The organism is Paracidovorax konjaci (genome assembly GCF_900112675.1).
Taxonomy (GTDB): domain Bacteria; phylum Pseudomonadota; class Gammaproteobacteria; order Burkholderiales; family Burkholderiaceae_C; genus Paracidovorax; species Paracidovorax konjaci.
The window spans coordinates 1-56,805 of record NZ_FOMQ01000016.1; the positions used below are offsets into that span (position 1 = coordinate 1).

48 protein-coding genes (1 of these 48 only partly in view) are annotated in these 56,805 nt (G+C 71.9%); 28 read left to right on the top strand and 20 right to left on the bottom strand.

Going from position 1 to position 56,805, the window contains the following annotated elements; all coding sequences use genetic code 11:
* The coding region (locus tag BM144_RS19160; protein ID WP_139225779.1) for an RHS repeat-associated core domain-containing protein at positions 1-4,350 on the bottom strand (4,350 nt) is incomplete at its 3' end.
* Between the two features lie 157 nt (positions 4,351-4,507).
* Positions 4,508-5,974 (bottom strand): aminotransferase-like domain-containing protein, encoded by a 1,467-nt coding sequence (locus BM144_RS19165; RefSeq protein ID WP_092956141.1) that lies wholly within the window; start codon positions 5,972-5,974, stop codon positions 4,508-4,510.
* Between the two features lie 185 nt (positions 5,975-6,159).
* Here BM144_RS19165 and BM144_RS19170 point away from each other — a divergent pair, with 185 nt between their 5' ends.
* The 9 genes from BM144_RS19170 to BM144_RS19210 all read left to right on the top strand — a co-directional run bounded on the left by BM144_RS19170 (position 6,160) and on the right by BM144_RS19210 (position 15,382).
* A complete protein-coding gene (locus tag BM144_RS19170) occupies positions 6,160-6,759 on the top strand; it encodes a LysE family translocator (RefSeq protein ID WP_092956144.1) in 600 nt (199 codons plus the stop codon).
* A complete protein-coding gene (locus BM144_RS19175) occupies positions 6,756-7,712 on the top strand; it encodes a DMT family transporter (protein ID WP_092956147.1) in 957 nt (318 codons plus the stop codon). Before BM144_RS19170 ends, BM144_RS19175 begins: the two co-directional genes overlap by 4 nt.
* Before the next feature lie 122 nt (positions 7,713-7,834).
* On the top strand, positions 7,835-9,031 hold the full coding sequence (locus tag BM144_RS19180) for an aminotransferase-like domain-containing protein (protein ID WP_092956378.1): 1,197 nt from the start codon (positions 7,835-7,837) through the stop codon (positions 9,029-9,031).
* A gap of 4 nt (positions 9,032-9,035) precedes the next feature.
* A complete protein-coding gene (locus BM144_RS19185; RefSeq protein WP_092956150.1) occupies positions 9,036-9,656 on the top strand; it encodes a glutathione S-transferase in 621 nt (206 codons plus the stop codon).
* A gap of 142 nt (positions 9,657-9,798) precedes the next feature.
* Complete coding sequence (locus BM144_RS19190) at positions 9,799-10,686, top strand: PhzF family phenazine biosynthesis protein (protein ID WP_092956153.1); 888 nt, start codon at positions 9,799-9,801, stop codon at positions 10,684-10,686.
* Positions 10,683-11,417: a VOC family protein gene (locus BM144_RS19195; protein ID WP_281246100.1), complete on the top strand. Its 735-nt coding sequence runs from the start codon at positions 10,683-10,685 to the stop codon at positions 11,415-11,417. Before BM144_RS19190 ends, BM144_RS19195 begins: the two co-directional genes overlap by 4 nt.
* The gene (locus BM144_RS19200; protein WP_092956156.1) at positions 11,414-12,058 is read left to right on the top strand and encodes a LysE family translocator; all 645 of its coding nucleotides are present in this window, start codon (positions 11,414-11,416) and stop codon (positions 12,056-12,058) included. Before BM144_RS19195 ends, BM144_RS19200 begins: the two co-directional genes overlap by 4 nt.
* Positions 12,055-13,059: a threonine dehydratase gene (locus tag BM144_RS19205; protein ID WP_092956159.1), complete on the top strand. Its 1,005-nt coding sequence runs from the start codon at positions 12,055-12,057 to the stop codon at positions 13,057-13,059. The genes BM144_RS19200 and BM144_RS19205 overlap by 4 nt, the downstream gene beginning before the upstream one ends.
* 106 nt (positions 13,060-13,165) lie before the next feature.
* On the top strand, positions 13,166-15,382 hold the full coding sequence (locus BM144_RS19210) for a DUF6351 family protein (protein WP_092956162.1): 2,217 nt from the start codon (positions 13,166-13,168) through the stop codon (positions 15,380-15,382).
* Positions 15,383-15,396: 14 nt separating this feature from the next.
* On the opposite strand, the gene BM144_RS19215 is transcribed toward BM144_RS19210, so the two are convergent.
* Positions 15,397-16,008, bottom strand: coding sequence for a hypothetical protein (locus BM144_RS19215; protein ID WP_139225780.1), 612 nt, complete (start codon positions 16,006-16,008; stop codon positions 15,397-15,399).
* A gap of 185 nt (positions 16,009-16,193) precedes the next feature.
* On the opposite strand from BM144_RS19215, the gene BM144_RS19220 reads away from it, so the two are divergent.
* Positions 16,194-16,868 carry a histidine phosphatase family protein gene (locus BM144_RS19220; protein WP_092956168.1) on the top strand — a complete coding sequence of 225 codons (675 nt, stop codon included), beginning with the start codon at positions 16,194-16,196 and terminating at the stop codon, positions 16,866-16,868.
* Positions 16,869-16,982: 114 nt separating this feature from the next.
* Here the strand turns inward: BM144_RS19220 and BM144_RS19225 are convergent, their stop codons facing one another.
* A complete protein-coding gene (locus tag BM144_RS19225) occupies positions 16,983-17,828 on the bottom strand; it encodes a creatininase family protein (RefSeq protein ID WP_092956171.1) in 846 nt (281 codons plus the stop codon).
* A 20-nt stretch (positions 17,829-17,848) separates the two neighbouring features.
* Positions 17,849-19,183 (bottom strand): sulfatase family protein, encoded by a 1,335-nt coding sequence (locus tag BM144_RS19230; protein ID WP_092956174.1) that lies wholly within the window; start codon positions 19,181-19,183, stop codon positions 17,849-17,851.
* Positions 19,184-19,394: 211 nt separating this feature from the next.
* On the opposite strand from BM144_RS19230, the gene BM144_RS19235 reads away from it, so the two are divergent.
* Entirely contained in the window at positions 19,395-21,203 is a 1,809-nt protein-coding gene (locus BM144_RS19235; RefSeq protein ID WP_175526076.1) for a methyl-accepting chemotaxis protein, read from the top strand.
* 353 nt (positions 21,204-21,556) lie between these two features.
* On the opposite strand, the gene BM144_RS19240 is transcribed toward BM144_RS19235, so the two are convergent.
* From BM144_RS19240 to BM144_RS19255, 4 genes are all read right to left on the bottom strand, one after another.
* Positions 21,557-23,014 carry a PepSY-associated TM helix domain-containing protein gene (locus BM144_RS19240; protein WP_175526077.1) on the bottom strand — a complete coding sequence of 486 codons (1,458 nt, stop codon included), beginning with the start codon at positions 23,012-23,014 and terminating at the stop codon, positions 21,557-21,559.
* A 79-nt stretch (positions 23,015-23,093) separates the two neighbouring features.
* Positions 23,094-25,247 carry a TonB-dependent receptor gene (locus tag BM144_RS19245; protein WP_245783736.1) on the bottom strand — a complete coding sequence of 718 codons (2,154 nt, stop codon included), beginning with the start codon at positions 25,245-25,247 and terminating at the stop codon, positions 23,094-23,096.
* 289 nt (positions 25,248-25,536) lie between these two features.
* Positions 25,537-25,905 carry a DUF2946 family protein gene (locus BM144_RS19250; RefSeq protein ID WP_092956183.1) on the bottom strand — a complete coding sequence of 123 codons (369 nt, stop codon included), beginning with the start codon at positions 25,903-25,905 and terminating at the stop codon, positions 25,537-25,539.
* 188 nt (positions 25,906-26,093) lie between these two features.
* Entirely contained in the window at positions 26,094-27,320 is a 1,227-nt protein-coding gene (locus tag BM144_RS19255) for a hypothetical protein (RefSeq protein ID WP_139225781.1), read from the bottom strand.
* Positions 27,321-27,722: 402 nt separating this feature from the next.
* On the opposite strand from BM144_RS19255, the gene BM144_RS19260 reads away from it, so the two are divergent.
* Together BM144_RS19260 and BM144_RS19265 are read left to right on the top strand one after the other, a co-directional pair.
* Positions 27,723-28,490 carry an alanyl-tRNA editing protein gene (locus tag BM144_RS19260; RefSeq protein ID WP_092956189.1) on the top strand — a complete coding sequence of 256 codons (768 nt, stop codon included), beginning with the start codon at positions 27,723-27,725 and terminating at the stop codon, positions 28,488-28,490.
* A 71-nt stretch (positions 28,491-28,561) separates the two neighbouring features.
* Positions 28,562-30,799: a protein-disulfide reductase DsbD family protein gene (locus BM144_RS19265; RefSeq protein WP_092956192.1), complete on the top strand. Its 2,238-nt coding sequence runs from the start codon at positions 28,562-28,564 to the stop codon at positions 30,797-30,799.
* 25 nt (positions 30,800-30,824) lie between these two features.
* On the opposite strand, the gene BM144_RS19270 is transcribed toward BM144_RS19265, so the two are convergent.
* Positions 30,825-31,460 (bottom strand): TetR/AcrR family transcriptional regulator, encoded by a 636-nt coding sequence (locus BM144_RS19270; protein ID WP_092956195.1) that lies wholly within the window; start codon positions 31,458-31,460, stop codon positions 30,825-30,827.
* A gap of 100 nt (positions 31,461-31,560) precedes the next feature.
* Here BM144_RS19270 and BM144_RS19275 point away from each other — a divergent pair, with 100 nt between their 5' ends.
* The gene (locus BM144_RS19275; protein ID WP_092956198.1) at positions 31,561-32,769 is read left to right on the top strand and encodes an MFS transporter; all 1,209 of its coding nucleotides are present in this window, start codon (positions 31,561-31,563) and stop codon (positions 32,767-32,769) included.
* Here BM144_RS19275 and BM144_RS19280 read toward each other — a convergent pair.
* Positions 32,750-33,778 (bottom strand): formylglycine-generating enzyme family protein, encoded by a 1,029-nt coding sequence (locus tag BM144_RS19280; protein WP_092956201.1) that lies wholly within the window; start codon positions 33,776-33,778, stop codon positions 32,750-32,752. The two genes, BM144_RS19275 and BM144_RS19280, sit on opposite strands and share 20 nt — an antisense overlap.
* Positions 33,779-33,971: 193 nt before the next feature.
* On the opposite strand from BM144_RS19280, the gene BM144_RS19285 reads away from it, so the two are divergent.
* Complete coding sequence (locus BM144_RS19285; protein WP_092956204.1) at positions 33,972-34,589, top strand: thioredoxin family protein; 618 nt, start codon at positions 33,972-33,974, stop codon at positions 34,587-34,589.
* Between the two features lie 36 nt (positions 34,590-34,625).
* Here the strand turns inward: BM144_RS19285 and BM144_RS19290 are convergent, their stop codons facing one another.
* From BM144_RS19290 to BM144_RS19295, 3 genes are all read right to left on the bottom strand, one after another.
* Complete coding sequence (locus BM144_RS19290; RefSeq protein WP_245783737.1) at positions 34,626-35,204, bottom strand: DUF2062 domain-containing protein; 579 nt, start codon at positions 35,202-35,204, stop codon at positions 34,626-34,628.
* Positions 35,201-35,365, bottom strand: coding sequence for a hypothetical protein (locus tag BM144_RS23220; protein WP_175526078.1), 165 nt, complete (start codon positions 35,363-35,365; stop codon positions 35,201-35,203). The genes BM144_RS19290 and BM144_RS23220 overlap by 4 nt, the downstream gene beginning before the upstream one ends.
* Positions 35,366-35,439: 74 nt before the next feature.
* On the bottom strand, positions 35,440-36,438 hold the full coding sequence (locus BM144_RS19295; protein WP_092956207.1) for a TerC family protein: 999 nt from the start codon (positions 36,436-36,438) through the stop codon (positions 35,440-35,442).
* A 275-nt stretch (positions 36,439-36,713) separates the two neighbouring features.
* On the opposite strand from BM144_RS19295, the gene BM144_RS19300 reads away from it, so the two are divergent.
* The 5 genes from BM144_RS19300 to priA all read left to right on the top strand — a co-directional run bounded on the left by BM144_RS19300 (position 36,714) and on the right by priA (position 41,703).
* Positions 36,714-37,622, top strand: a complete 909-nt coding sequence (locus tag BM144_RS19300) for a LysR family transcriptional regulator (protein WP_092956210.1) — start codon at positions 36,714-36,716, stop codon at positions 37,620-37,622.
* A gap of 127 nt (positions 37,623-37,749) precedes the next feature.
* Positions 37,750-38,868, top strand: a complete 1,119-nt coding sequence (gene hemE / locus BM144_RS19305) for a uroporphyrinogen decarboxylase (protein ID WP_092956213.1) — start codon at positions 37,750-37,752, stop codon at positions 38,866-38,868.
* A 42-nt stretch (positions 38,869-38,910) separates the two neighbouring features.
* Entirely contained in the window at positions 38,911-39,147 is a 237-nt protein-coding gene (locus BM144_RS22950) for a hypothetical protein (protein ID WP_139225782.1), read from the top strand.
* A 10-nt stretch (positions 39,148-39,157) separates the two neighbouring features.
* Complete coding sequence (locus BM144_RS23225; protein WP_175526079.1) at positions 39,158-39,331, top strand: hypothetical protein; 174 nt, start codon at positions 39,158-39,160, stop codon at positions 39,329-39,331.
* Positions 39,332-39,567: 236 nt separating this feature from the next.
* Positions 39,568-41,703 (top strand): replication restart helicase PriA, encoded by a 2,136-nt coding sequence (gene priA / locus BM144_RS19310; protein WP_092956390.1) that lies wholly within the window; start codon positions 39,568-39,570, stop codon positions 41,701-41,703.
* A gap of 116 nt (positions 41,704-41,819) precedes the next feature.
* Here priA and xopF2 read toward each other — a convergent pair whose 3' ends face one another.
* Together xopF2 and BM144_RS19320 are read right to left on the bottom strand one after the other, a co-directional pair.
* Positions 41,820-44,213: a type III secretion system effector XopF2 gene (xopF2, locus tag BM144_RS19315; RefSeq protein WP_092956216.1), complete on the bottom strand. Its 2,394-nt coding sequence runs from the start codon at positions 44,211-44,213 to the stop codon at positions 41,820-41,822.
* Complete coding sequence (locus BM144_RS19320; RefSeq protein WP_092956392.1) at positions 44,210-44,683, bottom strand: hypothetical protein; 474 nt, start codon at positions 44,681-44,683, stop codon at positions 44,210-44,212. Before BM144_RS19320 ends, xopF2 begins: the two co-directional genes overlap by 4 nt.
* Positions 44,684-45,022: 339 nt before the next feature.
* Between BM144_RS19320 and BM144_RS23230 the strand changes: the two genes are divergently transcribed.
* Positions 45,023-46,762 (top strand): hypothetical protein, encoded by a 1,740-nt coding sequence (locus tag BM144_RS23230; RefSeq protein ID WP_175526080.1) that lies wholly within the window; start codon positions 45,023-45,025, stop codon positions 46,760-46,762.
* Between the two features lie 12 nt (positions 46,763-46,774).
* A complete protein-coding gene (locus BM144_RS19330) occupies positions 46,775-47,392 on the top strand; it encodes a hypothetical protein (RefSeq protein ID WP_092956219.1) in 618 nt (205 codons plus the stop codon).
* A 16-nt stretch (positions 47,393-47,408) separates the two neighbouring features.
* Here BM144_RS19330 and BM144_RS19335 read toward each other — a convergent pair whose 3' ends face one another.
* Positions 47,409-48,377, bottom strand: a complete 969-nt coding sequence (locus BM144_RS19335; RefSeq protein ID WP_092956222.1) for an AEC family transporter — start codon at positions 48,375-48,377, stop codon at positions 47,409-47,411.
* Positions 48,378-48,591: 214 nt separating this feature from the next.
* On the opposite strand from BM144_RS19335, the gene BM144_RS19340 reads away from it, so the two are divergent.
* The 4 genes from BM144_RS19340 (at position 48,592) to BM144_RS19355 (ending at position 53,071) form a co-directional block, all read left to right on the top strand.
* On the top strand, positions 48,592-50,658 hold the full coding sequence (locus BM144_RS19340; RefSeq protein ID WP_092956225.1) for an ATP-dependent helicase: 2,067 nt from the start codon (positions 48,592-48,594) through the stop codon (positions 50,656-50,658).
* The gene (locus BM144_RS19345) at positions 50,655-51,137 is read left to right on the top strand and encodes a hypothetical protein (RefSeq protein ID WP_245783738.1); all 483 of its coding nucleotides are present in this window, start codon (positions 50,655-50,657) and stop codon (positions 51,135-51,137) included. Before BM144_RS19340 ends, BM144_RS19345 begins: the two co-directional genes overlap by 4 nt.
* On the top strand, positions 51,134-52,312 hold the full coding sequence (locus BM144_RS19350; RefSeq protein ID WP_434802683.1) for a phospholipase A: 1,179 nt from the start codon (positions 51,134-51,136) through the stop codon (positions 52,310-52,312). Before BM144_RS19345 ends, BM144_RS19350 begins: the two co-directional genes overlap by 4 nt.
* A gap of 360 nt (positions 52,313-52,672) precedes the next feature.
* Positions 52,673-53,071, top strand: a complete 399-nt coding sequence (locus BM144_RS19355; RefSeq protein ID WP_092956232.1) for a hypothetical protein — start codon at positions 52,673-52,675, stop codon at positions 53,069-53,071.
* 96 nt (positions 53,072-53,167) lie between these two features.
* On the opposite strand, the gene BM144_RS19360 is transcribed toward BM144_RS19355, so the two are convergent.
* Positions 53,168-53,662 carry a universal stress protein gene (locus BM144_RS19360; protein WP_092956235.1) on the bottom strand — a complete coding sequence of 165 codons (495 nt, stop codon included), beginning with the start codon at positions 53,660-53,662 and terminating at the stop codon, positions 53,168-53,170.
* Positions 53,663-53,796: 134 nt separating this feature from the next.
* On the opposite strand from BM144_RS19360, the gene tgt reads away from it, so the two are divergent.
* Positions 53,797-54,969: a tRNA guanosine(34) transglycosylase Tgt gene (gene tgt / locus BM144_RS19365; RefSeq protein ID WP_092956238.1), complete on the top strand. Its 1,173-nt coding sequence runs from the start codon at positions 53,797-53,799 to the stop codon at positions 54,967-54,969.
* A 67-nt stretch (positions 54,970-55,036) separates the two neighbouring features.
* Positions 55,037-55,726, top strand: a complete 690-nt coding sequence (locus tag BM144_RS19370; protein WP_092956242.1) for a glutathione S-transferase family protein — start codon at positions 55,037-55,039, stop codon at positions 55,724-55,726.
* 21 nt (positions 55,727-55,747) lie between these two features.
* Here the strand turns inward: BM144_RS19370 and BM144_RS19375 are convergent, their stop codons facing one another.
* The gene (locus BM144_RS19375) at positions 55,748-56,626 is read right to left on the bottom strand and encodes a glucose 1-dehydrogenase (RefSeq protein WP_092956245.1); all 879 of its coding nucleotides are present in this window, start codon (positions 56,624-56,626) and stop codon (positions 55,748-55,750) included.
* 140 nt (positions 56,627-56,766) lie between these two features.
* Positions 56,767-56,805 carry the final stretch of a zinc ribbon domain-containing protein gene (locus BM144_RS19380; RefSeq protein ID WP_092956248.1) on the bottom strand. 1,032 nt of this gene lie beyond the right edge of the window, so 39 of the gene's 1,071 nt are visible here — the last part of the coding sequence; the start codon falls outside the window, past its right edge; its stop codon occupies positions 56,767-56,769.

The following is a 56,805-nucleotide window of genomic DNA, read 5'->3' on the forward strand; positions in this document are numbered from 1 at the left end:
AGGAGCCGAAACATACATCGGCGCATAGTTGGGCTGGTACTGCCGAATCTGGCTTGTGAGATTCACACCCTGCGCGTTGAGCAGACTTTGCGCATAACTGACCGGAGGCACGGCCGAACGCCTTTGCAGGCCTTCATCGTCCGAGAAGTTCAGCGGATCGGCGCCCACATACCCAAACCGATTCCACCCGCCCTCCAGCCCGATCGGATCGGCCTGGATGTACCTCCCGCTCGCCGCGTCGTAGTACCGGTGCAGGTTGTAGTTCAGCCCCGTCTCCTCGTCCCACACCTGCCCCGGATACCGCAGGTCGAACCGCACCGCTTCCCCGTAGCTGCGGATGCCGGCTTGCCCGCTCTGCGCGTAGCCCGTGGCGCCGGTGGTGGGGTTGGCCTCGCCAAAGCCGGTGATGAGCCACTGCCACACCACCTGCCCCTGCGCGTTCGTCAGCCTCCTTGGCGTGTTCAGGTGGTCCGCATCGATGGCGTACAGCCTGCCGTTGATCTGCGCGGCCACCGGCAGCGGGCCCGTGGCGGTGGGCAGCCAGATCACCTCCGTGCTGTCCATTTCGCCGGCAGGGGCGGCGCTGTCGCTGCTGCGGCGGTTGCCGTACTGGCCCAGCACGGTGCTGCCGATGGCGTCCTCCGCGTACACCGTCTGCTGCGTGATCGCGGGGGTGCTGCTGCCGGACAGGCGCGCGTCGCGCTTGAACACGCGCTGGCCCAGGGCGTTGGTGGTGTAGCTGACGGCCAGGGCACCGGCCGGGTCGCTGCTCGCACTGGCCGCGGTGATGCGGCCCTCCACGCCGTAGTGCAGGAACGTGTCGCCCTTCTTCGTCAGCGCCCCCGTGGCGTCCTGGCTGTACGCCACCTGGGTGACCTGGGCCGCGCTTCCTGCCGGTGTGAAGGTTTCGGCATAGCCCTGCAGGCGGTTGCTGCCGGTGGCGAGGGTGTAGATCCGCTCCAGTGTGTCGCTGCCCGCGCCGGTCGCGCTCGTGTGGTGCACCTGGGTGCGGTTGCCGTTCGCATCCCACGCGTAGCCGCTGGCCGTCGCGCCCAGCGTGTCGCCCAGGCCCCAGCCCAGGGGCAGGGCAAGGCCCGCGGGGGCGCTGTGGGCGCTGGCCGTGAGGCGGCCCACGGCGTCGTAGGTGAAGGCGCTGGTCAGGGTGGCCTGCTGGGCATCCGTGCCGCTGCTGCTGCCACTGGTGCCCGGCAGGGCGTGGCGCTGCTGGATGCGGGTCACGCGCCCGGCGCCGTCCCACGCCAGTGCGGGCAGCAGCCGGCTCGCGGCCAGTTGGCCCGCCGTCGTGTAGCTGCGCTGCTCGGCCTGGTTCGGGCCGAATCCGCTCCACTGCCACGCCGTCGGCTGGCCCAGCGGGTTCCAGGCGAGGTTCGCGAGCAGCGGCTGGCCGTCCCACGTGAGCCCCGTCAGCTGGCCCGTCGCGTCGTACTGGTACTGCACCTGGCGCCCGCTCGGGTAGGTGATGGCCGCGATCTGCCCGGCCCCCGCGCTGCCCGCCTCCGCGTAGCGGTAGCCCAGCGTGCGCGTGTCGCCGTTGGCGAGGATCTCCACCTTGCGCGTGACGCGGCCCAGCAGGTCGCGCTGGTAGCGCGTGGTGACCTCCGGGTCCTGGATCTCGCTCAAGTGCCCCACGCTCGCCTGCGGCGCGCCCTCGGCGTTGTAGTCGGGCCCGGGCAGGTCGTAGCGCAGCACCGTGGTGCGGCTGCTGGTACCGGCAGCGGTTGTCCCTGCGGCGCTGCTACTGCTGCTGACGATCTGCGTGGGCCGGCCCAGGCTGTCCCGCGCGATATGGCTCGCGCGGCCCAGCGCGTCGGTGATCGCCTGCGGCAGGCCCAGCGCGTCGTAGCTGGTGGTGACCGCGCCTCCGTCCGGCGTGGTCTCCTGCAGCGCGTTGCCCAGCGCATCGCGCACGTAGCCCGTCGCCACCCCGTTGAAGTCCGTGGCCTGCACCACCGCGTCCTGCGCGTCGTAGGCCAGCGTGGCGCTCGCGTTCTGCGCGTCGGTGATGCTCTGCACGCGCCGCAGCGCGTCCAGGCCCCAGCGCGTGGTCCGGTCGAGCCCGCCTTCCGTGCGGGTCCGGCTCACCGCTTCCCCGTTGGCGTCGTAGCCGTAGCGGGTGGCCTGCAATGCGCCCACGGATTCGGCGTCCGGGCGGTTGAGGGCGTTGATGGTGCGCGCGATCTGCAGGGCCCGGGCACCCTGTGCGTCCTGCACGTTCTCGCCCACGCGGTTGCCCATGGCGTCGAGCGTGTAGCTGCCGCTCGCGCCGCGGTTGTCGCTCCAGCCGACCAGGCGCTGCGCCGCGTCGTACTGGTAGCTCGCGCTGTAGCCGCCGGGCAGGGTCACGCCCGCCAGTTGGCCGCTCGGGCGCCAGGTGTAGCTGTGCGTGAGGCCCGCGCGGGTGGCGCTCAGCAGCCGGCCGCGCAGGTCGTATCGGTAGCTGGCGGTGATGCCGCTCGGCCCCGTCGCGGTGAGCACGCGGCCGGCCGCGTCGTGGGTGTAGGTGCTGCGCCGGCCCAGGGCATCGGTGGCCTCGGTGAGGTTGCCCAGGCTGTCGTATTGGTAGGTGGCCGTGGCGCCGCCGGGCTCCATGGCGCTGGCCACGCGGCCATCGGCATGGTAGGTCCACTGGCTGGTGCGGCTTCGCGCCGGGCTCACCGAGGTGTCGGTGACCGTGGTGCTGAGCGGCCTTCCCGCGCTGTCGTAGGTGGTGGTGGTTTCCCGGCCGGCTTCGGTGGTGCGCACGGGCAGGCCCCACTGGGGGTGCCATTCGGTGGTGGTGGTGCGCTGCCCGGGCGTGCCGACCGCCTCGGTCACGGTGAGCGGCAGCCGCCGCGCGCCGTCCCACGTGGTGGTGGTCCGGCGGCCCAGGAAGTCGGTTTCCGAATGGGTGAGGCCCTCCGCGGTCTGCTCGCGGTGGGCCGCGTCGGCCTGCCCGGTGCCCGAGGGCAGGCTGGCCCCCGAGACGCCCAGCTCCCCGTTGCGGCCGGTGAAGGTGTAGTTGCGCAGGGTGCCCAGCGGGTCGGTCACCGCCGCGCCGCTGATCTGCCCATCGGCCGCGATGGCGTAGTCGGCGCTGTAGCGCAGCACCCCGCCGGCATGCTCGGTGCGCACCGCCCGCCCCTGCGGGTCGTAGCCGAAGGTGGCGAAGCGCACGCCGTTCTCGTCCCGGATGCCCGTCAGCAGCCGCGGCCGCGACGGGTCTTCGTAGAGGTAGCCTTTGGTGGTGCCGTCCGGGTAGGTCACCTGCGAGAGGCGGCCGGCGCCGTCGTAGGTGTAGTCGATGCGCTGGCCCCCGGGGGTGGTCACCGAGGTCATCCGGCCGTCGTAGTTGTAGCTGAACTGCAGGCTCTGCCCGTACCGGTCCCAGGCCGCCAGGACAAAGCCTGACGTGTTGTGGCTGAAGGAGAGCACGGGGCCGGACCGGTCCCGGTATTCGATGAGCCAGCCCTCCTGCGAGAACACCCAGGCATCGCCTTCCTGCGCGCGCCGGTAGACGTAGTTCCAGCCCACGCGCTCGATGGCATCGCCCGAGCCGTTCGCGTCGGGCCAGACGTTCTGGTTCATCCGCACCTTGAAGTACTTGATGCCCCCTTCCGGGAACAGCACGAACGCGTACTGCTGGCGGATCTGCAGGCTCGCCTGGAAGCTGTGCCGCCACAGCCCGAGCGAGCTGTTGTCGGTGCGCAGGCCGAAGACCGGCTCCAGCGCGTCCATGGCGCTGCCGTAGTGCCGCACGAACGAGAGCAGGCCCGAGTTCTCCTGCACGTAGTCCACTTCGCTCTGGACCTTCTTGCCGAGCCCGAACTGGATCGGGTTGCCGCCGACCAGCCCGTCGCGCAGGCACATCGCGGGCGCGTTGGGCGCCGTCACCGGCATGGAAACCGGCGGGGCCACCAGCCGGCACATCTGCGGCGTGGTCTCCGGCGTCATCGGGTCGTCGGCTTCCTCGAAGCCCGGCTTGCAGTCGCAGCCGGTGCCGGACGCGGAGGCCACGCTGTTCTCCGGGCAGAATTCGCCGAGCCGGGTGGCGGACCCCCAGGTACCGCCTCCGCGCGAGGCATAGCAGTAGTAGTGGTTGTTGTCGATGTTCTCGTTGAGCAGAACGCAGTTCCAATCCATCTCGGCCGCGGAAGAACTGGCGTTCCTGATGGCGCATGCCGCCACCTGGGCCGGATCCGCCCCACGGCAAGCCAGCGTCGATGCCCACTCCAGGACCGGCTGCATCTCCGCCTGCGCCGGCACCGGGCCCAGCATGGACAGCAGCGCCATCACCACGCCGCCACCCCGCGCCCGGCGAGCCAAAAACCCTGCGATCTCTCTCCACCCCATGCCGGCCTCCCCTTCGTTTATGGCCGGCAGCATACCGGCCAGCCCGCCGGAATGCCCCCCACGCCATGACGAGTGGCTGGAAAGTTACAGCCGGCAACCGCCCCGATGCCGGCCCCGGAGATGGACTGCAGGTTACGCAATCACCGGCATTTTTTGCTCAACCCAGATCCGCCGCCCGCCGGAACACCTTCCAGAACCCCGGGTCCTGCGTGGTCGCGAAGTTGATGCGCATGAGGGTGCAGGGCCGGCGGGTGGCGTGGAAGAGCGCGCCGGGGGCGATGAGGTAGCCCTCGTCGAGCATGCGCTGCGCGAGCATGTCGGTGTCCACGCCGGTCTCCACCCAGCCGAACATGCCGGCGGGCTCGGCGGCGAAGCGCTGGCCGGCTTCCAGCGCGATCTGCACGCTGCGCGCGCGGGCCTGGGCCAGGCGCAGGCGCATGCGCTCGGCGTGGCGGCGCAGCTGGCCCTGCTCGATGCACAGCGCCAGCGCCTTTTCCAGGATGGACGGGGTGGTGAGGGTGGAGAGCAGCTTGGTGTCCAGCAGGCGCTCGACGAGGCCGGGCGGGGCGGCGAGGTAGCCCACGCGCCAGTTGGGCGCGAGGATCTTGGCGAAGCCGTTCACGTAGATGGTGCGGCGCAGGCCGTCGAGCGCGGACAGGCGCGTGGCGTGTTCGGGTGCGATGTGGCCGTAGGTGTCGTCCTCGACGATGTGGAAGCCGTGCCGGTTGGCGAGCTGCAGGATCTGGTGCGCGTGGCCCGGCGAGAGGCTGTAGCCCGTGGGGTTGTGCAGCACGCTCACGCTCACGAAGAGCTTGGGGGCGTGGGCCTCGCAGTAGCGGGCCATCACGTCCAGGTCGGGGCCCAGGGGGCCGCGCGGCACGGGCAGCACGCGCATGCCCAGCGCATCGAGCCGCGCGAACTCCACCGACCAGCCGGGCTCTTCCACCATCACCGGGTCGCCGGCCTTGAGCAGGGTGCGGCTCACGATGTCGAGCGCGTGCGTGGCGCCCACGGTGGTGATGATCTGCCCGGGCTGCGCGGGCACGCTCAGGTCGGCCAGGCGCCGCGCGAGCGCATCGCGCAGCCCGGCGTCGCCGCGCGGCTCGCCATAGACGAGCGAGCCGTCCTGCAGCGCGCGGCCCGCGGTCACGCGGCGCACGGCGGCGGGCATGAAGCGCGCATCCTCCAGCCAGGCCGGCGGGAACACGCCCGCGCCGGGCTGGGGCTTGGACGACGCCTGGTGGAACATGCCGCGGATGAGCGTGGTGGCGTTGATGTGCGAGCCCGACATGGGCAGGACGGCCGCGCCCAAGGGCGACGTCGCCCGCGAGGCATTTGCTACATCTTTGATAGCAATCTTTTCAATGGATCCGGCGGCATGGGGCAGTTTTTGCACTGAATCTCGTACGAAGAACCCGCGCTGGCGGCGGGCTTCCACGAGGCCCTGGGCCAGCAGCTGGTCGTAGGCGGCCACCACGGTGTAGGGGCTCACGCCCTGCTGGCGCGCGCATTCGCGCACCGAGGGCAGGCGCGCGCCGACGGGCAGCAGGCGGCTGCGGATGCGTTCCGCGAACCGCTCGGCGAGCTGTTCGGTCAGGGTGCGTTCGGGGGTGCGGGTGAGCATGGGCGGCTTTCGGGAGGCGGGGCAGGGCGGGACCACAGGACGGGCGGGCCGGCACTGTGCTGATCTGCGCACCGGCACAGTTCATTGCTCTTGTCCCACTGTCTGTATCGGAACTGTAGCGGAATCATCCCTACAGTGGACGCACGGAAACCCCCCATCCCCTCCTCCCTCCACTGCCCTGCCCCATGCCCCTGGTCGAATTCACTGCCCTGCTGGTGCTGGCCGCCGCGATGAGTTTCTCGCCCGGCCCCAACACCACGCTCTCGACGGCCCTCGCGGCCAACCGCGGCCTGCGTCCGGCCATGCGCTTCGTGTGCGCCGTGCCCGTGGGCTGGACGGCGCTGCTGCTGGTCTGCGCGGCCGGGATCGGGGCCGCGGTGGTGGCCATGCCGATGCTGCGCACGGCCATCAAGGCGGTGGGCATCGCCTACCTGCTGTGGCTGGCCTGGAAGCTGTCGCAGAGCGGCCGGCTCGCCGATGCCGACGGCGCCCGCATGGACGTGGGCTTCTGGGAAGGGGCTGCGCTGCAGTTCGTGAACATCAAGGCCTGGCTGCTCGCGCTCACCATCGTGGCGGGCTGGGTGGCGGGCCGCCCGGACGGCCTGCAGCGCCTCGTGGTGGTGGTGCCGGTGATGGTGGTGTTCGCCTTCGCCAGCAACCTGCTCTATGCGGCCACGGGCGCCCTGCTGCGCCAGTGGCTTGCCGAGGGCGCGCGGCTGCTCTGGTTCAACCGGGCGATGGCGCTGGTGCTGGCCGCCACGGCCGCCTGGATGGTGACGGCATGAGCGCCGCGCTGCCGGCTTCGCCGCCCCTCGCGCCGCCCCCGTCCTCCGAGGCGCACGGCCTGCTCTGGGGCCTGCTGGGCGTGGCCATCTTCGCGTTCACGCTGCCGATGACGCGGCTGGCCGTGGGCACGCACGAGGCGCCGCAGCTCTCGGGCGCGTTCGTCGCCATCGGCCGCGCGGCCATCGCGGGGCTGCTGTCGGCGGCGCTGCTGCTCCTGCAGCGCGCGCCGCTGCCCGCCCGCCGGGACTGGGCTCCGCTCGCGCTCACGTCGCTGGGCGTGGTGTTCGGCTTTCCGCTGCTGACCTCGCTGGCCATGCGCCACGTGGCCGCCGTGCATGCGAGCGTGGTGATCGGCCTGCTGCCGCTGGCCACGGCGCTCGTGGGCGCGCTGCTGCACCGCCAGCGGCCCTCGCCGCGCTTCTGGCTCTGCGCGCTGGCCGGCACGGCGCTGGTGGTGGCTTTCGCGCTGCGCCGCTCGGACGGCGGCCTCGCGCTGCACCCGGCCGATGCGCTGCTGCTGGCGGCCGTGCTGTGCGCCGCCGTGGGCTACGGCTTCGGCGGGCGGCTGTCGCAGCGCATGCCGGCCGGGGCGGTGATCTGCTGGGCGCTGGTGCTGGCCCTGCCCGTGACGCTGCCGGTCGCCGCGCTCACGTTTCCCACGGCGCCCGTGGCGCCTTCGGCCTGGGCGGCGCTGGCCTACGTGTCGGTGTTCTCGATGTGGCTCGGATTTTTCGCGTGGTACCGCGGCCTGGCGCTGGGCGGCACGGTGCGCGTGAGCCAGGTGCAGCTGGTGCAGCCGTTCCTCGGCATGCTGTTCGCCGTGCCGCTGCTCGGCGAGCGGCTGGACGCGGTCAGCCTGGGCTTCGGGCTGGCCGTGATGGCCACGGTGTTCATCGGCCGCCGCGCGCCCGCCCGGGCCCCGGCCCTCCCCGGGAGCCCGCCACGCAGTTAAGCTCCTTTCCCGGCGGGGCCCACCCCTGCCCCGCCCCCCGGCCGCACAACGGCCTTTCTACGACAACGACGACACGAACGAGGCCGCGCCCTTCCATCGGCGCGCCACTGGAGATGATTTCCATGACGAACTGGACCCTGGCCCAACGCGCCGCAAAGATGAACCCCTCGGTGATCCGCGAGATCCTCAAGGTCACCGAGAAGCCCGGCATCATCAGCCTGGCCGGCGGGCTGCCCTCCCCCAAGACCTTCCCGGTCGATGCGTTCGCACAGGCCTGCGCCACCGTGCTCGGCCATGACGGCCCCTCCGCGCTGCAGTACGCGGCCAGCGAAGGCTACCTGCCGCTGCGCGAAGCCGTGGCCGATTTCCTGCCCTGGGACGTGTCGCCCGAGCAGGTGCTGATCACCACCGGCTCGCAGCAGGGCCTGGACCTCGTGGCCAAGGTGCTGATCGACGCGGGCAGCCGCGTGCTGGTGGAGACGCCCACCTACCTCGGCGCGCTGCAGGCCTTCGCGCCGATGGAGCCCGAAGTGCACAGCGTGGCGAGCGACGACGAGGGCCCGCTGCCGGGCGACCTCGCGGCCAAGATGGGCTCGGGCGCCGACCGCGCGCGCTTCATGTACCTGCTGCCGAACTTCCAGAACCCCACGGGCCGCACGATGAGCGAGGCGCGCCGCGCCGCCCTCTCCGCGCAGGCCGCCGAGCTGGGCCTGCCGCTGGTCGAAGACAACCCCTACGGCGACCTCTGGTTCGACCAGCCGCCGCCGCTGCCGCTCACCGCGCGCAACCCCGAGGGCTGCATCTACCTGGGCTCGTTCTCGAAGGTGCTGGCCCCCGGCCTGCGCCTGGGCTTCCTGGTGGCGCCGCGCGCCCTCTACCCCAAGCTGCTGCAGGCCAAGCAGGCGGCCGACCTGCACACGCCGGGCTTCAACCAGCGCATGGTGGCCGAGGTGATGAAGGGCGGCTTCCTGGACCGCCACGTGCCCACCATCCGCGCGCTCTACAAGCAGCAGCGCGACGCGATGCTGGAAGCGCTGGACCGCGAGATGCAGGGCCTGGGCGTGACCTGGAACCGGCCCGACGGCGGCATGTTCCTCTGGGCCCGCCTGCCCGAGGGCATGAGCGCGCTCGACCTGCTGCCCGAGGCGGTGGAGCGCAACGTGGCCTTCGTGCCCGGCGCGGCCTTCTACGCGGAAAACCCCGACACGCGCACGCTGCGCCTGTCGTTCGTCACCGCGAGCGCGCAGCAGATCCAGACCGGCATCGCCTCCCTGGCGGCCGCCGTCCGCGCGCGCCTGCCGCAGGCACTGGAGGCCTGAAGCGATGCTGCGGCTCTGGGGACGGACCTCTTCCATCAACGTGCGCAAGGTCCTGTGGGCCACGCAGGAACTCGGGCTGGAACTGCAGCGCACCGACGCGGGCGGCCAGTTCGGGATCGTGCGCGAGCCGCAGTTCCTCGCGCTCAATCCCAACGGGCTGGTGCCGCTCATCGAGGATGACGGCGTCGCCCTCTGGGAGTCGAACACCATCGTGCGCTACCTCTGCGCGCGCCACGCGCCGGGCGACCTCTACCCCGAGGACCTGCCCACGCGCTTCCTGGCCGAGCAGTGGATGGACTGGCAGCAGACCACGCTCAATCCGGCCGGCCGCGACGCGTTCCTGCAATGGATCCGCACGCCTGCCGCGCAGCGCGACGATGCCGCCATCGCGCGCTCGGTGGCCGCCACCGAGCCGCTGATGGAACTGCTCGACGCGCACCTCGCGCGGCACGCCTACCTGGCGGGCGACCGCTTCACGATGGCCGACATCCCCGTGGGTTGCGAGATCCACCGCTGGTGGGGCCTGCCGCAGGATCGGCCCGCGCGGCCGCACCTGGAGCGCTGGTACGGCGCGCTGCGCGCGCGCACGGGCACGCTGGGCGTGCTCGACCAGCCGCTCAGCTGACGCCCGCCCCGCAGGGGGCGGCCACTTTCCCGGCCCGTTCCGCGGCGGCCCGATGGCCGCCGGGAAGGGCTGCGCGCGGCCCGTCCGCTGCGCCGGCGTCCCGCCGCCCACCGTCCGTTCTTTCCACAGGAGTCTCCGCACCATGCGCCAACGCCCCTTCAAGCAAGTCGATGTGTTCACCGACCGCCCCTACCTCGGCAACCCGCTGGCCGTGGTGCTCGATGGCGAGGGCCTGAGCACCGAGGAGATGCAGCACTTCACGAACTGGACCAACCTCTCCGAGGCCACCTTCCTGCTGCCGCCCACCGAAGAGGGCCGCGCTGCGGGCGCCGATTACCGCGTGCGCATCTTCTGCCCCGGCCGCGAGCTGCCGTTCGCGGGCCACCCCACGCTCGGCAGCTGCCACGCCTGGCTGGAAGCCGGCGGCCAGCCGCGCACGCCGGGGCGCGTGGTGCAGGAATGCGGCATCGGCCAGGTCACGCTGCGGCGCGGCGAAGGCCGGCTGGCCTTCGCCGCGCCGCCGCTCATCAAGAGCGGCCCGCTGCCCGAGGACGACGTGGAACTGATCGCGCGCGGCCTGGGCATAGCACGCACCGACATCGTGGGCCACGCATGGTGCGACAACGGCCCGAACTGGCGCGGCGTGATGCTGTCCTCGGCCGAGGCGGTGCTCGCCCTGCGGCCGGACGCGGCCGTGCTGGGCACGCTTGACATCGGCGTGGTGGGCCCGCGCGGCAAGGTCGGCGTGGTGGGCAGCCACGGCTCTCAGGGCGATGACGACGGCGTGGCCTTCGAAGTGCGCGCCTTCTTCCCGGGAGGCAACGGCCTGGCCGAAGACCCCGTGACCGGCAGCCTGAACGCCGCGCTCGCGCAATGGCTCATCGGCGCGCACCTGGCGCCGGCGCGCTACATCGCCAGCCAGGGCACGGCCCTGGGCCGCGCGGGGCGCGTGCACGTCGAGCAGGACGCAGGCACGATCTGGGTGGGCGGTGGCTCGGTCACCTGCGTGGACGGGCAGGTGCTGCTGTGAGCGGACCCTCCGCGCCCGGCGCCGAAAACGCCGCGCCGGGCATCGACCACCTCGTGGTGATGGCGGCCACGCTGGAAGACGGCGACCGCTGGTGCCGGCAGGTGCTGGGCGTGGAGACCGCGCCCGGCGGCGCGCATCCTCTGATGGGCACGCACAACCGGCTGCTGAACGTCTCCAGCGCCGCGCACCCGCGCGCCTACCTGGAAGTCATCGCGCTCGACCCGCGGGCCCGGCCCGCGCTGCCGCCCGGCGCACGGCGCTGGTTCGACATGGACGACGCCGCGCTGTGCGCCCAGGTGGAGCGCGGCGGCCCGCAACTGATCCACTGGGTGGCCTCGGTGCCCGGCATCGCGGCCGCGCATGCGGCGCTCGCGGCGCGCGGACTGGAGCGCGGCGAGATCGTTACCGCGGGCCGGCCCACGCCGTTCGGCCTGCTGGAGTGGCGCATCACCGTGCGGCCCGACGGCCAGCGCCTGATGGACGGCTGCCTGCCCACGCTCATCCAGTGGGGCGACCGCCACCCTTGCTACAGCCTGCCCGAGAGCGGGGTGGCGCTGCAGTCGCTCGCGCTCGCGCACCCCCAGGCAGGCGCCCTCGAAGCCGCCTGCGCGGCGATCGGCCTGCACGGCCTGCCCTGCACGCCGGCGCCGGCCGGCCGGCTCACCGCCACCTTCGGCACGCCGCGCGGCACCATGTCCATCGCATCGCAAACCCCGGAGACCGCCGCATGACATTCACCCCGCAGGAACTGCTGCTCTTCGCACTGGCAGCGCTCGTGCTCGTGCTCACGCCGGGGCCCAACATGGTCTATTGCGTCTCGCGCAGCCTCACGCAGGGCCCGCGCGCGGGGCTGCTGTCGCTCGCGGGCGTGGTGGCCGGCTTCGGCGTGCACCTGCTGGCCACGGCGCTGGGCCTGTCGGCGCTGCTCATGGCCGTGCCGCTCGCCTTCGACGCGCTGCGCATCGCGGGCGCGGCCTACCTGCTGTGGATGGCCTGGCAGGCCGTCAAGCCCGGCGGCAGCGCGCCCTTCGAGGCACGCGACCTGCCGCACGACGGTCCGCGCAAACTCGCCCTGATGGGCTTTCTCACGAGCGCGCTGAACCCGAAGGTGGCGATGTTCTACGTGTCGTTCTTCCCGCAGTTCCTGCACCCCGAGCGGGGCTCGTGGCTCGCGCAGACCTTCACGCTGGGCGCCCTGCAGATCGGCATCAGCGCGCTGGTCAATGCCCTGCTCGTACTGTTCGCCGCGCGCGTCGCCGTGTTCCTGCACCGCAGCGCCACCTGGGTGCAGGCCCAGCGCTACCTGATGGGCACGGTGCTCGGTGCGCTGGCCCTCAAGATCCTCTTCACCGACAGAAAGGCCACGCCATGAACGCCGCCCTCCCCGCATCCGCGCTGCCGTCCGCGGCGCTGCCCACGCTCGCCGACATCGAGGCCGCCGCGCAGGTGGTGTATGCGGATTTCGCGGCCACGCCGCAGTACCGCTGGGCGCTGCTGGGCGAGCGCCTGGGCGCGGAGTGCTGGCTCAAGCACGAGAACCATACGCCCGTCGGCGCCTTCAAGATCCGCGGCGGCCTCACGTACTTCGACCAGCTCGCGCGCCGAGGCCCGTTGCCGCGCGAGGTGATCAGCGCCACGCGCGGCAACCACGGCCAGAGCCTGGGCTGGGCCGCGCGCCGCCACGGCGTGGCCTGCACCATCGTCGTGCCGCACGGCAACTCGGTCGAGAAGAACGCCGCGATGCGCGCGCTGGGCGTGGCGCTCATCGAGCACGGCCAGGATTTCCAGGAAGCGCGCGAACATGCCATGCAACTGGCCGCCGGGCGCGGCGCGCACATGGTGCCGAGCTTCCATGCCGACCTGCTGCGCGGCGTGGCCACCTACTGGTGGGAGTTCCTGCGCGCCGTGCCGCACATGGACGTGGCCTATGTGCCCATCGGCCAGGGCTCGGGCGCATGCTCGGCCATCGCCGCGAAGCAGGCGCTGAGCCACGGCGTGCGCATCGTGGGCGTGGTGAGCGCCCACGCCACCACCTATGCGGACTCCATCGCCGCCGGCCGCGTGGTGGAAGCGCCCGTGACCACGCAGCTCGCCGACGGCATGGCCTGCCGCGTGGCCGATCCCGAGGCGCTCGCCATCCTCGCGCCGCACCTCGACCGCGTGGTGCGCGTGAGCGACGACGAGGTGGCGACGGCCATGCGCGCCCTCTTCGCGGACACGCACAACGTGGCCGAGGGCGCGGGCGCGGCCGCCCTCGCGGCCGCGCTGCAGGACAAGGACCGGCTGGCCGGCCGGGTGGTGGGGCTGCCGCTCACCGGCGGCAACGTGGACGCGGCGGTGTTTGCGCACACCCTGCAGGCCGCGTCAAGCTGACTGCGAATCGCCACCGCGCGGAACCGGGTAAAACATTCCTCCGTGCGGAACGTTTCTACAATCCGCCGCGTCATCCACACCGGTCGTCCCGGCGACTGCCTTCGCCATGCCCCAGCGCCTTCGCACGGCCCGCGCCGCCCGCCGCCTTCTTTCGCATCCCCTGGCCCGCACGCTGGCGGCCTCGGCCGCCCTGCTGGGCCTGCTCGCGGCCTGCGGGACTTCCGGGCCGCAGGGGGGCATGCCCGCCGGCGGGCTCTCGGTGGTCTCCAGCCCGGCGGACCTGGTGAGCGGCGGCAGTGCGCGCGTGGCGATCGACCTGCCGGCCGGCGTGGCGCCGGAGGCGGTGCGCATCTCCCTCAACGGCACGCCGGTGGCCGCGCCGCTGGAGGCCACGCCCCGCGCCGGCCGCCATGAGTGGCTGCTCCAGGGGCTGCGCCCCGGCCGCAACGAGGTCGTGGCCACCGATGCGCACGGGCAGGTGCTGGGCACGCTGGCGCTGCGGAACCACCCGGACGCGGGCCCGCTGTTCTCCGGCCCGCGCCTCGCCCCTTTTGAATGCCGCACCGAGGACACGGGCCTGGGCGCGCCGCTGGACGCCGACTGCACCGCCGCCCGCCGCTACGACTGGTTCTACGTGACCGCCCAGGGCGCCGTCCGCCCCCTGGCCGACCCGCTGGGCGAGCGGCCCGCCGACCTCGCCACCGCCACCCCGCTGGAGGGCCGCACGGTGCCCTTCATCGTGCGCGTCGAATCCGGCACGATCAACCGCTCCATCTACCGCATCGGCGTGCTGGCCGACCCGCGCACCGAGCCTTCGGGCGGCTCATCGGCCTGGAACCGCCGCATCGTGTTCCGCTTCGGCGAATCCACCGGCGTGCAGTACCAGCAGGGCGTGAACCAGGCCACCGACGTGTTCCGCACCACGCCCACCGACGCGCAGAGCCTCACCGCCCTCTCGCGGGGCTTCGCCTATGTCGTCTCCACGCTCAACATCCACCGGGTGAACGTGAACGACGTGGTCTCGGCCGAAACCGCGCTGCGGCTGCGCGAGCACATCGCCAAGACCTACGGCACGCCGCGCTGGATGGTGGGCATGGGCGGCTCGGGCGGGGCCATCCAGCAGATGCTGATCGCGCAGAACTACCCGGGCATCCTCGACGGCCTGATGCCGGACGCGGCGTTCCCCGACGTGTTCAGCACCGCCATGGCCGTGAGCGATTGCCGCCTGCTGAACCGCTGGTTCCAGCGCCACCCGGCCAGCGCCGCCACGCGCCAGGCCTTCGAGGGCCACCTCCAGGGCGCCTGCGCCAACTGGGACACGGGGCTGGGCGACGCGCTGGTGGCCACCCGCGGCGCCGTGACACCCGCCTGCGGGCTCCGCAACGCGGCCGCCGTCTACCACCCCACGGACCACCCGGGCGGCGCGCGCTGCTCCCTCTACGACGCACACGCCAACAGCCTGGGCCGCGACGGCCGGGGGCATGCGCTGCGCCCGCTCGACAACGTGGGCGTGCAGTACGGCCTGCGGGCGCTGCGCGCCGGCACGCTGGCCTTCGACGACTTCGTGGCGCTCAACGAGGGCATCGGCGGCATGGACGGCGACGGAAACCTCGTGCCCGCGCGCACCGAGGCCGGCACCACGGAGCTGGAGCGCGCCTATGCCACGGGGCGCGTGGGCTCGGGCGGCGGCGGGCTGGGCAGCGTGCCGATCCTGCACATGCGCACCTATGCCGAGCCGGGCGGGGACATCCACACCCTCTACAACGACCTCAAGATCCGCGAGCAGTTGGTGCGCGCGAACGGGCAGGCCGGCAACCAGGTGATCTGGGTGCTGCCGCACTCCAGCCTCGCGCAGCTCCGGGGCCTGGGCGCCCCGCAGCAGCAGGTGCTGGCGCAGCTCGCGCGCGACACGCTGGACGTACGCCTGGGCACCATGACGCAGTGGCTCGACGGCATCGCGGCGCAGCCCGGCCCCGCCACCCCGGACACCGTGCGGCGCACCAGGCCGGCCGAGGCCGCGGACGCCTGCTGGGACCCCGCGACCGCCCAGCGCATCACCGAGCCCGCCACCCCGGACGGCGCGGGCCTCTGCCGCGCCCTCTACCCGCTCACCCCCCCGCCGCGCATGGCCGCCGGCGGGCCGCTCTCGGACGACGTGCTCAAGTGCCGCCTCCAGCCCGTGGCCGCGGCGGATTACGCCCCCTTCGTGCCCACCCCGGAGCAGCTTGCGCGCCTGGCCCGCACGTTTCCCCAGGGCGTGTGCGACTACCGCCAGCCCGGCGTGGGGCAACGGCCGCCCGCGGGGACCTGGCAGCGGTACTGACGCGCAAGGCTGCTTCAGCGCTCGCTCAGCTGCACGAATTGCTTGCGGGCCTTGAACGGCACGTGGCCTTCGACCACCATGCGCCGATAGGACTGGAGAACGGCCTCCCCAAGGCGCTGGTTCGCTTCCTTGCGCGACCTGTCCCAGTCGCCCTGGGTTTGCAGGCGCCGCTTGGGAGGGACTTCCTTGCTCTCGTAGTAGATGCCGGAGCGGATGTTTTCCACCACGTCAGGGGCGATCGACCGGCCATGGATCTGCAACAGGCGCTGCGCGTGGCGATTGATCTGCTCCGAGTCGTCCGCGGCTTCCCGCACCTTGCTGGCCTTGCCCGGGCCGTCCGTCGCTGCGGAGCCTTCCGCGAAATGGACCTTGGGCTTTCTCCGCAGCACGCCAGGCGCCTCGTCCGTGGGGTTTCCGGTCCACTCATAGACAGACGCCTTGCTGCGCCGCAGCATGGGCGCCGTGGAGGCCTCGCGGGAAGGCAGGCCCTCCGGCGCATTGGAAACCCGGGACAGCGGGGAGGGGCCAGGCGGCGTCTTCTGTTGCGGGGGCCGTCGGGCATGGCCATCGTCCACGGGGCGGTGGTGGGGATCCAGGACCTGGCGGCGAAGGTTGACAGGAGGCATGGCAATCCATCGAAAGCAGCGGCAAAGAGCACTGCGCTCCAGGAAGGATGCCCGGGGCCGCCATGCGCCGCCAGCGCCGCCCCGAAACACCGCACGGAAATGCGAAGGCCCGCGGGCCGCGGCATGCCATGCCCCCGTCACCCCGGAGACAAACCCCGCCCCGGGCGCGGACCAGAATTCCAGCCATGGGAACCCTCTACCTCGTGCGCCACGGCCAGGCCTCGTTTGGCGCCCAGGACTACGACCAGCTCAGCCCGCGCGGGCACGAGCAGGCGGTGCGGCTGGGGACCTACTGGCGAGAGCGCGGCCTGCGCTTCGATGCCGTCTACACGGGCACCCTGCGCCGCCACGCACAGACGCTGGCGGGCATCGCGCAAGGGCTGCAGGCCGCGCCCGAGCCGCTGCAGGCCCTGCCCGCGCTGGACGAGTACGACAGCGCGGCGCTGATCGGGGCCATCCATCCCCAGCCCCTGCCGCCCGCCGACACCCCCGAGCGCTACCGCCAGCACTTCCGCCTGCTCTGCGATGCGCTCGCGCAGTGGATGGGCGGCACCATCGGCCCCGCCGGCATGCCGGACTGGCTGGCGTTCTCGGACGGCGTGCGCGCGGCGCTGGACCACATACGCCGCCACCACGTGGGGCACAACGTGCTGCTGGTATCGAGCGGCGGCCCCATCTCCACGGCCGTGGGCGCGGTGCTTTCCACGCCGCCCGAGGTGACCATCGCGCTCAACATGCGCATCCGCAACTCGGCGGTGACCGAGTTCAGCATCGCCCCCAAGCGGCTGATGCTGCAGACCTTCAACACGCTCCCGCACCTGGACACACCCGAGCATGCCGGGTGGGTGACCCACGCCTGATACGCCCCCTCGGGTCACCGCGAAGCACCAAGTACCACAGGGGGTTGCTCGGCACCGGGCAGGAAGCCGCCCATGCCCGTTTCAAGCACACCGTTGCGGTGCGCCGTTTTCCCCTCAGAAACGCGCCGTGTCCACCACGGTGTCCGGTGGCAGTTCCGCGATCTCCCGCAGCAGCTGCGCCAGCCCGTCCGCCGCGGCCTCCACCACCGCGCGCCCCTGGAGCGCCGTCGCATCCGCCGCGTTGCCGACCGCGCCGGCCGGGTGGTAATCCTGCATCGCCCAGCCCATCTTGGCGCTGCGGCCGTTGCCCAGGAGGGGATAGCGTTCGGCCCGGTCCTGCGAGGTGGAGCGGAAGCGCCCCGCATGCTCCATGCGAACCTGGCCGGGCGCGAGGTGCAGCATCATCGCCGTCTCGATCTGCCCGCCGTGGATGCCGAAGCGGTGCTCTTCGGCGCTGAACTGCGCGCTCACGGCCTCGGGCAGCGGCAGGCTGAACCAGCTCGCGCCATAGACCAGCAGGCCGTGGCGCTGGCGCAGCTCGCGCGCCACGATGTCCATCACGCTCACCTGCCCGCCGTGGCCGTTGAAGAGCAGCAGCTTTTTCACGCCGGCGCGGGCCACGCAGGCGCCCAGCTCGCTCCAGAGCGCGATCAGCGTGCCGGGCGAGAGCGTGAGCGTGCCGGGAAAGGCCGTGTGCTCGGTGCTGAAGCCCACGTTCTGCGGGGGCAGGAACAGCACGGGCAGATCGGCCGGCAGCCGGGGCAGCGCGGCGTCGATCACGCCCTGCAGCAGCGCCGCATCGACGCTGAGCGGCAGGTGCGGCCCATGCTGCTCGACGGCCGCCACGGGCAGTACGGCGACGGTGCGCGCGGCGAGCCCCGAGGCCTGCGCCTGCGCGAAATCGCGCGTGGACAGCTCGGCCCAGAAGCGGGAAGGGAACGGCGCGGGGGACGATGGCACGGGCAGGCCTTTGGCGAGGGTCAGAACGTGGCCTGCGGCAGGTCCTGCCGCGTGAACACCAGCGAGACCTTGGCCTCCTCCGGAACGGGCGGCAGGCCGGCGTCCCACGCCTGCCAGGCGGCGCGCAGCGCGGCGAGGCGCCCGGGTTCGCGGCCCTGCAGGTTGGCGCGCTCGCGCGGGTCGGCCACCACGTCGAAGAGGTATTCGATGCCATCGACCTGCAGGTACTTGTGCCGGCCCCGCACCAGCGCGCGCTGGTCGCGGTGCTTCATGCGCCAGCACAGATCGCGCGCGGGCTCCCAGGCGGGGTCGTCCAGCAAGGGCAGCAGGCTCAGGCCGTCGAGCGGGTAGTCCGGGTGCGCGGCCACGCCGGCGGCGGCGAGGAAGGTCGCCGTCCAGTCCATGGTGAGGCTGGGCGTGTCGCTCACGCTGCCCGCCGCGATGCGCGCGGGCCAACGCGCCAGCAGCGGCACGCGGATGCCGCCTTCGAGCAGGTCCATCTTCTGGCCCACGAAGGGCCAGTTGTTGGAGAAGCGCTCGCCGCCGTTGTCGCTCGTGAAGACGACGAGCGTGTTGTCTGCCAGCCCGCGCTCGGCCAGCGCGTCGAGCACCCAGCCGATGCCTTCGTCCATGTGGTGGACCATGCGCTGGTAGGTTTCCAGGCTGCCGCCGTCGGTGTGCTTGCCGAAGCCGCCGATGCGGCGCGATTCTTCCTGGTCGTCGCGCGTGAGCCAGGGCCAGTGCGGCGCGCTGTAGTGCAGGCTCAGCAGAAAGGGCTGGTCGGCCGTCTGGCGGCGCACGAAGTCGGCGGCGCGGCGGCTCAGCAGGTCGGTGAGGTAGCCCTCCTCCTCGTGCGGGGCCTCGTTCTCCCAGAAGTCGGGGCGGCCACGCGGGTCGCAGTGGGCGAAGTAGTCGGCACCGCCCGCGTGGAAGCCGTAGAACGCCTCGTAGCCCGAGAGGCGCGGGCCGAAATGCGGCGGGTAGCCCAGGTGCCACTTGCCGACGAGCGCAGTGGCGTAGCCCGCATCGCGCAGCAGCGAGGGCAGCGTGGGGTGCGAGGGCGGCAGGCCCAGCACCTTGTCGCCGTGCACGCTCGCGATGGGCTCTTCGGCCGCGCCCCGCAGGCGGTACTGCCAGCGGCCCGTGGCGAGCGCGAAGCGCGTGGGCGAGCACACGGCCGAATTGGAATAGCCGCGCGTGCAGCGCAGGCCCTGCGCGGCCATCGCGTCCAGCCGCGGCGAGACGTCCACCGGGCGGCTCGCCGCATCGCGTGCGCCGGTGCAGCCGAGGTCGGCATACCCCAGGTCGTCGGCCAGGATGAAAAGAAGGTTGGGGCGCTGGGGCTGGGCAGTCATCGGCGGAAGGCGGAGCGGGGAAAAGGCCATTGTCGCGCGGCCCGCGGCGTGGCGGCCAGGTCACCGACGGCCCCGCGGTCTGACCGAGGACAAAAGGGATTTATTCCACCGGCTGAAAACGCCGCCCGCATTGAAAAATTCAATACGTAACCGGGCCTGCGATGGTACGTTCCGGGAATGTTTAACAAAACGTTACCGAGAGGAGAATGACGTGGGTCTATTCAGGAACTTGAAGCTGGGCACCATGCTCGGCGCCGGCTTCGCCATCGTGATCGCCATCGGATTCCTGGTGTCCGCCTATGGCCGCATCCAGCTCGACCAGATCGGCGTGAACATCCGCACGCTGTCCAGCGACCGGCTGGGCACGCTGATGCTGCTGCAGGAAGTCAAGGACAACACCAACATCGTCGCGCGCTCGGTCCGCAACATCGTGCTGATCGACGATGCGCAGGGCATGGCCGAGGAAAGCAAGCGCCTGGACGGCGTGATCGCGCGCACGACGGAGGTGATGAACACCCTCCAGCAGCGCGTGCGCTCGCCGGAGGCGCGGGCCCTCATGGACCGGCTCTCCGCGGTGCGCCCGGCTTTCCTGGACACCCTGCGCAAGGTCGAGCGGCTGGGCCTGGCCAACGACCTGGAAAGCGCGCGCAAGCTGCTGCTGGGCGAGATGCGTACGGCCCAGAACGCCTACTTCGATGCCGTCGAGGACATGATGGGCTACCAGCGCAAGATGACCACCGAGATGGCGGAAACCTCGGAGCGCGATGCCGCCGCCGCGGGCAACGCCCTGGTGGTGCTGGCCGTGGTGTCGGCCGCCCTCGGCGCGCTCGTCGCCTGGACCATCACGCGGCGCGTGAAGACCCAGCTGGGCGGAGAGCCCGCCTACGCCGCCCGGATCGCCCAGGAAGTCGCCCGCGGCAACCTCGCCGTGCAGGTCGATCTGCGCACGGGCGACTCCTCCAGCGTGCTCGCCGCCATGAGCGCCATGCGCTCCAACCTCGCCCAGGTCGTCTCCGAAGTCCGCCACAGCAGCGAGTCCATCGCCACCGGCGCCTCCCAGATCGCCACCGGCAACGCCGACCTCAGCCAGCGCACCGAGGAGCAGGCCTCCAACCTCCAGCAGACCGCCGCCTCCATGGAGGAGATGAACTCCACCGTCCAGCAGAACGCCGACACCGTGCGCACCGCCTCCCAGCTCGCCTCTTCGGCCTCCTCCACCGCCGCCCGCGGCGGCGAGGTCGTCGGCAACGTGGTCCGCACCATGGAGGACATCACCGCCAGCTCCCGCAAGATCGGCGACATCATCGGCGTCATCGACTCCATCGCCTTCCAGACCAACATCCTCGCGCTCAACGCCGCCGTCGAGGCCGCCCGCGCCGGCGAGCAGGGCCGGGGCTTCGCCGTCGTCGCCTCCGAAGTGCGCACCCTCGCGCAGCGCTCGGCGCAGGCCGCCAAGGAGATCAAGGCCCTCATCGGCGAGAGCGTCTCCAAGGTCGAGACGGGCTCCCAGCTCGTGGGCGAGGCCGGCTCCACCATGGGCGAGATCGTCGAGCAGACCCGCCGCGTCGCCGACCTCATCGCCGAGATCGGCGCGGCCACCCACGAGCAGGCGCAGGGCATCTCCCAGGTGGGCGACGCCGTCAACCAGCTCGACCAGGTCACCCAGCAGAACGCCGCCCTCGTCGAGGAATCGGCCGCCGCCGCCGACAGCCTCAACTCCCAGGCCTCCCGCCTCGTGGAGCTGGTCAGCGTCTTCCAGGTGGACGAGGCCGTCTCCCACGCCGTCATCGCCCAGGCTCAGCACCGCAGCCGCGACACCGCACGCGCGACCCAGACCGCGCTGCAGCAGGCCAAGGCCCCCGTGCCGGCGCCCGCCCCACGCGTGGCCGCGCCCCGCACCCCCGCGCCCCCGTCCGCGCAGGGCCAGCGCATCGCCCTCCCGGCCGCCGCCGCCGCACCCGCCGCCGCCACGCCGGCGAAGGCCGCCAGCGGCAACAACGACGACTGGGAGACCTTCTGAGCCGGCGCCGGCCGGCGTTTCGGGCCCGAACGGCTCCATGCCGCCGGATTCATTGAAAAAATTGCTATTTAAAAGATAGCAAGCTGATCGAGCGTGCCGGGGCCCATTCCGCGCCGCGCCGGGGTACGGACGCAGAAGGGGGGGAAGGCAACCGGCGGGCATGGACGCGATGCATTCCAAGCCAAACAGGCTCCATGCCGCCGGTTTCATTGAATAGTTTGCTATACAAAACATAGCAAACCATCTTCGACAGCAACAGCCTCCAGCCGGCCTGCCTGCCGCGATGCGCAGCGCGCCCCTTCGAAGCGGCGCAGCCGGCAGGGCCGTACCGGGGCCCTGCCCGCCTGCCCGCTTCAGGCCGTGCCCTGCCCGAGCCGCCAGCGCACCCGCGCCTGCCCCCAGGCATCCAGCGCCAGCATGCACAGCAGCGACAGCCCCAGCAGCGGCATCGCCACGCCCGCGGCCGCGATGATCGCCACCACCCACCAGAGCGCGCGCGGCTGCGCGGGCAGCGGCGGCACGCCCAGGCCGCCGGCCGGGCGGCGCTTCCACCAGGCCACCGCGCCCGCCACGCACAGCAGCACGATGCCCGCGCAGGCCACCGCCAGCACGATCTGGTTGGCCACGCCGTACTGCTGCCCGAGGTGCACGTTGATGCCCCATTCCAGCCCTTTCGCCACGGGGCCGTAGTCGGCATAGCCCATGTCGATGAGCGGCCGGCCCGTGTACTGGTCGAGGTGCACCACGCGCTGGCCCTCCAGTGCGCTCGGGTAGGCCGAGGCCGTGTAGACCCCGCCCGGCCCCTGCGGCGCGGCCACGCTGAAGCCCGGCGCCAGCCCCAGGCGCCCGAAGGCGGCCATGGCCGCATCCAGGCCCAGCGGCGGCCGGGTGGCGGCCGCGGTGGCTGCGGACGGCATCGCCTGCGCCGGTGCGGCCGTGGCTGCGGGCGAGGGACCATGCCCTTCATGCCCTTCATGCCCTTCGTGGCCTTCGTGGCCCCCGCCGTGCCCGCCGGCCGGGGCCTGCGCGGCGGCGGCCGCGGGCACGCGCGCCTGCTGCAGGCTCCAGGGGACCGCGAGCGTGTCCGCCACCGGCACGGCCGACATCGGCACCTGCACGCGCACGCCGGACGGATAGCCCCAGTGGCTGCCGTTCGCCCACGCATTCACCTGCGCTCCCAGGAACACCGACCAGGGCAGCCCCGTGACCGCCAGGAACGCGAGCACCAGCCCCACGCCCAGGCCCAACACGGCATGCAGGTCGCGCCAGAACACGCGCTCGGACGGCCGGCCGCGCACCGTCACCACGCCGCCCCGGCGGCCCCGCGGCCACCAGAGGTAGAGCCCCGTCGCCACCAGCACCACGGCCCAGCCCGCCGCCATCTCGATCAGGCCGCGCGCCACGGGGCCGATCACCTTCAGGCTGTGCAGCCGCCGGATCTGCCACGCCAGAGTGCCGCGTTCGGGCAACTGCCCCAGCACGCGCGCGGTGGCCGGGTCCACGTACACCGCCACGCGCTCGCCCCCGGCCGTGGCGATGCCCACGCTCGCGCTGTCGCCGGGCGCCCCGGCCGGCGTGTAGCGGAACCACTGCCCCGGCTGCGCGGCCAGCGCCGCCGGCACGCGCAGCAGGTCGCGGTGGTACCAGCCATCGATCTCGCGCTGGAACAGGTAGGCCCCGCCCGTCACCGCCAGCCACGCCAGGAAGGGCAGCACCAGCAGCCCCGCATAGAAATGCCAGCGCCACACGGCCCGGTACAGGCTGGCGGCGCGCAGGGGGGACGCATCAGCGCCCCGGGTCATGGAAGCCATTTCGTTTCTCCATCGCGCTGGAACCCTTCGCCCGTCCACGGAGCCGGCGCGCCCGGGAAGTGAATGCGGCCGTGCGCCATCAGAACCTCCACCCCAGGCTCACCGACACACTGCGCCCGTCGCCCGGCGAATAGCCCGAAGAGCCGCTGTCGTACCACGCATAGACATAGCGCCGGTCGGTAGCGTTGCGCACCTGCAGGCTCACGTCGGCCGCGGGCGTGAGCTGCCAGGTGGCGCCCAGGTCCAGCAGCGCGTAGCGCCCCGCGCGGCCCTGGGTGTTGGTGCGGTCCAGGTAGTAGTCGCCCTGCGCCGTCACGCTGGCAGACAGCCGCAGCACCTCGGTGGCGCGCACCTGCACGCCCGCGCTCACGAGGTAGTGCGGCACGTTCTCGACCTCGCGGCCCGCCGTGGCCGGCGCCGACGGGTCGGGCACGGCGATGCGCGCCACCTGGTGCGAGTACGCCACCCAGCCCGTCCAGCCGCCCTGCAGGCGCGCATTGAGTTGCGCGTCCCAGCCCTTGCGCCGCGTGCGGCCCACGTTGCCCAGGCCGCCGGGGTCGGGCAGCCCGTCCACGCCCAGCACGCGCGCCACCTCGCCCGAGGCGCGCTGCCGCCATGCGGCCACGCGCGCCTCCAGTCCCGGGGCCGGCTGCCAGCGCACGCCCGTCTCCCAGCCGTCGTTGATCGACGGGCCCAGGTCGCGCGCCTGCGTGCGGTAGGCGTCGATGCCCGTGCCCACCTGGAAGGTGCGGCCCGCATTGGCATACAGCGTGACGCCCTCCCGCGCCGTCCAGGCGACGCTGAGCTTGGGCTGGCGCACCGTGCCGTAGCCATGGATGCCGTAGCGCTGCCCGGTGAGCCGGTCCGTGAAATCGCCGTCCAGCCGGTCCACGCGCAGCGCCGGCACGATGCGCAGCGACGGCACGGGCTGCACCACGGCCTGCACGTAGGCGCCCTGCGTGCGGAAACCGAAATCCCAATCGCGGAACTGCGACGTGCGCACGCGCTCCACCGTGCGCCAGCGCTGCGCGGCGTTGTCCTGCCACTGCGCGTCCACGCCACCCTCCAGCGTGAACGCGTGCGCCCAGGCGACCGCGGGCCGCCAGGTGAGCACGCCCGAGAGGCCGCGCTGGTCCTCGTCGTTGCCGCGCTCCTGCTGCACGCCGGCCTGCGAGAAACGCACCCAGCGCTGGTTCTCGTAATGGCTGGCGTAGGCGCGCGCCGTCCACGACAGGCGCTCGGCCAGTTCGGCGTCCCAGTGCAGGCCGAGCTGGCCGGTCTCGCGCGTGCTGCGGTCGGAGGCCGACCACGGCGGCGACCAGCGCGGCTGCGCGGCCGCCTGCTCGCGCGTGAGGTAGCCGGACTCCTGCGCCTCGTTGCGGAAGGCGCGCGCCGTGAGCCCGGCGCGCCAGCGCCCGCCCTCGTCGGTGTAGAACCACTTGCCCGACAGCGCGCGCTGCGTGCCCTCGGCATGGTCTCGCCAGCCATCGCCCGTGCGCCAGAACAGGCCGTAGTTCTGGCTCCACGGGCCCGACTCGATGCCCTTGACCACCTGCACGTCGCGCGTGCCGAAACTGCCGGCCGTGACCGTCGCGCGCCCCTCGTTGCCGCCCGTGCGCGTGAGCACGTTCACGTTGCCCGCGATGTTGTGCAGCCCGTAGCGCGGATCATTGGTGCCGCGCACCACTTCCACCGCCTCGATGTCGAGCGGGAACACCGCATCGAGGAACGGCATGCCGCCCGCGTTGTCGTTCGACGGAATGCCGTCGATCAACAGCTTGATCGCATTCACCCGCCCCTCGCCATTGAACCCGCGGAACGAGAACCGGCCCGCATCCGTGCCCTGGCGGAACGGCGTGACCTGCACGCCCGGCGCGTGGCCCATCAGCTCCCAGGCATGGTCCACGCGGGCGTCCTGCAGCACCTCGCCGCCCACGATGTCCACCGACGTGGACACGCTGCGCGCGGGCAAGGCTCCGCCCGGGCCGCCGCTGCGCACCTCCACGGCGCCCAGTGTGAGCGCGGGGCTGGTGTCCGGCGGGGCACTGCCGCTCTCCGCCTGCGCCCATGCGGCCACCGCGGGCAGCGCCGCCAACGCGGCCGGCACCGTGCAGCGCACGGCGCGGCCGATGGCGGACAGCGAAAACGGAGACGCCCACACGCGCGGCGAAAAAGAAAGAAGACGGTTGCGCCGGCGCCGCCGGTGCCCGTCCATGCCTGTATCCATGTCCATGCCGATAGCCATATCCACCTCACCCCATGCAGGCGGCCCCTTCCGTGGCGGGCGGCTGCGCAGCCGCGGAACCGGGGGCGCGGGAACGCCGGCGCCTTCCGGCATCCCGGCAGGCGCACCCACGCACCCAGCCACTCGCTCGCGCATCCACGCACCGGCCGGCGCCCAGCACCCGGCGCGGCAGCGGAAGGAAGCCCCTTGAGAAAAAAGAAACGGGAACGAAAAGCGAGAAAGAAACAGGTGGCTGCCGCAGCGCCCCTCACCGGGGGCCAGCGGCAGACCTGCCGGATCAGGCGCGCGGCGGAGGCCCGCGCGCGGGCAGCGGTGCGCCGACCAGGGCCGCCAGCCGCGCGGCCACCACCGGCCGCACGGCATGCGCGAGCGGCTGCCACACGGCCTGCGGCACCACGGCGGGCACGGGCGGCGGCGCACCGGCCGCCAGGCACAGCGCGCAATCGAGGCCGTGCTGGCCCATCTCACGCAGCCCGCTGCCATCGTCCTGCACGACCACCAGCTTGGCACTGCCCGCCGCATTGCAGACCACCTGCAGGCTCTGCGGATGCAGCAGCGGCGAGGCCGCGGCCATGCCGAAGGCGAGCATCCACCAGGCGAGCACCCAGGGGGTCAGGCGGCGGAGGTGGGGCAGGAGGGAGTTCACCGAGGCAGAAAAGGCGAATCGAATGGAGAGGCGACAAGACGATGGCTCTTGCCGTACCAAAAGATTATGCGGTGGCAGTGACAACTCAGGCTCCGTTCGCGCCGGACTCTTGCGCTGCAACCCATGTGCAGCGCCGACGGCCAAGGTCAAAGTAAAGCTGCTGTGGCAGAGAGGTTCTGCGTAAACCGTCACTTTTGAAGCCCGGGCAACGGAATGCCGAGCATCGCTCTGCGCTTGTATTCCATACGCTGCCCACCGAACGAGCCGTTCCAATACACAGCGACTTCGAGGCCATCCTGCTTCACCGAAAAGGCATAAGGCTGCTCGTCTCCGCTCTGCCCGGCGGCAGGAACGAAGTTAGCCTCCCAGGTATGCGCAAGACGCCAATCCTGTAACCGCTTCTCGACACGCAAACTGGTCAATCCATCCATTCCCTTGAAGAGGCGATAGATGACTAGCCACGCATCGCCCAATGGCTGCACGTCCACCACTTGGTAGAGTGAAAAAACAGCTTCGGAACCGCATATCGCCACCGCAGAAGAGAGTGAATCATCCTTGACACGACAAGCCTTGGATTCCAGGAAAGCCTTGAGCGGCTTCTCTCCTTGCACGAGTGAATTCGATGGAGAAAACCGCCCGGTTTCCACGGCCACATAGCGGCCGTTGACATAGGTGTCGGGTACCGGAGCTAGCGGTGGCCAAATCGTCCCGGCATGGGCACGGGACAGCACTTCTTTTCGGTTCAGTGCCTTCTGCAGGAATTGTTCCAGCGACCCCAGGCAAAAGCCATTGCGGGCCTGCATATCGTGAGCGCTGGCAATCAGCTTGCCATCGCGCAGATCGACTACCGCAAGGTCGTATTCAATCCGGGGCCATTCATATTTCGGGAAGGACCCGGGAAGCATGGTTTTGCGGTAGGTGATATCTACGGCGATGGCATCAGCCAAGCCTTCGGAGCGATCACCGACCATCACACCCTCTCCCAACCCGTACCTGGAGGGCAGGACTTCGTTGTGCAGGAATTCAGGTACGACTTCGGCGCCATGCAGCCGGATCAAAACCGGTCGATTACCAGGCGCTGGCTGCAAGAAAGACCGCGTTGCTTGAGCGCATCCCTCGACAAACGCCCTCTTGATCTTTGACTGCGCGGCCTCTCGCTTGGTCTGGTCGTAGGTTGTTTTGCCTGACCAATAAACAACGCTGCCGATCATGAGCAACAGCACGATCACCACTGCCACCTTGCCGAAGATCCAGCGCACGAGAAGCAATATCACCAGTGCGCCTACCAGAATCGCCAGCAGAAAAAGCTGGGCAATTCCGGAAGCTATTCCCCCATACGACCCTTGTCCTTGTGCCATGGCCACCCCGCACGGGCCCGCCACGGCGGCGGCAAACAGTGCTATCCGATAAATCATGTCTAACGTATCCCTTCGGACATATGACACCTCCCACCAGACGCCTTTGGTCAGACTGGTGGCCTCCTTCCCGGCCCATCAATGACGGCATTGAGAGCGGCTCCCATTAATCGCACATGCTAATGGCTTCCAGAGGGCCAGCGGCTGGCCGAGGTGGCGGCGCTGGCCTGTGCGGCACGCTCACCGCCATGCGGAATGAACCCCCTTGAGGCGCTTCGCACCATCACCCGGGCGGGGCGCCGCCAGTCACCCGGCAAAGCCGGTTCCACGGCGTCCGCCGGCATGGCCTGCGCCGCGGCCTTCTGAAGGGCGAGGCCGCCGCCGGCTATCCGGACGGTGCCCGGCGCGGGGCTTTGCCGTGCATGCAGCCCCTGACCGCGGAGCCGGCGCTACCATCGCCCGATGACCGACGCCGCCGCCCTCTCCGCCCCCACCCGCGACCTGTTCCGCGAAGACGCCTACCTGCGCGAGTGCCGCGCCACCGTGACCGCCGTGCTGCCCGATGGCGGCATCGTGCTGGACCGCACGGTGTTCTATCCGCTGGGCGGTGGGCAGGCGGGCGATGCGGGCGAGTTGCTGCGCGCGGACGGCCGCGCGGTGGCCATCGCCGACACCCGCAAGGGCAAGGATGCCGAGGGCCGGCCCACGGCCGCCATCGTGCACGTGCCGGCGCCGGGCGCCGAGCCGCCCGCCGTGGGCGAGGAAGTCACCGCGCGCATCGACTGGGAGCGCCGCCACCGGCTCATGCGCTTCCACACCACCACGCACCTGCTGTGCCACCTGGTCGCGCAGCCCGTGAACGGTTGCTCGGTGACGCCGGATGCGGCGCGGCTGGATTTCCACATGGACGGGCCGCTCGATGCCGCGGCGCTGAACGCAGGCATCGCACGGCTCGTGGCCGCGGCCCACCCCGTGGCGATCGGCGCCATCACCGATGCTGAGCTGGATGCCCAGCCCGACCTGGTCAAGAGCATGAGCGTGCAGCCCCCGCGCGGCAGCGGGCAGGTGCGCACCGTGCGCGTGGGCGCCGAGGGCACCCCGCTGATCGACCTGCAGCCCTGTGGCGGCACGCACGTGGCCAGCACCGCCGAGATCGGCGCCGTGGTGGTGACCAAGATCGAGAAAAAGGGGGCGATGGCCCGGCGCGTGGTGCTGGGCTTCGCGGCCTGAACGCGGCCGCCGTACCACCGACGCCTGCCGCACCGGAACCAACGCCGCCCCCGCCCCTCCCACACTGCGCCATGCCCGTCCGCCCACTGCAGCGCCTGCTGCCCACTCTCTTTCTGATAGCTGCCTGCGCCCTGGGGACGCCGGCATCCGCGCAGTTCTCTTCGCAACCCGGTGCCGGCGGAGGCGGCAGCAGCACCGTGACCACGCCGCACGTGCGCGCCGAGCTGGTGGCGCATGCGCCCGACGGCGTGGGGCCGGGCAAGCCGCTCTGGCTGGGGCTGTCGATCACGCACCAGCCCGAGTGGCACACCTACTGGAAGAATTCGGGCGACTCGGGCCTGCCCACGCAGCTCGAATGGCGCCAGTTGCCCGCGGGCATCGAGGCCGGGGAGATCGCCTGGCCCGTGCCGCGCAAGATCCCCATCGGCACGCTGGCCAACTACGGCTACGAGGGCACGGTGCTGCTGCCCGTGCCGATGGCCGTCTCCGGCGCCTTCGCGCCCGGGCCCTTCGAGCGCCACGCCACGTTCACGCTGCAGGCCTCGTGGCTCGTGTGCCGCAAGGAATGCATCCCCGAGGAAGGCACCTTCACGCTGCAGGTGCCGCTCGCCAGCACCACGGCGATGAACGCTCCGGCCTTCGAGGCCGCGCGGCTGGCGCATCCGCAGCCGCTGCCGGCCCCGGCCGCCGCGGCCTCCGGCGGCACGCGCAGCCACGCACGCGTGGAGCGCGGCATGCTGGTGCTCACCGTGGCCGGCCTGCCCGAGGCGGTGCGCGGCAAGCCGATCGACTTCTTCCCCGAGACGCCCGGCGTCATCGAGACCGCGGCCGACGGCATGCAGGACTGGCAGGGCGATGTCTGGACCGCACGCGTGCCGATCTCGCCGCAGCGCAGCGAGAGTCCCATGCCGCTGCCCGTGGTGCTCGCGCACGGCGGCCGCGGCTGGCGGGCCGAGCTGCCGGTGGAAGGCGGCTGGCCGCGGCCGGCCTCGGCCGCCACGGTCTCGCCCGCGCTCGAAGCTGCGCTGCGCGCCAACGCGCAGGAGCAGCCGCCCCCCCCGCCACCGGCAGTCGCAACGCCGGCATCGGCCGGCATGCTGGCCGCCGCGTTGCTGGGCGCGCTGCTCGGCGGGCTCGTGCTGAACCTCATGCCCTGCGTGTTCCCGGTGCTGGCGATCAAGGTGGTGGGCTTCGCGCGCCACGGGCAGGACCGGCGCGCCCACCGGCTGGGCGGCCTCGCCTACACCGCCGGCGTGGTGCTGTCGTTCCTCGCGCTGGGCGGCGCCATGCTGGCGCTGCGCGCGGCGGGCGAAGCGGTGGGTTGGGGCTTCCAGCTGCAGTCGCCGGCCGTGGTGGCGGCGCTGGCGGCGCTCTTCACGCTGATCGGCCTCAACCTCGCGGGCGTGTTCGAGTTCGGCCGCATGCTGCCGTCGTCGCTCGCGGGGCTGCAGGCCCGCCACCCGGTCGCCGATGCGTTCCTGACCGGCGTGCTGGCCGTGGCCGTGGCTTCGCCGTGCACGGCGCCGTTCATGGGCGCATCGCTCGGGCTCACGGCCACGCTGCCGGCCGTGCAGGCCCTGGCGGTGTTCGCCGCGCTGGGCCTGGGGCTGGCGCTGCCCTACCTCGCGGCCAGCTGGGTGCCCGCCGTGGCGCGCGCCCTGCCACGGCCCGGCGCCTGGATGGACACGCTGCGCCGCTTCCTCGCCTTCCCCATGTTCGCCACCGTGGTCTGGCTCGTGTGGGTGCTGGGCCAGCAGAGCGGCATCGACGGCGCGGCCGCGCTGCTCGCGCTGCTCGTGGCGCTGGGCATGGTGGTGTGGTCGCTCACGCTGGCGGGCCGCGTCCGCACCGCAATTGCTACTATTTCAATAGCAATCTTCGCAATGTTTGCGGCGGCATGGGGGCCCAAAGTCATTGAAATGGCCCCCGTGGCCGAGGCCCCGGCGCAGGGCGGCGCGGGCACGTCCGCCACGGCCTGGCAGCCCTGGCGCCCGGGCCTGGCCGACGAGCTGCTGGCCCAGGGCCGGCCGGTGTTCGTGGACTACACCGCCGCCTGGTGCGTGACCTGCCAGTTCAACAAGAAGACCACCCTCGCGAGCGATGCCGTGCTGCGCGACCTGGCCGGCAAGAACGTGGCCCTGCTGCGCGCCGACTGGACCCGCCGCGACCCGGCCATCACCGCCGCGCTCGCGCAGCTCGGGCGCAGCGGCGTGCCGGTCTACGTGCTGCAGGCGCCGGGCAAGGCGCCGGTGGTGTTCTCGGAGATCCTGGGCGAGCGGGAGCTGCGCACGGCGCTGGCGGCGCTCTGACGCCGGCAGCACCAGGGCCGCCGCGCTATGGGACCGCCGCCCCGGCGGCATGCGCGCCGCGCGGCGCCACCTCCGCCTCCGCCCGCCCTGCCTGCGCCATGCACGCGTCCACCCACTGCACCAGTTGCTGCCCCGTGGGCGTGCCCGCGCCCATCAGCAGGCGGTAGATGACGGGCGCCACCAGCGTGTCCAGCACGCAGTCCACCGACGGCGTCGCCTGCCCGCGCGACCGCGCACGCCCGACCAGCAGGGTGATCTGCCCGGCGGTGATCTGCAGGCACTGGCAGGGCGCCGAGCCGTCGCCGTAGCCGCTGGCCGTGAGCACGTCCTTGAGCACCTGGCGGCCCAGCTCGGACGACATCTCCTCCAGGAACTGTTCGCCCCAGGCGAGCAGGTCGCCGCGCACGCTGCCGGTGTCCGGCGGCTCGGCCTCGTCGCGCAGGCGCTCGATCGACACGTCCGCCAGCAGTTCGACCAGATCGCCCCAGCGGCGGTAGATGGTGGACGGCGTGACGCCCGCCCGCGCCGCGATCTGCGGGATGGTGAGCGCTTCGCGGCCGTGCAGCGCCGTCAGGTCGCGCACGGCCTGGTGCACGGCGGCCTGCACGCGGGCGCTGCGCCCGCCGGGGCGCAATCGGGTGGTGGCTCCAGACGTGGTCATGCGGCCATTCTAGAAGAGCGCTGCCGCTGCCCAGCGTCATAAAGCAAAGACTTTGCTTTAGTGCGACAATCCGCTAACGCAATTTCTTAGCGTTAAAGCCATGCCCACCGCCGTCACCCCCGCCCCTTCTTCCACGCCCCGGGCCCGGCCCCCACGCCGGCTCGGACCCGACGCTGCGCTGTGGCTCGCGGTGTCCGTGCTGATGATGTTCCTCGCCGCCTCCAGCGCGCCGTCGCCGCTGTATGCGATCTACCGCGAGATGTGGGGCTTCTCGGCGTTCAGCCTCACGGTGATCTTCTCCAGCTACGCGTTCGCGCTGCTCGCCGCGCTGCTGTGCTTCGGCGCGCTGTCGGACCACGTGGGCCGGCGCACTGTGGTCGTCGTGGCGCTGGCGCTGGAATTCGTCTCGGTGCTGGCTTTCCGGCAAGCCGAATCGGTGGCCTGGCTGCTGGCCGCGCGGGTACTGCAGGGCGTGGCCACGGGCATGGCGACCAGCGCGCTCAGCGCCCTGCTGGTGGACCTGCACCCCGTGCGCGGCCCGTTGATGAACAGCGTGGCGCCCATGGTCGGCATGGCCATCGGCGCGCTCGGCACCAGCATGCTGGTGCAGTACCTGCCCTCGCCCACGCACTTGGTGTTCGAGCTGCTGCTGGTGGTGATCGCGCTGCAGTGCGCCGCCGCCTTCTGGCTGCCCGAGACGGTCGCGCGCCGCCCCGGCGCCTGGCGATCGCTGGTGCCGAGCATGCACGTGCCGCAGGCCGCGCGGGCGCCGCTGCTGCGCATCCTGCCGCTCAGCACGGCCGGCTGGGCCCTGGGCGGCTTCTACCTCTCGCTCGGCCCGTCGCTCGGCAAGCTGGTCACGCACAGCGCCTCGCCGCTCGTGGGCGGCCTGCTGATCACCGCGCTCGTGCTGCCCGGCGCCCTGGCGATCGGTGCCGTGCGGCAACGCCCGCCGCGCGGCGTGCTGCAGGGCAGCGCCGCGGCGCTGGCACTGGGCCTCGCCATCACGCTCGCGGGCGTGGCCTGGCACAGCCCGGCGGCGTTCTTTGGCGGCACGCTGGTGGCGGGGCTGGGCTTCGGCGCGGGCTTCAACGCCGCCGTGCGCTGCCTGGTGCCCCTGGCCTCCGCGCAGGACCGGGCCGGCCTGATGGCCAGCTTCTTCGTGCTCAGCTACCTCGCCTTCAGCCTGCCGGCCATCGCGGCCGGACTGCTCACGGGGATGTACGGGCTGCACGCCACGGCGCTCGGGTATGGCGCGCTGCTGATCGCGCTGGCGGCCGTGTCGGCGTTCAGCGCGCGGCGCGCCTGATATCCACTTCCCGCACCAGCCGCATCCCCACCAGCGTGTACCGCGTCTCCGGGCTGTTCCAGTTGCGGTAGGTGCAGCGCGCATAGAGCGGCCACGTGTGCCACGAGCCGCCGCGCCGCACGCGCACGGTGCCGGTGGCGGGGCCCTGCGGGTCGTCGCGCGGGGCATGGGCGTAGGCGGTGTCGTCGTGCCAGTCCGAGACCCATTCCCAGGCGTTGCCCGACATGTCGTGCACCCCGAAGGCGTTGGGTGGGTAGCTCGCCACCGGCGCGGTGAAGGCATGGCCGTCGTGGCCCGGCACGGCCTGGGCCTGCCAGCGCGGCCAGTAGGGCGCGGCGTCCAGGTCGAAGGTGTTGGCGTGGCGCGCAAGCGCGGCCGGGTCGTCGCCGTGCCCGTAGCGGGTGGGCTGGCCGGCGCGGCAGGCGTATTCCCATTCGGCTTCGGTCGGCAGGCGGTAGCGGTGGCCCTCGGTGGCGCTGAGCCAGGCGGCCAGCGCATGCGCGTCGTGCCAGGTGACGTTGACCACGGGGTGGTCGTCGCCCTGCGCGAAGCCCGGGTTGCGCCATGAATAGCGCGGGTCGCGCCCCTCGAAGGCGTCGCCGCGCGCGCTCTTGGCCGGGTCGTAGGCGGGGTTGTAGCCATAGCCGCCGGTACCGTCGGCCTCCGATTCGGCGCGGTAGCCCGAGGCCTCGATGAAGCGGCGGAACTGCCCGACGGTGACCTCGGTCTGCCCCAGGTAGAACGGCCGGGTGATGCGCACCGTGTGCACGGGCGCCTCGTCGGCCAGGGAGGCGAGCCGGGCCGGCTCCATGCCCGGGAAATCGCGCGCGAGGCGCTCGGGCGATTCGTCGCTGCCCATGCGGAAGCTGCCCGCGGGGATGCGCACGAAGGGCATGCCGATCGAATTGGTCCAGGTGGCCGGCGCCGGCGGGCGGGCCTGGGCTCCGGCGGCCAACGGCCAGGCCAGGAGCGCCAGGGACAGGGTGTGCAGGCGGACGGCAGGCGGCATGCGGCGCTCCAACAGGCGGACGAACGGGCAGGCAAGCGGCCGGCCCGTGGCGGGCGCGGCGCAGGGAAAAGCCAGTGTAGGCGGTAGGGCCGCCGCAGCGCCATCGCCCGCTGCGCTCCATACTGCGCGGCGTTGCCTCCGTCCCACGGTCCTGTCGTCCGTCCCCCCACCGCTTCCGCGAAAGGATGAACCCATGCTCCGACGCACCCTGATCGCCTCCGCCCTCGCGCTCGCCGCGGCGGGCGCCGCCCACGCGGCCACGGCCACCGTGGGCCAGCCGGCGCCGACCTTCACGCTCACCGACACCTCGGGCAAGCCCGTGCGGCTGGCCGACTACCGTGGCCGCACCGTGGTGCTGGAGTGGACCAATCCGGGCTGCCCGTTCGTGCGCAAGCACTACGACAGCGGCAACCTGCCCGCCACACAGAAGGGCGCGCAGGGCCAGGGCGTGGTGTGGCTGGCGGTCAACTCCACCGAGAAGGCCAGCGCCGACTACCTGGCGCCGCCCCAGCTCGCGGCCTGGCTGCAGGAGCGCAAGGCCGCGCCCACGGCCGTGCTGATGGACGAGGAAGGCACCGTGGGCCGGGCCTACGGCGCGCGCACCACGCCGCACCTCTACATCGTCGATCCGCACGGCACGCTGGTGTATGCGGGCGGCATCGACAGCATTCCGTCGGCCCGCCCCGCCGACATCGACAAGGCCACCAACTACGTGAAGGCGGCGCTGGCCGACATAGCGGCGCAGCGCCCCATCGCCACGGCCACCACGCAGCCCTACGGCTGCAGCATCAAGTACAAGGCCCCGGCCTGAGCGCGCGCGGCCCGCTGCGCGGGGGCCTGGGCGGTCTCAGCGCCGGCGGTTCGCGCGGTGCCACACGGGCACGAGCCACAGCGCCTGTACCGCCGCATAGCCCGCGGCGGCGAACATCAGCGCCAGCAGCGGCAGGCCCACGGCCAGCGGCGCGCCCAGCGCCTGCATCCACGCGGCGACGGCCTCGACCCCGCCGGCCGCCGAAAAGCCCGCCCACGGCGGCAGGGTCTGCTCGCCCGGCAGCACCCATGCCCCCACCTGGAAGGCCAGGGCGTAGAGCGGCAGCGTGGTGAGCGGGTTGGTATAGAGCGTGGCGGCCGCGCCGGCCACCACGTTGCCGCGCAGCCCGGCGCAGGCCACCACCGTGGCCGGCACCTGCAGCGGCCCCGGGATGAGACCGCAGAAGAGCCCCGCCGCGGTGCCGCGCGCCAGGGCCTCGCGCCGCAGGCACAGCAACTGGCGCCGTTCCAGCCACGGCCGCAGCCGCGCCAGGAAGGGCCGCTCCAGCAGCGCGCGCGTGGCGGGCTCCTGGCGGCGCAGCCAGCGCCGCACCCCGTTCATGAGCCGCGCCAGCGGCATCGCCGCGCGCGCGGCCAGGGCCGGGGCCACGGTCACAGCGCCACCAGCGCCGCGGTGGCCGCGCCCCAGACGCCGGTGATCGAGGCCAGCAGGCGCACGTCGCGGCGCTCATTGCCGCCGCGCCAGCTCAGCCAGGTGGTGAGCGCGAAAGCGGCGAACAGGGTGGCCATCACGGCTTCGGTCATGGTCAGGTCCATGGTTTCTTTCCTTCGGCTTGGCGCAGGTGCCGGCGTGCGTTGGTCGGTCGGTCGGACGGTGGGCGGGCGGCCGCTCAGGAGCTTTTGCCCGGCAGCGCCGGCGGCGGGCCGCCGGCATCGCCGCCGCCCTGACCGCGGGAGGTCCAGAGCGAGGCCACGATCGAGCCGGCGATCAACGCGCCGGTCACCAGCAGCGCGTAGCCGATCGGGATCTTGTACACGTCGATCAGCAGCATCTTGGCGCCGATGAAGACCAGCACCAGCGCCAGGCCGTAGGCCAGCAGGTGGAAGCGGTCCGCCAGGTCGGCCAGCAGGAAGTAGAGCGCGCGCAGGCCCAGGATGGCGAAGATGTTGGCCGTGAGCACGATGAACGGGTCGCTCGTGATCGCGAAGATCGCCGGGATGCTGTCCACCGCGAAGATCACGTCGGTGACGCCGATCATGATCAGCACCACGAACAGCGGGGTGAAGCGCTTCACGCCGTCGACCATGGTGGTCATCTTCTCGCCGTCGAAGCTGTCGGACATGCGGATGTGCCTGCGCAGCAGCTTGAGCACCGGGTTGGAGGAGATGTCCGGCTCCTGCCCCGCGGCGATCCACATCTTCACGCCGGTGATGACCAGGAACGCGCCGAACACGTACAGCAGCCAGTGGAATGTGGCCAGCAGCCAGGCGCCGGCCAGGATCAGCAGCGTGCGCAGCACGATGGCGCCGATGATGCCGATGATGAGCGCGCGCTTCTGGTACTCGGCCGGCACGGCGAAGTAGCTGAAGATCATCAGGAAGACGAAGATGTTGTCCACCGACAGGCTCTTCTCTACGAGGTAGCCGGTGATGAATTGCATCGACACCGTGTTGGCCACCTCCCGCCCCTGCGAGCCGTTCAGGTACCACCACAGGATGGCGACGAACACGAACGCGAGCGAGAACCACAGCACGCTCCAGCCGAGCGCCTCTTTCATGGTCACCTTGTGGGCGCCCTGGCGCTCCATGACCAGCAGGTCGATCGCGATCGCGACCACCACGAACAGGCCGAAGCCTGCCCACATCAGGGGGGTTCCGATGGTTTCCATGGCGTCAGCTCCCGGAACGCCCGGAGGCACGAAGGCGGCGCGGCGGCCGCAGGGGCGGGAAGGCGGAGAGGGCGGGCAGAGGGGTCATGGGCGCTCCATTCGAGGCGGAGGGGTTGGAAGAACAAAAAGATGGGCCGACTCTAGCGTGGCCTGCCATGCTCCAAAACCTGTGATATTGGTAGCATAGCTTCGGTTTTTACGAAGTATTGCGAAACGTTGGGTCACCGGGCGAAGCACCCGGGCCCCCGACGCGACGCTGCCCCAGCCACCCCGCCATGAGCCAGAGCTTCAACTACCGCCACCTCTATTACTTCTGGGTCGTCGCCAAGGAGGGCGGCATGGCCCGCGCCGCCGAGCGGCTGGACATGGCGGTGCAGACCATCAGCGCCCAGGTGCGTGAACTGGAGAAGGCCCTGGGCGCGAGCCTGCTGCGTGCCGAGGGCCGCAAGCTCGTGCTCACCGACGCCGGCGTGGCGGCCATGCACGAGGCCGACCACATCTTCGCACTGGGCGAGGAGCTGCCCCACCGCGTGCGCGAGGCCGCCACGGGCCGCACCGTGCGGCTGCACCTGGGCATCTCCGACGGCATCGCCAAGCTGGCCGTGCACCGTCTGCTGACGCCGGTGCTCGACGAGCCCCACCTGCGGCTGCTCTGCCACGAGGGCGAGTTCGAGCCCCTGCTGGCCGAGCTGGCGCTGCACAAGCTCGACGCGGTGCTGTCGGACCGGCCCGCCCCGCCCAACCCCGCCGTGAAGACCGCCAGCCAGCGCCTGGGCGCGAGCGCCATCGGCTGGTGGGCGCCGGCCGCCTGGGCCGCCGAGGCGCGGCGCGATTTCCCGCACAGCCTCGCGCAGGTGCCGGTGCTGCTGCCCACCGGGCACGCCGCCGTGCGGCCGCGCATCGACCACTGGCTGGAGCGCGAGCGCGTGCGCCCGCGCATCGCGGGCGAGTTCGAGGACAGCGCCCTGCTCAGCACCTTCGCCGAGGCCGGCATGGGCGTCATGCCCGCGCCGCTGCTGCTGGGCGCCCACCTGGAGCGCACCCACGCGCTGGAGCCCGTGGGCACCTCGGCCGAGGTGCACGAGGAGTTCCACCTCATCTACAGCGCACGCAAGGTGATGCACCCGCTGCTCACGCGCCTGGCCGAAGCCGGGGCGAGCGGGCTGGGTCTGGAGAACTCCTGAATTGATAGCAAACTATTGAATGGATACGGCGGCATGGGCACATAAACTGCCTGAAACTTGCCGCACATCATCTTCGCGGCACGCCGCGCGGAGCGCCCGCGCCGGGGCTTCCGCCACAATCGGGCCCATGCCCTTCGCACCCCTCGCCAACGACACCTTCCTGCGCGCGTGCCGCCGCCAGGCCACCGACTACACGCCGCTCTGGCTCATGCGCCAGGCCGGGCGCTACCTGCCCGAGTACAAGGCCACGCGCGCGCGGGCCGGCAGCTTCATGGGGCTGGCCACCAACGTGGACTACGCCACCGAAGTGACGCTGCAGCCGCTAGAGCGCTTCCCGCTCGACGCAGCGATCCTGTTCTCCGACATCCTCACCGTGCCCGACGCCATGGGCCTGGGCCTGTCGTTCGCCGAGGGCGAGGGCCCGCGCTTCGCCCGGGTGGTGCGCGACGAGGCCGCCGTGTCGGCCCTGGCCGTGCCCGACATGGACAAGCTGCGCTACGTGTTCGACGCGGTAACCGGTATCCGCCGCGCGCTGAACGGCCGCGTGCCGCTGATCGGCTTCTCGGGCAGCCCCTGGACCCTCGCCTGCTACATGGTGGAGGGCAAGGGCAGCGACGACTACCGGCAGGTCAAGACGCTGATGTACGCCCGCCCCGACCTGATGCACCGCATCCTGGCCGTGAACGCCGACGCCGTGGCTGCCTACCTCAACGCGCAGATCGACGCGGGCGCGCAGGCCGTGATGGTGTTCGACAGCTGGGGCGGCGTGCTGGCCGACGGCGCCTTCCAGGCCTTCAGCCTGGCCTACACCGCGCGCGTGCTGGCACAGCTCCAGCGCACCGGCCCGGACGGCGCCGACGTGCCGCGCATCGTCTTCACCAAGGGGGGCGCGCTCTGGCTGGACGCCATGGAGGGCCTGGATTGCGAAGTGCTGGGCCTGGACTGGACCGCCAATCTGGCCCGGGCGCGGGCCCTGGTGGGCGGCGCCCCGGGCGGCCCGGGCAAGGCCCTGCAGGGCAACCTCGACCCCAACGTGCTTTTCGCGCCGCCCGAGCGCATCGCCGAGCAGGCGCGCGCCGTGCTCGATGCCTTCGGTACGCCGCACACCGACCCCGCCACCACCGGCCCGACCCACATCTTCAACCTGGGCCACGGCATCAGCCAGTACACGCCGCCCGAGCATGTCTCGGCGCTGGTCGAGGCCGTGCACAGCCATTCGCGGGCGCAGCGCGCGGCCCGGGGCTGACGGCGCGGCGGTGGCCGGCAGGCCTGCGCGGGGTGGCGAGTTATGCACACCGCAGGCACCACGGCGGTGCAGCGGAGCGGGCGGCAGCCTCCTGGCGCGATCCGGCGCACTTTTTTTGCAGACACCGCCAAGTGCTTGATTCATAAAGGCACGGCCACCCCTGCCGCATTTGCGGGCATTCCAGCGGAAGCCCGTGTTTTCAAGGGCCGGGGCCGTCTGCGCAGCGGATATCAACAAAGTTATCCACAGAAATTCTGGATTTCCCCGAAATCCCTGTGAAATCAAGCACTTGCCGCTCGAAGTGCAGAAGATGCTGCATCCGGCAGACCCCGGCTACCACAGATTCGGCCCCACCAAGGCGCTTGACAAGCGAGTTATGCACACTTCCGGCGATGCGGCGGCGCAGCAATCCACAGGCGCAGGCATGCCAAACGACATGAAACAACCCGCGCAAAGTCATTGATTCATAACGATTTCATGGGCCGCAACCCGCAATCCCCGGGCGCCGGCCGGGCCGCTGGCCCGGGCTTGCTCCCCGGGATATCCAGTGATGCCCACAAAGTTATCCACAACTTCGGCAAAAACCGGCGCGCGTACGATAGCGCCGCGCTTGCGGCAGACTCTCGCACCCTGCCCCCGCCATCGACCGTGCCCGCCCCTTCCCACGCTTCCTCCGTCCCCGCCACCGACCCGGCCGGCCTGCCTTCCGCAGGCGCGGCCGCCCGGGTATCGGTGGCCGTGCAGACGCCCGCGCACAGCGCCGTGGGCGATCTGCTCAGCTACGAGAGCGCCGTGCCGCTGGCGCCCGGCACGCTGGTGCGCGTGCCGCTGGGCGCCCGCGAGGTGCTGGGCGTCGTGTGGGACACGCCGGCCGATGCCGCGCCGCTGCCGGCCGGGGCCGCCGTGCGGCCCGTCGCCGGGGTGCTGGACGGGCTCGCGCCGCTGGATCCGGCCTGGCGCCGGCTCGTGGCCTTCGCGGCGCGCTACTACCAGCGGGCGCTGGGCGAGGTGGCGCTGGCCGCGCTGCCGCCGCAACTGCGCGACCTGAGTCCCGCACAGCTGGCCCGGCGGCTCAAGCGCGCGCCGGCCACCGCCGTGGGCGAGGCCGCCGCCAGCTATGCGCCCGACGCGTTCGCGCTGAGCGACGAGCAGCGCGCGGCCACCGAACGCATCGCCGCGGAGCCCGGGCCCTTCCTGCTCTACGGCAGCACCGGCAGCGGCAAGACCGAGGTGTACCTGCGCAGCGTGCAGCAGGCGCTGGCCGCGCGCCCCGGCGCGCAGGTGCTGGTGATGGTGCCGGAGATCAACCTCACGCCGCAGCTGGAGGCGCGCTTCCTCGCGCGCTTCGCGCCGCTCTACGGGGCGGACAGCGTGGTCTCGCTGCACAGCGGCATGACGAATCCGCAGCGGCTCAAGAGCTGGCTCGCGGCCCACGCGGGCCAGGCGCGCATCGTGCTGGGCACGCGCATGGCGGTGTTCGCAAGCCTGCCGGGGCTGGCGCTCATCGTCGTGGACGAGGAGCACGACGCGAGCTACAAGCAGCAGGAGGGCGCGCGCTACTCGGCGCGGGACCTCGCCATCTGGCGCGGGCGCGAGCAGGGCGCGAAGGTGATCCTCGGCTCGGCCACGCCGTCGCTGGAGAGCTGGCACGCGAGCCGACCGCCCGAGGGCGGCGACCCCGGCGGCCGCTACCTGCGGCTGCACATGCCCAGCCGCATCGGCGCGGGCGCGCTGCCGCGCGTGCGGCTGGTGGACATGTCCCAGCAGCCGCGCGGCGCGGTGTTCTCGCCGCCGCTGGTCGCGGCCATCACGGAGCGCGTGGAGCGCGGCGAGCAGTGCCTGGTGCTGCTCAACCGGCGCGGCTTCGCGCCCGTGCTGCACTGCACCGAATGCGGCTGGAAGAGCGACTGCCCGCACTGCAGCGCCCACCAGGTGTTCCACAAGATCGACCGCTCGCTGCGCTGCCACCACTGCGGCTTCGCGCAGCGCGTGCCGTATGCCTGCCCGGGCTGCGGCAACCCGGACATCGCGCCGATCGGCCGCGGCACCGAGCAGCTCGAGGAGCAGCTCGCGCAACTGCTGCGCAACGTCATCACGCCGGAGCGCCGCGCCGCGCGCGTGGCCCGCATCGATGCCGACACCACGCGGGCCAAGGGCGCGCTCGAAGAGCAACTGGCCCAGGTGCATGCGGGCGAGGTGGACGTGCTGGTGGGCACGCAGATGGTGGCCAAGGGGCACGACTTCCGGCGCATCACGCTGGTGGCCGCCGTGCAGCCCGACGGCGCGCTGTTCTCCAGCGATTTCCGCGCGCCCGAGCGGCTCTTCGCGCTGCTCATGCAGGCCGCGGGCCGCGCCGGGCGCGACGCGGGCTACGTGGCCGCGCAGGGCAGCCCCTGCGAGATGTGGGTGCAGACCTTCCATGCCGACCATGCCGTCTACGCCGCGCTGCGCCGGCACGACTACCCGGCCTTCGCCGCGCGCCAGCTCGCCGAGCGTGCCGAGGCCGCCATGCCGCCCTTCGCGTTCCAGGCGCTGGTGCGGGCCGACGCGCGCACGCAGGAGGTGGCGCAGGCCTTCCTGGGCGCGTGCTCGGCAGCCGCGCGCGAGGCCGCCCTGCCCGGGCTGGAGCACGTGACGCTGTTCCCGCCCGTGCCGCTCGCCATCCAGCGCGTGGCCAACGTAGAGCGCGCGCAGATGCTGCTGGAAAGCCCCAGCCGCGCGGCGCTGCAGCGCTTCCTTGCGGCCTGGCAGCCGCTGCTGCATGCCTGCCGCGCGGACCCGGCGCACCGCGGACTCGTGCGCTGGCTCGTGGACGTGGACCCGCTCGCCATCTGACGCGCGCGCAGCGCGCTGGGGCCGCCCCGGACAGTTCCGAAGCGTTTTTGCCACCATGCCGCCGTTTTCATTGAATAGTTTGCTACATATTCAATAGCAAACCATGGCCACCGGACTCAGGCGGCATGCAGGCTGCGGCCCTGGCGCCATTCGACCAGCGACTCGCGCTGTTCGAGGATGCGTTCCACCTTGTCCAGCCGGCCGAGGATCTGCTGAAGGTGCGCCAGGTTCGCGCCTTCGAGCGCCAGTGCCTGCTCACTGTGCCGGGTGAGGGCGCGCAGCGTGCGGGCGGCTGCGGCCACCTCGCCGTGGTCGATGATGCCCTGGGGGCTTGCCGTCACCAGCGCCGCGAGGCGTTGCCGGGCCTGCTCCACCAGCGTCCGCACGCCGGCCTGCGCGGCGGGGTCGTGCAGTGCGCTCCCCGCGCGCCCCTCTTCCATGTCGCGCAGTGCGCCATCGGTGCCGGCACCGGCGGGCACGGCGGCCGGTGTGGCCAGGGGAGCGAAGTGGCGCATGGAGGCGCTCATCGCCTGCTCCAGGTCGGTGTCCAGCGCGCGCATCTCGCCGCGCGCCTCGCTCCACAGCCGCTCCTGCTTGCGGTCGCGCCGGTCGTCCAGCCGCGAGGCCAGTTCGCCGCTGATGTCGCCCATCAGCGCCTTCCAGCCACTCCAGCCCAGCTCGCTGAAGAAGCTCTGGCCGGCCTGCTGCACCACGCTGCCGACGGACCGGTTCGATTCGTCGCTGCCGGGCACGCCGTAGTTTCCCCGCACGGACGAGGCGAACTGCAGCCCCGCCGCGGAGGCCACCGCGCCGATCACCACGTTGCCCCCCACGCTGCGCACGACGAAATCGCGCGAGGCGTGCAGGAAGCCCGAACCGGAACGGAACGCCTCGGCCAGCAGCGGCACGGCTTCCTGGGCCACGTTCCAGGCGAAGCCCGGCAGGCGGCGCGCATCCTTCCACTGCAGCGGCGGCTGCGCTTCGTCGGGCAGCGCCAGCCGGAACAGGTTGAGGCGCTGCGTGCCGCCCACCAGGTCGGGCACGACCACCTGGCCCGTGCCCTGCAGCGCCTTGGTCGTGTCCAGCACGGCCTTGTTCACGGCCGAGGCGCCGCCCGAGGCCACCGCGCCCCAGCCCAGCACCTTGAGCGGCGAGGCGAGCGCGGCGGCGGTGCTGGCCCAGCGCCGGAACGCATTCGCGCTGGCCGTGAGCACCGGCTTGAGCAGCGCGGCCTCGGCCTTGCCATCCATCACCTTCTGGCGCGTTTCCAGGCGCTTGCGGTCGTTGTAGACGGTACCGCGCAGCGCATTGCGCGTGGGCCGGTCCACGCTGCCCGTCGTGGCGATGTGCCCTACCTCCGAATCCCGGATGGGCCGCCAGAAGCGCTTGGTGCCGTTCACCACCTCCAGCTGCACGGGCGCGGGCTCGGGCTCCAGCACCTTCGGGTCCACCGCCTTGAAGACGGGCAGGTTCGCCACGCGGGAGCGCCGGTCCATGGCCGGTATGACGATGGATTCGACCAGGTAATTGACGGGCCCGGCCGTCAGCCCGCCGAACACCGCCGGCCAGAGCTTGGCCGCGGTGGGCCCGTCCTCGTTGTCGCGCAGGGTCGAGATCGCGCCGCCGGAGGGCGTGCGCGTGGCCGAGGTCATGAAGCCCTTGAGGCTTTCGTAGGCGATGGCCACCGAGGCGCGCGACACGCCCACGGCCTCCATGTCCTCGCGCATGCGGAAGCCGCCCTGGCTGCCGTAGGCCTTGTGCCGCTCCATGAGCCGGTCCGCGGCCCACGCGACGTATTCGGCTTCCATCTGCGCCTGCTGTTCGGGCCGCACCCGCTCATCCGCGACCAGCGGCGCCATTTCCTGCTGCCCGGGCGGGACCGGCACCGGCCCGGCCGGCCGCAGCGTGGCGAGGTAGTCCGCAACCTGCGCGCGCAGCGCCTCGATGGTGACGGCCCCCGGCGTATCGCGGCGCTGGGCCTCCTCTTCGCGGCCCACGCCGCGCGGCTCCACCGTGTCGAGGTCCATGGACGACGCCGAATGGCTGCGCGACAGCTCGTCGATGCTGGGCTGGCGCTCGTGCGTGCCGCCGGAGACATCCAGGCGCATCGAATCGCCGAAATCGCTCAGTTCGTCCATTTCCCGGAAGGTGGAATAGAAGGTGTTGCGCGAGGAAGAGGCGCCGACATCGGAGGCGATGTCCTGGCCGCTCTCCGGCACCGATACCGATACCGGCACCGGGATCGGCTGGGACCCGGGCACCCGCCCCGACCCGGTCCCCAGCCCCGACGGCGGCAGGCCCGTGCGCCGCTGCGACGCGGTGGCGTCCATCCGCGCCGAGGCGCTGCGCGGGCCGGTGCCCAGCTCCTGCAGCTCCTGCGGCGGCGCCGGCAGCGAACGCGACGAAGGCGTGCGCGCGGTCCGCGCGCGCTGCGTCTGCCGATCGTCGAGCGAGCTGTCCGACCGCTCCGGAACACCCTGCAGCAGGGCGCGGCTGGGGCTGCCGATCATGCTGCGTCTCCCGGGCCGCCATCGGCCGCCAAAGGCTCGCCCGCCAGCACCTCCAGCGCGGCGCGCCCGAGCACGTGGCCGCGGTCCATGTCGGCCGCCACCTGCGCGGCGTCGGCACTGGCCTGCAGGGGCCGCAGGGACAGCAGCTCGCCGCCCTCCATCAGGCCCAGGTGCCAGCCTTCCTCGCCCAGCAACTGCTCCTGCACGCCCAGCAGGCGCAGCACGTCCAGGCCGCCCAGTTCGGCGGCGGCCATCGGCAGCACCACTTCGGGGTAGGCGTGCCAGCCGGCCTCGGCGGCCCGCGCGTGGATGCGGCACAGCAGGCCCGAAGGGCCCATGAAGGGCTCGCCGGCCTCCACGGCCGCCAGGGTCTGCGGAGGGATGCCGAGGTGGATGCCGATCTGCGAGAGGAATGCACGCGCCGGATCGGCGCCTTTCAGCGCAGGGGATGCGGAAGAAGGGATGGGCATGGTGTGGATTTCCTGGGGCGACACATTGGGAAGCCGCGCAACCGCGGCAGACCCGGCCACTGTCGAACCGCGATGTGACGGTCCCGTGACCACCGCGAAGCCGTTGCCGGGCAGGCGAAGCCGGCCCGCTCTGCGGCATGCACAGGCGTTATCCGGGCCATAACGCCCGCCACGGTGCGGGCCCGGCGGGCCGGCGCCAAGCGGCGGGTTTCGCATGCCCGCGCAGCGCTTCGCGCCGATGCGGCAGCCGACCGGGCGGTGCCAGCAGAGTCACCGGAGCGGCAACCCGGCCAGAAGGCTCCTGTCCGCCGCCAGGACCCACGGAGAAAGCAGAACACCATGTTGCGGGACACCTCCCTTCGGACCGCTCGACAACCCGCACCGGCAACGCGGAGCCCCTCCGGGGACACCGCGCTGTCCCGCCCGGCGCCGCGCTCCCGCACGGCGCCGGGCACCCCCGCCGGGCTGCCCGCCACGCCGAACCGCCCCCGCAGCAGTGCGGGCGGGCAGACGTCCGCGCCGCGCAATGCCCTGCCCCCGCCCCCGCAGCCCGGCGATTCACAGGCCCTCCAGGCGCCCGCATCCTCGGCGTCGCGGTCCGCCGCCGGGCACAGCCAGATCACGTCCTCGTTGCCGAGCCATGCAAGGTCGCTGCCGGCGGACGCCAGCCTCCAGGGATCGCCCGGCACCGCCACCGCCCCGCCGAAGCCGCCCCGCACCACACTGCGCACCCTGCTGGCCCGGGAACGGCTGCAGGACGAAGCCCGGCAGATGTATGCAAGCTTGCCCGAGGGCGGCAAGGTCATGAAGCGGTTGAAGGAGCGCGCCGGCAGGCAGCAGCCCACCACGGTTTCGGACCGGTGGCGGGCGCGGCTGCAGGGTAAGCCGCAACCCATGGAAGGGCGCCGCAAAGAGGACTTCAAGGCCCTGGTGCATGCCGACGTATCGTCCCTGACCCGCACGGGCCGTGTTCCCCCGCTGATGGCGGTCGATACGATCCGCATGGCCGCGCTGGAAGGCAGCCTGGCGAGCGGCACCCTGGAGACAGACCGGAAACTGCTGCTGGACACGCTCGACCAGGTGGCCGTCGAGCAGCTCTACCAGCGGCTGAACCTGAAAGTCACCCCCGGCACCCAGCCCCTCTTCACGGACAAGGACGTGATCGACAAACCCGTGCAGGCGGGCAGCGGCACTTTCAACAAGGTCTACGGAATGAAGCTCCGCAACGCGGGTGGCTCCGAGATCGACGGCATCTTCAAACCGCTCAACACCCGCGAGACCGGCTGCGTCGCCTATGTCAGCGGCATCCCCAAAAACGACCCGCAGACCGCCATGCGCAACATCGCGACGGTGGCCTATGCGCGAAAGCTGGGCCTGCACGTGGTGGTGGACACGCGCCTGGCGGTGATCGATACCGGGCGCGGCCCCCTGGACCCCGACGTCGGCCTGATGATGGAACGCGCCCAGGGCCGGCCTGCAGCCCGTACCCCTCCACAGGTGTTCCGCAGGGCCGACGTGTGCGAGGAGTTGACCAAGCTGCAACTGCTCGACCACCTCACGGGGCAGGGCGATCGCCACGGCCACAACTACTTCATCCACATCGGCGCGGGCGGCCGGGCCAAAATCGCGGGCATCGACAACGACCAATGCTTCGGCAAGGACATCACCGACCCCGCCGGCATCCGGCCGGTCGAGGCCGACCCCATGACCTGGGTGCTGCGCGGCACCAACCTGCCGCCGGTGGTCGATGTCCGCATGGCGGGCGCCATCGACGCACTCACGCCGCAGGACATCCACGCGATGCTGAAGGACAAGCTCAACCCGGCCGAGATCGATGCGGCGATCCAGCGCCACCAGGGCGTCAAGGACCACATCGCCCGTCTGGAGGCTTCCGGCCGGGTCATCGACCCCGCAGACTGGGGACGCGCCGACATCCAGCAACTGATGACCCGGGAGAACAGCTATGTGGGCAGTGCGCTGGCCAAAGCACAGCACAGGCAGGCCGGACAGGCGCAGGCACGCCAGCAGCAGGCCCAGGCCCGCGAGGACGCCGCGGCTCCGAACCACGAAACCTGGTGAGAAAGATCTCCGATGACGAATGCCATCCCCCACGCGCCCGCTCCGGCCGGTGACGCAGCCCCCACCGCCCAGGCCCTGTTCGACGGCGAACACCTGCCCTTCCCGCCCCTGCCCGCCCCCCTGGCCGCATCGCTGCGCCCCCAGGGGCCGGCCTGGTTCGCCACCCGGCCCGTGGAGGCTTCGCCCTATGGCCTGGGCGCCTTTCTGGCCGAGGCCGAGGCCCGCCCGGACCTGCCCGAATACGCCCTGGTCGGCTTCGACGGGCACGGCACCAACAGCTGGGCGGTGCACTTCTACCGGGTCGCCCCGGGGATCGCGCTCTTCATCCAGTTGCCCTGGGGCGGGGCCTATACCGAGCCGGAGCCCGCGCGCGCGGAGATCGCCGAGGTCTTCGCGTGGGCCGGTGAACTGCAGGCCCGCGTGCAGCAGGCCGTGGACGCCCGCAGGATTCCGGAGGGCATGCGGATCGAGATCGCCGCCAGCCGCTTCGGCCACGCGGGCTGGCGCTGGCTCGGCGCGCACCAGAATGCCGCCGCCGTCCCCTGGAACCCGCCGGGCGGCATGAAGGCCGCCACGCTGCGGGCCATCGACGGCGCCCTCGCGGGCCGGCCGGTGCTGCCCGTGGCCTGACGCGCTCCGGGGCTCTTCAGGCCCAGAGCGCCACGGCAGCGGAGAAGCTCAGGAAGGCCAGCGCCGTAGACACCAGGATCACGCGGGCGATGCGCCCGGTGTGGGCGCCGAAGCGCTCCGCCAGCAGCGACACGTTGCTCGCGCTCGGCAGGGCCGCGGCCAGCACCAGCGCCGTGAGCGCCGGCCCGGACAGCGGCATGCCCAGCGCGACGGCCGCCGTGCCCAGCGCCCAGACCAGCAGCGGGTGCACCACCAGCTTGGCGAGCGCCGCGCCCACGCCGTCGCGCGGGCGCAGGGCCTCCTGCGGATGCCGCGCCATGCCGGCGCGCGCCAGCACGCCGCCGATGGTGAACAGCGCCACGGGCGCCGCTGCATCCGCCAGCAGGCCCACGGTGCGGTCCAGCGGGCCCGGCAGGGACCACCGCAGCGCCGACGCGAGCGCGCCCAGCGCGATCGACCAGGGCATGGGGTTGGCCGCCATGCCGCGCAGCGCCCGGCCCAGCGCCGCCCGCGCGCCCTCGGAGCCCGGCGCGCCGCCGCCGGCATCCAGGCGGGACAGACCCACGCAGACCGCCGTGGTCACCACCATGTCCAGCAGCATCGTGAGGATCACCGGGCCCGCCGCGGCCGGCCCCAGCAGCGCCACCAGCAGCGGGACGCCCATGAAGCCGGTGTTCGGGAACGCCGTCACCAGCGCGCCGAAGGCCGCGTCGTTCCACCCCAGGCGGCGGCGCGTGAGGGCCACGGCGGCGGCCACCAGCAGCAGCCCGCTGGCGAGGTACACGCCCGCCGCGGCCGGGTCCAGCAGCTCGGCGATGGGCGTGCGCGCACCGAAGCGGAACAGCATGCACGGCAGCGCGAAGAACAGCACGAAGGCGTTGAGCCCGGGGATCGCCGCGAGCGGCAGCAGGCCGGCGCGCGTGGCGAGGTAGCCGCACAGCACGAGCGCGAAGAAGGGGAAGGTGATGGCCAGGACGGAAAGCACGCGGCATTCTCGCAGCGCGCCCGGGGCGGGCCCGCGCTCCGGGGCCTGTAGGACGCTGCCGCGTCGGGGCCCGCGCCGCCGCCCGCGGGAACCCCGGTTCCGGACCGCCCCGTTATCATCGGCACCCGCTTCCCGGGCCGGCGCTCTCCAGCCGCCCGGAGCCTTCCGTCGCCCAGCCCTCCCGTCCGTTCGCCCGCCCGCCGCCCCTGCCCGCATGTCCGCCGGTCTCAATCTCGCCCAGCTCCAGGCCGTCCACTACACCGAGGGGCCGTGCCTCGTGCTGGCGGGCGCGGGCTCGGGCAAGACGCGGGTGATCACGCACAAGATCGGCCGCCTGATCGAGCTGGGGCTGGAGCCCCGCCGCATCGCCGCCATCACCTTCACGAACAAGGCCGCCGCCGAAATGCGCGAACGCGCGCAGGGCCTCATCGGCCGCGCGGCGAAGGAGGTGCTCGTGTGCACCTTCCACGCCCTGGGCGTGCGCATGGTGCGGGAAGACGGCCACGTGCTGGGCCTCAAGCCCCAGTTCAGCATCCTCGATGCCGACGACGTGACCGGCATCATCAAGGATGCCGCCGGCGGCACCACCGATGTCGCGACCGCGCGCCAGTGGCAGTGGACCATCAGCAACTGGAAGAACGCGGGCCTGGACAGCGCCGCCGCGCTAGCCCAGGCGCGGGACGACAACGAGCGCAGCATCGCCGTCATCATGCAGCGCTACGAGGAACGCCTCACCGCCTACCAGAGCGTGGATTTCGACGACCTCATCGGCATGCCGCTGCGCCTGCTGCGCGACTTCCCCGAAGTGCGCGCCAAGTGGCAGCAGGCGCTGGGCCACGTGCTGGTGGACGAATACCAGGACACCAACGCCACGCAGTACGAGCTGCTCAAGCTGCTGGTCGGCGAGCGGGCCCGCTTCACGGCCGTGGGCGACGACGACCAGTCGATCTACGGCTGGCGCGGCGCCACGCTGGACAACCTGAAGAAGCTGCCGGTGGACTTTCCCCAGCTCAAGGTGATCAAGCTGGAGCAGAACTACCGCTCCACCTCCGCCATCCTGCGGGCGGCCAACAACGTCATCCAGCCCAACCCCAAGCTCTTCCCGAAGACGCTGTTCTCCGAACTCGGCGAGGGCGAGCCCGTGCGCGTGGTCGATTGCGACAACGAGGAGCACGAGGCCGAGCGCGCCGTGGCCCGCATCCAGAGCCTGCGCGCCGCGGCCAATCCGCCGCCCGCCTGGAAGAGCTTCGCCCTGCTCTACCGCGCCAACCACCAGGCCAAGCCGTTCGAGAAAGCACTGCGCCGCGCCAACGTGCCCTACAAAGTCTCGGGCGGCACGAGCTTCTTCGACCGCGCGGAAATCAAGGACCTGTGCGCCTGGTTCCGCCTGTGGATCAACAACGACGACGATCCGGCTTTCCTGCGCGCCATCACCAGCCCCAAGCGCGGCATCGGCCACACGACGCTGGGCGCGCTGGGCGAGTTCTCCAGCAAGCACAAGCTCAGCATGTTCGGCGCGCTTTTCAACGGCATGCTGCCCGCGGCGATCCCCAAGCGCGGGCTGGACGGCCTCATGGAGTTCGGCCGCGCGATCAACGACCTGGAATACCGCGCCCGGCACACGCACGGCGCGGAGGATTCGCGCACGTTCCTGACCGACTGGCTCAAGGAGATCGGCTACGAGCAGCACCTCTACGAGGGCGAGGAGAGCGAGACCGTCGCCGCCGCCCGCTGGAGCAACGTGCTGGAGTTCTGCGACTGGATGGCCCAGCGCGCGGGCGGGCAGATCGAGGACGCGGCCGGCGCCGTGGTCGCCAAGGAGACCAAGAGCCTGCTGGAAGTGGCGCAGACCATCGCGCTGCTGTCCACCATCAGCGAGCGCGAGAAGGACCAGGACGTGGTCACGCTCTCCACGCTGCACGCGTCCAAGGGCCTCGAATGGCCGCACGTGGTGCTCGTGGGCGTGACCGAGGGCATGCTGCCCTTCAAGCTCGATGACGACGGCGGCCGCCAGCAGAAGGTGAGCGACGACACCCTGCAGCGCCTGCAGGAGGAGCGCCGCCTCATGTACGTGGGCATCACGCGTGCCCAGCGCAGCCTGGCGGTGAGCTGGACCAAGCGCCGCAAGAAGGGCCGCGAGATGGTGGCCGTGCAGCCCAGCCGCTTCATCGCCGAGATGGGCCTGGACAAGAACACCGCGCGCGAAGACCCGCGCGAGAAGCTCAAGGCCCTGCGCGCAGAATTCGCCGCGCGCCGGGCGCAGACCCCCGCCACCCCATGAAGATGCCCCCCACCGGTCCGGCGCCGTCGCGCCTCGCCATCGCCTGCACCCTCGCGGCCCTCGCCTGCGCGGCCTGCGCTCCCGTGCCCCCGCGGGCCGCCGCACCGTCCGCGCGCACGGCCTCCACCGCGGGCTGCCCCGGCGCGGAGGACACCACGCACCGCCAGCTCATCGGCACCTGGACCGCCGAGGTGCAGGGCGGCGCCGCCGCGCGCATTGCGCTGCGGCCGCACCCCGAGCTGGCACAGAGCGTGCGGGGCACGGTGGAACGCGGCGGCACCACGGCCCAGGCGGCCGGCGACGTGGACGACGGCGACCTCACGCTGGAGGAGTCGGAAAACGGCAAGAACATCAGTGCCACCTGGATCGGCCGGGTGGTGGACGGCAGTTGCGGCAAGGAGATCCGCGGAACATGGACACACGCTCAAGACAACCGACCCCTTCCCTTCGTGCTGCGCAAGCAGGCCGGCTCACCATGAGGGCGCCCGTCCGCATGGGCGCGCTGGCCCTGGCGCTCTGCGCGCCGGCAGGCGCCGCCTTCGCCCAGAACGCACCGCCGGCCGGCGCTCCCGCCGCAGCCGCGGGCGAGGCCTGGCGGCGCTGCACCGCGCTCGGCAGCAGCGAGGCACGCCTCGCCTGCTTCGACCAGTGGGCCGGCCAGCAGGTGTGGCAATCGCCATCCGCCTCGGCATCGGCCGCCGGGGCCGCGCCGGCCAGCAGCAATGCGCCGACCACGCCCGTGGACACCACGCTGCCCGCCACGCGCGTCATCGACGTGGCCCAGGTCGAGGGGTGCCGCGACGACCAGTACAGCACGCTGTCGCGCTTCTGGGAACTCGAATCGGGCAGCGACTGCGGCACCTTCCGCTTCCGCGGCTACCGGCCCATCTCGATCTCGGTCGTGACCTCCGACACGGTGAACCGCCAGCCCACGTCGCCGGCACCCGACCACACCGCGGCGTCGGCCGTGAACTACCGCACCACCGAGAACCGCATCCAGCTCTCGGTGCGCACCAAGATCGCGCAGGGGCTGCTCACGCAGGGCCACCCGACGCTCAAGGATTCGGTGTGGGTGGGCTACACGCAGCAGTCGTACTGGCAGCTCTTCAGCCCCGACATCTCGCGCCCCTTCCGCGCCACCGACCACGAGCCGGAAGTGATGTACGTCTACCCCACCGACGCCAAGCTGCCCTTCGGCTGGCGCTGGCGCTACAGCGGCATCGGCCTGGTACACCAGTCCAATGGCCAGAACCTGCCGCTCTCGCGCAGCTGGAACCGCGTGTACCTCATGACCGGCATGGAGCTGGACAACCGCTGGACCGTGACGGCACGCGCCTGGAAGCGCATGAAGGAAGGCGCGGACGGCGACGACAACCCGGACATCATCGACTACATGGGCCGCGGCGAAGTGCAGGTGGGCTGGAACTACGACCGCGACAACACCCTGTCGCTGACGGCCCGCAATTCGTTCGCCTCGACCGGACGCGGCTCGCTGCGCCTGGAATGGCTGCGCGCCGTGGGCAAGGACCTGGGCGGCATCAAGAGCAACCTGCGCTTCCACACCGCGCTCTTCAGCGGCTACGGCGACACCATCACCGACTACAACCGCAAGCGCACGGTGCTGAGCGTGGGCCTGAGCCTCGTGGACTTCTGACGCGCTGCCATCGCTTCAGGCGCCGAAGGGCCGGGCCATCCCGGCCCTTCGGCCTTGGGGCGGGCGATGGCCCGGCCGTGCGCAGTCCCACCGTGTGGAGCACCGGCGGCGCGGCGCGCGCAGCCGCGCGGCCGCCATCACATCCCGTTACCCTTTGACCACCCTGGCGGGTTGAAGCCCCCAGGCTGCGCCGACACAATGGCACGCGCGGCCGTTTCCATCCCTCTGGCGCCGCATCCCCAGCCCCGGCAGGCCGCACAGGCCCATTGCCCCGCGTGGAAAAGAGCGGTCTTTCCGCCGTTTTACGCGCCATCGCCGAGCACGGGGCCGCTCGACAATGCCCGCTCGGAGGTCGTCACCATGGACATGCAATATCAGCTCAAGGCCGGCGCGTACTACCTGTACGACATGCGCGAGGCCCCCAGCGCCGCCACCGGCGAGCGCCGCTTCAAACTCAAGACCGATACGGTGGCCATCGCATTCGACCAGCACACGGGCGAGGTCCACCAGCACGGCACGCCCACGCGCATCACCTCGTGGGCCAACAACACGCGCCGCCGCCTGCGGGCCGCGGGCGCCTTGCAGGCGGCCAACGACATCGTGGTCGTTTCGGGCCCGCTGCCCGTCGAAGAGCTGAACAAGTGCCTCTGGATTTCCGGCTACTGCCGCCGCATGTTCTCGCGCCTCGCGAGCCTGCCGCACGGCAAGCTGCAGCGCAGCGCGGGCTCGCAGTCGGGGCCGTACCGCAAGGCGGCATAGCGAGGGGCGCCCTCCGAGGCGCTGAACGCTGAGGCACCGCGCCGTTCAGGCACCGCGCCCATGCGCAGGCTGCGGGCCGTCTCTGGCCTTCTTTCTTCAGACCGGATCGGGCTCGGCGCCGTCGCCCAGCAGGTCGGGTTCCTGGCCCGGCGCCAGCGTGTCGGAATGCTCCACGATGGTCACGGGCACGGGGCTGGCCTGCACCAGGGCCTGCGAGACCGAGCCCAGCAGCGCGCTGGCGATGGCGCCTTGCCCGCGCGCGCCGATCACGATGAGGCCGCACTGCGTGCGCTCGGCGATGTCCACGAGCGTCGGGGACACGTCGCCCACGCCCACTTCGGTTTCGCAGGGGATGCCGGCCGCATCGACCAGCGCGCGGGCCGGCGCCAGCAGGTGCAGGCCGGCCTCCAGGCTAGCGGCGGCGATGCGGTCGGGGTCGCGGGAGACCACCATCTCGTAGAGCGTGGCGGGCTCCTGCGCATGCGCGAGCACCACGGAGGCCGCGAGGCCCTGGCGCACCAGCCCGAGCGTGTGGCGCACGGCATCGAGCGAGAGATCGGAGCCATCGACGGCGACGAGGATCTTGAGCATCTTCGGGAAGTCCTTTCTTGCTTTCTTCGTTGGGCGGGCCGGGCGCGGAAAGGGGCGCCGACCGGGGCATCCGCCGCGGTGCGGACCAGTGTAGGGCCGTCCGTGCGCGGGCCGTCTGGGACAATCGCCCGATCATGCTTCAATTCGAACTTCTCGCGACCGACCCCGGCAGCCACGCGCGGCGCGGCACGCTCACGCTCAACCACGGCGTGGTGCAAACCCCCATCTTCATGCCCGTGGGCACCTACGGCACCGTCAAGGGCGTGATGCCCCGCAGCCTGCACGAGATGGGCGCGCAGATCATCCTGGGCAACACCTTCCATCTCTGGATGCGCCCCGGCCTGGACGTGATGCAGAGCTTCGGCGGGCTGCACGGCTTCGAGCAGTGGGACAAGCCCATCCTCACCGACTCGGGCGGCTTCCAGGTCTGGTCGCTCGGCGCGATGCGCAAGATCACCGAGGAGGGCGTGCAGTTCGCCAGCCCGGTCAACGGCGACAAGCTCTTCATGTCGCCCGAGGTGAGCATGCAGATCCAGACGGTGCTCAATTCCGACATCGTGATGCAGCTCGACGAGTGCACGCCCTACGAGACCAACGGCCACAAGACCACCGAGGCCGAGGCGCGCAAGTCGATGGAGATGAGCCTGCGCTGGGCGCGCCGCAGCCAGGACGAGTTCCGGCGGCTGGAGAACCCCAATGCGCTGTTCGGCATCGTGCAGGGCGGCATGTTCAAGCACCTGCGCCAGGAATCACTGGAGCGGCTCGTGGAAATGGATTTCCCCGGCTATGCCGTGGGCGGCGTGAGCGTGGGCGAGCCCAAGGACGAGATGCTGGACATCATGGCCCACACGCCCCACCGCCTGCCGGCCCACAAGCCGCGCTACCTGATGGGCGTGGGCACGCCCGAAGACCTGGTGCAGGGCGTGGCCGAGGGCGTGGACATGTTCGACTGCGTGATGCCCACGCGCAATGCCCGCAACGGCACGATCTTCACGCGCCACGGCGACCTGAAGATCCGCAACGCCCGCCACAAGGCCGACCACCAGCCGCTGGACCCCACCTGCACCTGCCACGCCTGCGCGGGCACCGAGGGCGTGGCCTGGGCCGACGGCGGGCGCGGCGGCTTCAGCCGCGCCTACCTGCACCACCTCGACCGCTGCGGCGAGATGCTGGGCCCGATGCTCACCACGGTGCACAACCTGCATTACTACCTGAACCTGATGCGCGAGGTGCGCGAAGCGCTGGACGCCGGCCGCTTCGGCGAATTCCGGCAGCGTTTCGCGGCCGACCGCGCGCGCGGGATCTGACACGCAGGCGACCGGGGCCGGGCCCCGGCCTACGCCCCGCGGGCCGGCCAGGGCCTACGATGCGCCCATGCTGACCGTCCACCACCTCGAAACCTCCCGCTCCCAGCGCGTGCTCTGGCTCCTCGAAGAGCTGGGCGTGGCCTACGACATCCGCCGCTATGCGCGCGACCCGCGCACGCGCCTCGCGCCGCCCGAGCTCAAGCGCATCCACCCGCTGGGCAAATCGCCCGTGATCGAGGACGGCGGCGAGGTGATCGCCGAGTCCGGCGCGATCATCGAGCACATCGCCGAGCGCTACGGTGCCGGCGCCCCGGGCGAGCTGGCGAACCTCGTGCCGCGGCCCGGCACGCCGGAGCACCGGCAGTGCCGCTTCTGGATGCACTACGCCGAGGGCTCGCTCATGAACTGGCTCGTGATGAAGCTGGTCTTCAAGACCCTGCCCACGCAGCCGATGCCGTTCTTCGTGCGGCCCATCGCATACGCCATCTGCGGCAAGGCGCAGAAGAAGCTGGTGGACCCGAACCTCGCCACGGCCCTGGCCTTCATGGAAGAGCACCTCTCGCGCAACGCGTGGTTCGCGGGCGATGCGATCAGCATCGCCGACTTCCAGATGAGCTTCGCGGTGGAGGCCGCGCTCTCGCGCACCAGCGGTGCGGGCGAATTCACCGCCGTGCACGCCTGGCGCGACCGCGTCAACGCGCGGCCCGCCTACCAGCGCGCGATCGCGCAGGGCGGGCCGGTGGTGATGGGCGCCTGAACCGGCGCTTCCCCCCTTTCGTCAGAGGATCGGCACGCCGCCGGTCACCGCCACCGTGGCGCCCGAGATGAAGCTGGCCTGGTCGGAGGCCAGCATCACATAGGCCGGCGCCACCTCGGCGGGCTGGCCCGGGCGCTGCAGCGGCACCTGCTTGCCGAATTCGCGTGCGCGCTCGATCGGCAGGGTGGAGGGGATCAGCGGCGTCCAGACCGGCCCCGGCGCCACGCAGTTCACGCGGATGCCCTGGTCGGCCAGCAGTTGCGCGAGTCCGCCCGTGAAGTTCTGCAGCGCGCCCTTCGTGGAGGCGTAGGCCAGCAGCGTCTTGTTGGGCTTGTCGGCATTCACCGAGACGGTGTTGATGATGGCGCTGCCCGCGGGCATGTGCCGCGCCGCGGCCTTGCTGAGGAAGAACGTGGCATAGACGTTGGTGCGGAAGGTGCGGTCGAATTCCTCGGCCGAGATCTCGTCGATGCGCTCGTGCGACATCTGGTAGGCCGCGTTGTTGACCAGGATGTCGATGCCGCCCAGCTCCTTCACCGCGCGCTCGATGATGGCGTTGCAGTGGGCTTCCTCGCGGATGTCGCCCGGCACGCCGACGGCGCGGCGGCCTTCCGCCTCGACGATGCCGAGGGTCTTGCGCGCATCGCCCTCCTCCTCGGGCAGGTAGGCAATGAGCACGTCGGCCCCCTCGCGCGCGAAGGCCAGCGCCACGGCGCGGCCGATGCCGCTGTCGCCGCCCGTGATGACGGCGCGGCGCCCCTGCAGCTTGCCGGAGCCCCGGTACGAATCCGCCCCGTAGTCGGGCTGCGGATGCATGTCGGTTTCGGCACCGGGGGGCTTCAGCGGCTGCTGCTCGGTGAACGGGGGCCGGGGGCCGGCGGTGCGGGGATCCTGGGGCATGGTTTCTCCTGGTGGACGATGGACGGTCGAGCCGGCCGCCGGAGGCGGGGGCCACGTCCTGCAGTGTCGAAAACCGGAACCCGCCGAGCTTGTAGGAGAAACCGCCCCCACGCCTGTCGGCCCGCCCACCGTCTTGCCGTTCAAGTGCTCGCCGCGGGCCCGCCGGAAGCGGCCGGGGC

What these genes read in the sequence shown, in the direction of transcription:
- BM144_RS19245 (WP_245783736.1), bottom strand. Translation starts at nt 25,247, where the DNA reads ATGGACATGGATACAGGCATGGACGGGCACCGGCGGCGCCGGCGCAAC.
- BM144_RS19210 (WP_092956162.1), top strand. Translation starts at nt 13,166, where the DNA reads ATGCCCCAGCGCCTTCGCACGGCCCGCGCCGCCCGCCGCCTTCTTTCG.
- BM144_RS19285 (WP_092956204.1), top strand. Translation starts at nt 33,972, where the DNA reads ATGCTCCGACGCACCCTGATCGCCTCCGCCCTCGCGCTCGCCGCGGCG.
- BM144_RS22950 (WP_139225782.1), top strand. Translation starts at nt 38,911, where the DNA reads ATGCACACCGCAGGCACCACGGCGGTGCAGCGGAGCGGGCGGCAGCCT.
- BM144_RS19190 (WP_092956153.1), top strand. Translation starts at nt 9,799, where the DNA reads ATGCGCCAACGCCCCTTCAAGCAAGTCGATGTGTTCACCGACCGCCCC.
- BM144_RS19295 (WP_092956207.1), bottom strand. Translation starts at nt 36,438, where the DNA reads ATGGAAACCATCGGAACCCCCCTGATGTGGGCAGGCTTCGGCCTGTTC.
- BM144_RS19215 (WP_139225780.1), bottom strand. Translation starts at nt 16,008, where the DNA reads ATGCCTCCTGTCAACCTTCGCCGCCAGGTCCTGGATCCCCACCACCGC.
- BM144_RS19175 (WP_092956147.1), top strand. Translation starts at nt 6,756, where the DNA reads ATGAGCGCCGCGCTGCCGGCTTCGCCGCCCCTCGCGCCGCCCCCGTCC.
- BM144_RS23230 (WP_175526080.1), top strand. Translation starts at nt 45,023, where the DNA reads ATGTTGCGGGACACCTCCCTTCGGACCGCTCGACAACCCGCACCGGCA.
- BM144_RS19165 (WP_092956141.1), bottom strand. Translation starts at nt 5,974, where the DNA reads ATGCTCACCCGCACCCCCGAACGCACCCTGACCGAACAGCTCGCCGAG.
- hemE (WP_092956213.1), top strand. Translation starts at nt 37,750, where the DNA reads ATGCCCTTCGCACCCCTCGCCAACGACACCTTCCTGCGCGCGTGCCGC.
- BM144_RS19265 (WP_092956192.1), top strand. Translation starts at nt 28,562, where the DNA reads ATGCCCGTCCGCCCACTGCAGCGCCTGCTGCCCACTCTCTTTCTGATA.
- BM144_RS19185 (WP_092956150.1), top strand. Translation starts at nt 9,036, where the DNA reads ATGCTGCGGCTCTGGGGACGGACCTCTTCCATCAACGTGCGCAAGGTC.
- BM144_RS19270 (WP_092956195.1), bottom strand. Translation starts at nt 31,460, where the DNA reads ATGACCACGTCTGGAGCCACCACCCGATTGCGCCCCGGCGGGCGCAGC.
- BM144_RS19275 (WP_092956198.1), top strand. Translation starts at nt 31,561, where the DNA reads ATGCCCACCGCCGTCACCCCCGCCCCTTCTTCCACGCCCCGGGCCCGG.
- BM144_RS19230 (WP_092956174.1), bottom strand. Translation starts at nt 19,183, where the DNA reads ATGACTGCCCAGCCCCAGCGCCCCAACCTTCTTTTCATCCTGGCCGAC.
- BM144_RS19320 (WP_092956392.1), bottom strand. Translation starts at nt 44,683, where the DNA reads ATGCCCATCCCTTCTTCCGCATCCCCTGCGCTGAAAGGCGCCGATCCG.
- BM144_RS19350 (WP_434802683.1), top strand. Translation starts at nt 51,134, where the DNA reads ATGAGGGCGCCCGTCCGCATGGGCGCGCTGGCCCTGGCGCTCTGCGCG.
- BM144_RS19170 (WP_092956144.1), top strand. Translation starts at nt 6,160, where the DNA reads ATGCCCCTGGTCGAATTCACTGCCCTGCTGGTGCTGGCCGCCGCGATG.
- tgt (WP_092956238.1), top strand. Translation starts at nt 53,797, where the DNA reads ATGCTTCAATTCGAACTTCTCGCGACCGACCCCGGCAGCCACGCGCGG.
- BM144_RS19345 (WP_245783738.1), top strand. Translation starts at nt 50,655, where the DNA reads ATGAAGATGCCCCCCACCGGTCCGGCGCCGTCGCGCCTCGCCATCGCC.
- BM144_RS19220 (WP_092956168.1), top strand. Translation starts at nt 16,194, where the DNA reads ATGGGAACCCTCTACCTCGTGCGCCACGGCCAGGCCTCGTTTGGCGCC.
- BM144_RS19200 (WP_092956156.1), top strand. Translation starts at nt 11,414, where the DNA reads ATGACATTCACCCCGCAGGAACTGCTGCTCTTCGCACTGGCAGCGCTC.
- BM144_RS19355 (WP_092956232.1), top strand. Translation starts at nt 52,673, where the DNA reads ATGGACATGCAATATCAGCTCAAGGCCGGCGCGTACTACCTGTACGAC.
- BM144_RS19300 (WP_092956210.1), top strand. Translation starts at nt 36,714, where the DNA reads ATGAGCCAGAGCTTCAACTACCGCCACCTCTATTACTTCTGGGTCGTC.
- BM144_RS19340 (WP_092956225.1), top strand. Translation starts at nt 48,592, where the DNA reads ATGTCCGCCGGTCTCAATCTCGCCCAGCTCCAGGCCGTCCACTACACC.
- BM144_RS19280 (WP_092956201.1), bottom strand. Translation starts at nt 33,778, where the DNA reads ATGCCGCCTGCCGTCCGCCTGCACACCCTGTCCCTGGCGCTCCTGGCC.
- BM144_RS19360 (WP_092956235.1), bottom strand. Translation starts at nt 53,662, where the DNA reads ATGCTCAAGATCCTCGTCGCCGTCGATGGCTCCGATCTCTCGCTCGAT.
- BM144_RS19180 (WP_092956378.1), top strand. Translation starts at nt 7,835, where the DNA reads ATGACGAACTGGACCCTGGCCCAACGCGCCGCAAAGATGAACCCCTCG.
- BM144_RS23220 (WP_175526078.1), bottom strand. Translation starts at nt 35,365, where the DNA reads ATGGACCTGACCATGACCGAAGCCGTGATGGCCACCCTGTTCGCCGCT.
- BM144_RS19240 (WP_175526077.1), bottom strand. Translation starts at nt 23,014, where the DNA reads ATGGCTTCCATGACCCGGGGCGCTGATGCGTCCCCCCTGCGCGCCGCC.
- BM144_RS19255 (WP_139225781.1), bottom strand. Translation starts at nt 27,320, where the DNA reads ATGATTTATCGGATAGCACTGTTTGCCGCCGCCGTGGCGGGCCCGTGC.
- BM144_RS19330 (WP_092956219.1), top strand. Translation starts at nt 46,775, where the DNA reads ATGACGAATGCCATCCCCCACGCGCCCGCTCCGGCCGGTGACGCAGCC.
- BM144_RS19375 (WP_092956245.1), bottom strand. Translation starts at nt 56,626, where the DNA reads ATGCCCCAGGATCCCCGCACCGCCGGCCCCCGGCCCCCGTTCACCGAG.
- BM144_RS19205 (WP_092956159.1), top strand. Translation starts at nt 12,055, where the DNA reads ATGAACGCCGCCCTCCCCGCATCCGCGCTGCCGTCCGCGGCGCTGCCC.
- xopF2 (WP_092956216.1), bottom strand. Translation starts at nt 44,213, where the DNA reads ATGATCGGCAGCCCCAGCCGCGCCCTGCTGCAGGGTGTTCCGGAGCGG.
- BM144_RS19260 (WP_092956189.1), top strand. Translation starts at nt 27,723, where the DNA reads ATGACCGACGCCGCCGCCCTCTCCGCCCCCACCCGCGACCTGTTCCGC.
- BM144_RS19370 (WP_092956242.1), top strand. Translation starts at nt 55,037, where the DNA reads ATGCTGACCGTCCACCACCTCGAAACCTCCCGCTCCCAGCGCGTGCTC.